Below are 45,657 nucleotides of genomic sequence, written 5' to 3' on the forward strand. Positions count from 1 at the left end.
ACTTGATTGAGATGTACATACTCTACTTTTGTGGGAATATAAATCTGTGTTTGTGACAGATGAATCACACCTGCTTTCATTTTTGGTTTACTCACTGCCTGTTGCGTGTAAACTAATAAATGTCTGCCTTTTTCCTTGTGTTTATATTTGGGTAATTTTGGTCTGCCTAAAAATTTGGATCTATCTGCTGTATAAGCTTTAATGGCTGCAAAAAAACTTAACCAGTTGCGATGTAATCCTAATAATACTTGTTGTGACACCTTCCCCGGTAAGGCTTGGTACGGTTCTGTAGATTTTAATTGTTTGGCTAAACAATTGTAGTCTAGATATTTTTGAGCAAGAATAAAGTTTTGGCGGATGTGGAAGTTAGCATAATTGTAGAGGTTTTTGGCAGCAAAACATAACTGATCAATCTCCTGATAGTGGGGATGATTTCGTTGAATGATATGCCGTTCGACCAACTGCATAGACTAGCTTACCAAACTGAGAGCATGATTATATACACTAACACTTGTCTGTACTGGTGTCAATAAATTTATGTTATGGCTGTAGGCAGGATAATTAAACTTAGTAATTGTTAATATTAAGTTACTACTGCTACCAAGTTACACTGACTTGCCATTTTTCTACCATTTTAGCACTGATACCCGGTACTTTTTCTAAGTCTTGTAAAGATGTAAATTTTTGCTGTTGACGGGCAATAATTATCCTTTGTGCTAATTTCTTACCCACTCCGGGAAGAGTTTCTAATTCTTGTTGTGTTGCTGTGTTGAGATTAATTTTTTGGTTTGTTAAATCGGGAAGAGATGATGGAGTTTTGATTTGAGGACATTGCTTGATTTGAACATCAATTTTTGCTTGAATTGTTGACGGTAAACCTGGTTTAACTGTAGCATAAAGACGGTTAAATTCACGTTGATAATGTGCAGCTACTTCCGGATTCTCAATGATTACTAAAGTTTCATCATTACCATGATTACCTGCTTCTGACCAATTGTGTGAACCAGTAATTACTGTTTGGTTATCTATAACTGCAAATTTATTATCTATAGCTAAAAACTCGAAGTTATTATATAGCAAGTATTTTACTTTGTGAATATATCTACAACGTAAAATCTCACTCACCCTAGATATCCAAGCGAAGTTTTTATTCTGTATGACAAAAGCATAAATAAATATGTACGCATTTAATCTAGTAATAAACCTCTATAGCAAGAGGCACTGCCTATGCAAGATTTTTTATTTTTAATTTAAACTTTTTCTATATAAAGAAGGAAAAAATAATTACGATATATCGTTACGATTGCGAGATAGTCGAAGTAATTATGTGTTGAATATGCGTCCATGTGTTTTATTTTTAGTTGCCACCGGATTAAGTACATCTGTTTTGATTTCCCCTGCTTCAGCGACTGGATATGATGATGTACTTGCATCTAGAATTAACGTTGAGAAGTCAGCAATAGGATATGGAATAACGTTTGTGCCTAAAAACAACAGTTATTCTTACCAAATACAAGTTGCTGGTAAAGGATTGATAAATGATTTAGCTTGCGACCGTTTTGCTGCTACAGAACAGCAGAAATTAGACTGGAAGACGGTAAAAATTAAAATAGGTACAGATAATTCTGCGCTTTATGCCGAAAGTCAAGTAGTCCCAGTGCTGGGAGGGCAAGTGTATCGCAATAAAGTTGCTAGTTCCATACATATACGAGTAGTGGTCAGCGATGAAAATAAGAAGGAGATTTATAAATCAAACTGGATAGGAGGGGAAGACATCAAGGGTTGGGGCTGGACTGGTAATTGTGCCTGGGTATCTGAATAACCATTGTTGTCCTTGTCAAATGCAGGATACATTTTGTAGACATATCTATAAAGATGATTATGAAGAACCTACTAAAATCATTGTCCTCGGCATTCAAGCCAAAAAAATCAATAGTTGAAACTTATGGACAAGCAGATTGTCCTTTGCCTCCAGAGCAGATTCAATCAATCATGGAGTGGTTATTTGCTAGTTTGTTAAATGCGGAATATGTTGGGCGATCGCATTTGATCTGGGATTTGGGCGATCAAGATTGGAAACAAGTAGTATTAACCGCACTTTTAAAAGATGAACCATTATTTATCTATCGTTGTAACGATCAACTTTCGGCAGCACCAGAGCATTGTTTCTGGCGGCTGATGGCAGAACACCCATCTCTGCGAATTTATCAGTTAGAAGTCAAAGAAAATTAGTAGCAGAGTGATCGCTTTACTGTGCGTTGTCGATCACTCTGTGTTATCGCAATTCCTTTTGAGAACTGAAGTCAGGCATTTCCGCTGATCACTACAATTGGGCATCTACTCACTGAAGTTTATTATTTATTTCTTCACGATAACCTAGAAGCACTGGAGAGGACACACATCCTGTTAATAGAAAAACAAATAACATCCATCCAAAGTAGTCATCAGGTACTGGCTTAATAAAATGATGGATGCCTTCGTAAGATGTCCATCCATCCAAAAATATACACACTATTGTTGCTGATATAAAAATCTTTTTGATATTTGGATCTTCCAGTTTTAGAATAATCCGTAAACAATAGATAGAAGAAGTGATGAAAACAGATAAAATTATAGAAACTCCTATCTTGATTGGTTGTAAAGATGGGACACCCTCGTATATACCATAAAGTGTTGTTACAAAATCTATAAATGCGAAAATATACATTAAATTTACAACAAGTTGAGATATCGTTGAGATTTTTTGTTGTTTTGTATTTTCCATAAATACCGCCTTATTTATCGAAGAAAACAGCATAAATTATCAAAGATATTATACCAAAAGGAATAACCAATATATTAAAATATTTATCTAAGAAACCATTTATTCTTTCTAGAAATACTCCCAATTCTGAAGATGTTTTATCTAATAGAGTATTTTTTGCAAGATATTTTTCGACGGTGGAATTATTGCAATTACCATACGAAGAATACTTCTGCAAAAGCTCAAGCGAATCATCCCATGCTTTTAAACAATCTTGCTTTCTTGACGAGCAAGGTTCGGATTCATGAAATAAATGATTGTTTATTACAACCGTTAAAACATTTAAATGTTCTTGTAGGACATCTTTTCTATAATTTCTATCTTTAACGGAATCAATCATTGATTGATGTTGAAATTGCCATATATAAAAAACAATTTCATATAAAAAGGTATATTCTTTTGATGAAAAGCTATCGTCCTGAATATTATCTAATTCCAAAATATTTTTTGTAAATTCACCCAATTGCAAAGAGGAGCTTTGCAATACAGTATATTTATCAATAGTATCCTGAAAGTCAGTTGATAGATTATTGAGTGCATAGTCTTGATTTAACATAATAATTCCTAATATTTGGGTTAGTTTAATAATTAATTTTTAATAAGATGAGAAAAAATTTTAAGCCGTTGTATCTTTGCGGCACAAAGCGAGAAACGCTACGCTTGAGGATTTAGCGAGAGATCCTAGCCCGATAGACCCAGTTGGGTTGCATGGGATATTGCACACATCGCTAAATCTTTCGATGCGGAAATACTTTATTTTGAACTTAAAGCCCAAAATAGCAATATTAATTGCAATTGTACAACAGCAAATATACAGAGACACTATCCGGGAGAGATTACTGAAGCGTTAGTTAATACCAGGAGGAAGATATAAATCATCTCCCGGTAATCTTCTATCGACGATATCCTGTGTGTTGTATGCTAAAACCTCCTCTAACCTCTCTCCAAACTTTTGGTTATATTCCTTCTCAGTGCGCTTAAACTCAAAAGCCGCATCAGCACGTCGCTCAATTGATTCCGCTAATGAAGCTTGTATGATAGCTTGCGCTATTAGACTGCCTTTAATGGCACGATAGAACCAATATCCAGTAGCTAATTCTACAGGTATAGGCTTGATGTACCCACCATAGCCTTCCACCTCAACCATTGGATCTTGTAGTAAGTTCCTATTCTTGTAAGGCAAGGCTTGTGGCGATTTCCCCGATAAAAAACGTAGTAAGTCATTATTTGGTCTATCAATTGCCGCAGTCACTGATTCAATGTATAGTTTGTAGTCACCATCAGGCATTTGATAAACATCTAGCGGGATAGAGCCTAAATGAATAACTGCTTTTACAGCTTTTTGTGTCGATGTTACGAGCTTTGCCATACTTAATTTGGTAAAAATGCTACTTGATATATTCTCTGTATCTAAACTGTTTGGGAAAGAGACTCCAGTCTAGGTAATGTAAATTACTCAAAAAAACCTAATTTTTTTCATCATTTTCAACTCATCACTTAGAATTGATATAGCTTGTGGACGACAGGGGAGTTGAACCCCTTGGAGCGAAGATTAGGAGTCCAGCCCAGCACCACGCATCGCCCATGAGATAAGGGAGTGAAAATTTTCACTCCCTTATAAAACTAGAACGGAGCGTCTAGTAGTTGGTATATGTCACTCGTTCTTTGAGACGCTGTTTCCAAATTCTTTTCTAGCGTAATTTCCGTACTGGCTTCAACAGCTTTTTGGTGAACAGTGTTGCCAATCGTAATCTTAACCGTTTCCACGCCTGAACATTTCTTGCGCCATGATTTGCTCACTTTTCTTCGTTCATCTGCGTCTGGAATAGCCAAAGATGAAACTTGGCGATTAATTCTACAAAGGCCTCTCACGCCACAACCTTTTCTAAAAGCACTATTTTTCATTGCATAGTAGGAGTAGCGATATTCGAGTCTTTGTCTTAACGTAGCTCCAGCGTCTAAATATTCTTGTCGGCTGCGTTCAATCTTAAGGGCTTCATCAACAGACTGTTGCAAAAGAATAGCGAAGCTGGCATTCTGCATAGTTTTAGCAACAATATATCCTTTCTCAGCAGCAATTTGAACTAACAAAACTAAATCTGCTTGAGTTACTACGGAAATTGGTCTGGAATTAACTTCGGTTAAAAGTTCTGCCATCGGGAAATCACCGCCCCGTAAGCGTTTGAACTGTTCTGAAGCAAAAATATTAGCGGCGGATTTCCTGGGTATTTGTAGACCTCTGGCAGCCCCACTCTGGCTAAAAACAGCCTGTTTCGTAGATGGATCAACAAAAGCCTGAAACGTTATTCCCATTACCTGCACTCCACCTGGAATTTCAGGAACACGGTGCTTTGAACTCATTTTTCTTCGTCCGAGTATTGTTTTATTTACTAAAGCAGATGTAAGATGTAAATATTTCTACTTCCCGCTTTTTTTGGAATTAAGGATGGTCAAAGCTTGGCTCAAGTCAACCTGCTTTCTTTCCTCTACTCTTTGAGTAGTTTTCTGCTCTAGTTCAGTTACTCGATTTTGAAGTGACACAATTTCTTCAGCCATTTGTGTCAAAATAAATGAAATTTGCTGCTCAAAGCTTTGGTTGTCAGTAGATAAAGTGCTTGTGCCAGCCTCATTACTCTCTGTTAGATCAGTTTCATTGACAGATAATTTGCTGTGAGGGTGTTCAACCTCTTCATCAGACTGTGCTGTGAATTCAGGGGAGAAAGATTGCTCAGGGGTAGCCTCAAATAGAGAGGGATCTATAAAACTCAGTATCTCAAAAAGCTCTGCTTTATCAACATCTGGTGACAAGCTATACATTAATGTGGGCTTGTGTTTTTTTTCAGTCCCAGGTACGTAAGAACAATGGAAAAGACCTATCTCGGCTATATCTTTTGCGTGTCCACTGATTGTCCCTCGGTGAAGACCGGTTGCCTCCGATATTTCTGAAGCCAACAAGGGAGATGGTGATTTAGAAACGATGAAAAGCGTTTTAATTGCACTCTTTGGTTGAATTAATGCAAGTTTCTGCTTTAATGAAGTAGGCATTTCTGGATTCTCTAGAGAAAAGGGTTCTCGGCTGGGGGTATCAAGTAAAGCATCTTTGCCTCCAGTGCCTCTACCTCTTTCATCAAAATCCTTTAAAGGCAGTTGTTGACTACCGAAAGGATGATCGCCTATAATATAGCTATCCAAGGTTAAACTCCTTATAAAACAATACGTTTCCAGATTTGAATGTGAGCAATAAAACAGTTGGCGCTGTTTTTCATCAATTCAAACCTAGAAATTCAAGAAAAAATAGTCAGCCGACATTCGAGAAAAATACTGGCTGGCTATTTTTTTATAACACAAGACATTATTGAATTGCAATAGCCTTATCGTCTTTCTCATGAAAAGAAATAGAGCTAGAAAGTAAGTTGATATACCATGTTGTAATTATACAGTGCTTATTGTTTATCATCCTGGCGACATTTTCTTCGAGAGAGACGCTAAACCTCTTCTAATCATTGATATTTCGTAACTTTTTTAGCGCATCCATAGGATGCCTCTCAAGCATTTGACTAAATGGTATCCATTCTTCTTCGTTAGTCAAAATATGCAGCACCTTCTCAATCCTCATGGAAGCACTGGCCAGTTTAAGGGACTTCGCTAACGGAAACCATTCATTAAAGATTTCTATTTCTGTTTTTTCATTATAATTCTGATTAGAGTCCCAACGATTTTTGATGGCAGCAACTAAAAAACCAGCCATATTTGGAACTTCATTCCTGGATAACGCTACTTTAAGAGTGGCAATAGCTCTAAGCGTTGTTTCGCTGGGGACAGACTTAATCACCTTTTGCAATGTGGAATTCATCGGAATACCCAATACTTCTAGCTCATTTTTGATAGTGTCGTTAATTACACCTACCGACTTTTTGGCTGAAAGATTTAAAATATTCGGAGTTTCAGGTGATGAACTTTTAGGTGACTGAGACTGGCGTAACTCTAGTTCATCTCTCAGATGCAAGTTTTCTTTTTCCAAAAAGTCTACTCTGTGTTCCAACTCCGAGACTGATAAAATTCGCCCATAGGCAACTTCGAGTTGATCTCTTAGTCCCCTGTTTTCAGCTTCAATCCTTTGCAGCCTGTCTTTTAGGGTTTGATATTTCGCCTTCCAAGAGGATTCAGAAGTTCTTTCCTGTGGTGGCAATTTCTTCTCATCCAAACACTGTTCTCTCAGGGATTGGATTCGCTCCTTAATTTCTGGCTCCTTGTAAAGCCAAGCTTTGCTAACGTCAGCAGCTTCGGCTACGGTGTTAAAGTTGATTTTTTTCTTATCCTTAATCAACTGCTGGATAGCTTTATCGGTTCTGGCTTTAGCTTCATCCCTTTTCTTGATGGCATTCTCCTTCAATCCATCAGTATTCCTTTCATGCTTCATTTTCCGCCTCCTCCAGTGCAGTGATGATGCGCTCCAAATTTTCTTTAACAGGCAAGTTTTCCTTAAGAATCTCCCTAGACCTCCTGCTATCTTGATTTTCGTATGCCCACTCAACTATGTTGGTAGTACGCTCTAGATGGTCTTTGTGCTTATCCAAATATCGAGTATCAGTTTTAAAGTGAGTACAACTTAAACACTTGTTAGCCCCATAAGGGCAAACACCTTGAACAATAGGCAAGCCACATAATCCATTAGGAAGGGCTTGAGCTAGGATATTCTTTCTCATCCACTGCTCATCTATACTGTTTGGATCAATTCCTTCTGTCATTTCAGCTTTGACATTATCCGGCTCTACTACCTTGCCAGTTACGTCAACCATCCTGTGCTTAAACTTTGCAAATTCTTCTTTTAATGTTTGATCGTGAATATGTGCATAAACACTAGTCATTTCCGGTGTCTCATGCCCTAAAAAACGTTGAATAATATGCTGAGGAACACCAAGATTAATCATCCGAGTACCAACTGTGTGACGGAATTGGTGTGCTTGGAATCGCCAAGGTGTGCCTGATTTATCACAAATATTGCAATCGTAAGCTAGTTGGTTGATTACTTTAGAAAATACTCCCTGTTTTATAGCCTCTTTTTTGTGCGAATGATATGTGGAGGCAAATAAATAAGGGTAGTCACCATGCTGTTGTCTAATCTCTTTTTGCTGCTCTTGTATTACCGCAGCTATTTCTAAAGAAATAGGAATACTATGATCTTTCTTCATTTTGTACTGATAGTAATGAAGAAAATAATCGCCACTTAAGTCTTGAGTCAAACAATTAAATGGCATCCTACATAATTCGCTGATTCGCATTCCTCCATCTTGAAGAATTAGCACCATCCGCTGAAAAGTTGGTTCTAGCTTGTCTAAGTTTTGGTTTAGTTGCTGCATTACTTCTTCAGGAATGAAGCGAGGTTGTCTTTTAGGAATGCTAGGGAAGTCTTCTTGATAAATTAAGCGTTTATCTGGTACATTTAGCCATTCCTCTCTCGCACAAATCTCTAGAAAAGCTTTCAGTATACTAATATTTCTGTGTCTAGTTGCTTCTGCTAGATTAGATGATAACAAATAACTTAGGTAATCCTCAACCAAAAAACGGTTAATTTGTTCTGGTAACAGTTGAGGATATTTTTTGCTAACAAAAATCGAAAAACTAACTAATCCTTGCAATCTAGACACAGCTTCCTGCAAAGAATATATTGCTAACGTATACTTGATAAATCTTTTTGCTCCATCACGAAGCCATAATTGTTGAATGCGAGAAAAGTTCAGAGTGCGTATAGAACGTGATGGATTACATTTTATGCCAAGTTTACCAATATCCCATACATCTTTTTTGTACTCATCTCTGTCGTCATAAAAATCATGAACAAACTTGTATATTTGACTTAATGTATAGATGCGTGGATCTTCGGTAGAATATTCCACTAATTGCTGATTACCATGTAATGCAGTGCCAGTACCGGATCTATACATACCATTCATGAGTAAATAAGAACGAAATGATGTTGCTAAATAGTGGACATCTCGCTCCATTAAAGAAGACAATTTATCTGATACAGTATTTAACCAAGAACAAATCTGTCTAATTTCGCTGGCTTTACGCCATAGAGTAGCAATCTGCCACTCTTTTGCATCCATCTTTTGCCAACAAGCATATTTAATTTCTGCATTTAGGGATGGAGATAGACACTCAAAATAGACACTTTTCTTGCCATGATAATTCAAGGATGTTTTGTCTTGAATTGGGCAGTCACCAATACACCATTTATCTTCTGCCCAATAACCTTGAAGTTGATCAGCTAATTTTTGTTGCTTTTCTAAAGACCATCTAATCTGTAATGCTTCCATTATTTATCTCTCTTATTTAGATAATCTTGATAAGCTTCTTTCATGTCCTCTTGACTGAGGTGAGTGTAAGTATTGAGAACAGTTTGAACTTGAGCGTGTCCTAATCTTTTCTGAACATGAGCAGCATCCCATCCTGCTCGAATTAACTCTGTTGCGTGGCTATGCCTGATCATGTGAGGACGAGCATATACATCGGTTTTTTCGCTCAATCTTAAAAATAATTGTGCGACAGCACCGTATGTCATTGCTTGCCCAATCTTGCCTTCCCAAAGATTTACAAAAATGTAATCACTGTCTGTATCGTTAAATTCTGTAAGTAAATATTCTGAATAGATACCCATTAGCTCTTGGCTAACGTGAATAGAATACTTATTTTTGGTTTTTACTCTAGCTCCGTTAGCATTATCATCTCTTGGCACAATCCAAATGAGATTATCCCAAGACTGGATATCAGAATGCCTCATACCTAAAGCTTGTCCGATGCGAATACCGCTTTCATAGAGTAAAGAGATTAGAAATTTATCTCTTAATCTATGACACGCAGCAATCAATTGTTGAATTTCTTCTTTTGATAAAGTTTTAGGTAATCGCTTCGGCTCTTTCAGCTTAATCAGCTTGGTTCTAATGGGTTTACTTTTGCTGATGTGATGAAGAAAGGGCTTGTATTTCCTTCCTGGCTGCATTCTAGATGTATAAAGTGGAATGCCTGTAACTACTCCTAGCCTTTCCTGGTAGTCGTAGAGCATCGCCACCGAGGTAATAATTAGATTGACTGTTGATTCAGTTCTTTTGGCTTTTTGCTCATAAATAGAAGCAACGTTTGGCTGTGGACTTCTTAGCCAAGCTATGAAATCAGCAATATCTGACTCTTTAATTTTTGTCCAATCTTTATTTGTGTCTCCAAGGTATTCCCAGTAAAGTTTCAGGTGATAAGCGTATGATCTAATAGTGTTAGGAGATTTTTCAACGCTTTTCAAATAGCTTAAAAATTGTTGAATTGGTTGAATCGGCAAATAATCGTCTCCTAAAACCGTCCAAGTAAATTTATCGCTATTAGGAAGTTTTACTTTTTGAACTTTCACTTCACTTTGTAGATTTTATCTACTTTGTAGAATTGCTGCTGTTTACTATTCTACAATGAATGAATTTCTATGTCAAGATTGTTGTTGTTTACTTTAAAGAATTGTTTTTAAGAGCTATAGTTTTAATTTATGATGTAATAAATCACCTTTTGCTAATGTGGTTACTCCTACAGTGTTAATGGGATTTTGCCAAGGACGGTTATCAATTTCATATTGACAATTTTCACTCAAAGCCAAGCCCATCATATCTAAAGCTTCACTGTAGGAACGATAAGCAAATTGAGGTTCGATTAATGCTCTGATTCCTACAGTTTGATTATGGCGATTTTCGAGAATATTAGCAATTTTTTGCTCTGAAAATACAAATAATGCCATATCTACAGTTTTGCTGGCTGTATTTAAGGTTTTAGCAATTAAACCATTACTAGAATTACTCCAAGGTTGAGTTGGTGAAATGGGTGAAAAATTGACGGTGAGTTTAGTGTTAACTAAATTGATTTCTTGAGGTGAACGCACAGATTTTTGTAGTCCAAATCTACTATCTGTTTTTCCTGCTGGTCCATCACCCCACATAATGTTAAATTCTTCTGTTAATAGATTTGCTAATTCTGGGCTATCAATTTTTAATAAATTATTGGCATTACCTAAACTGCTGGAATTGCTAAAATCTCCTGAAGTATCGCTTAAGGTAAAATTTGCAGAAGTAATAACCACAAAGCGATGATCGACAATGATAAATTTATGGTGCATTAAACTACTACCAGCAGAACCATCAGCAGTATCATCTATCCAGGGAATTTTGCTATTTTGGATAATTACTAAAGCATCACGTTGACTAATTTCATCTGGTGTGATTTGATTGTCTTGATTGATATCAACAAATTTGCGAAATTCGTTATATCGTTCCTGTTCCCTTTTTTCTAGTTTCTGTATTTCCGTTGTTGTGAAACTACTCCAAGGACGAGAATAGTTATTCTCTAAAATTACCCTGACTTTAATCCCAGCTTTTTGTTTTTGTGCTAATGCTTGGGAAATTTTCGGTAAACGCAGTTCTTGAACTGCTATATCTATTGTAGATTGGGCTAGAGAAATAACATCAAGAATCTGTTTTTCTAAGTCATCTCCTAAGCGGGTTTGCTGACGATAAGTTTCTTGATATTCTGAAGATTGGGAATGATTGAAGTAAACTTGAATTAACGGATCTTGCGGTAATGGTGCTAAACGTTGATTTGAGGATTGGACTTTTTGACAACTGCTGAGGGTAAATAGAAATAAAAATATATAAGATAAAAACTTAAGATGGTGAAAAATAGACATGATCATCTGATACAAATAGATAAAGGGTAGACATGATTTATTATTGCTCATAAAGTGTATGTGGAATCATGTAAACAATTCGCTGCACTCACGACGCTCAAAATCTACCCGGAAACGTAGAATTACTCACACTTTTTCAAGATTTACTAAAGTAACTGTACGTGATTGATTATCAAATTTATTGGTTTTATGCAAATATATTTAGATTACAGTGCTACTACTCCAACTCGTCCCGAAGCGATCGCTGCTATGCAAGCAGTATTAACTCAACAGTGGGGTAATCCTTCCAGTTTACATGAATGGGGCAACCGCTCGGCTTTGGTTGTGGAACAAGCGAGAATGCAAGTTGCAGCTTTAATAAATGCTGTTCCCGAATCAATTATTTTTACCTCTGGGGGAACAGAAGCAGATAATTTAGCAATTATGGGTGTGGCGCGATGTTATGCTGTACCCCAACATATAATTATTTCTAGTGTGGAACATTCGGCCATTTCCGAACCTGTGCGAATGTTAGAAAGCTGTGGTTGGAAAGTTACCCGTTTAAGTGTAGATAGTCAAGGAAGAGTTAATCCAGAAGATTTAAAATCAGCTTTGCGACATAATACAGTTTTGGTATCTGTGATTTATGGACAAAGCGAAGTGGGAACAGTGCAACCGATTGTAGAATTGGGTAAAATTGCTAAAATACATGGTGCTTTGTTCCATACCGATGCGGTACAAGTTGCAGGACGTTTACCCCTAGATGTGCAGACTTTAGCTGTAGATTTATTGAGTTTATCTAGTCATAAATTATATGGACCCTTGGGTGCAGGTGCTTTATATGTGCGTCCAGGTGTGGAGTTAATTTCTTTGCTGGGTGGTGGTGGCCAGGAAAAAGGACTGCGTTCAGGTACACAAGCAACACCAGCTATTGCGGGTTTTGGGGTAGCTGCGGAGTTAGCGGGAAAGGAGTTGGAGACAGAAACAGCGAGATTGATCAAGTTGCGCGATCGCCTATTTTCTCTTTTAGCAGATGTTGCCGGTTTAATTCCTACAGGTGATATGATTCATCGTTTACCCCATCATCTTAGTTTTTGTTTAGAATATGCTGATGGTGAAAAAATCAGTGGTAAAACATTAGTTCGTCAGTTAAATTTAGCGGGAATTGGTATTAGTGCGGGTGCTGCTTGTAATAGTGGAAAATTAAGCCCCAGTCCAATTTTATTAGCTATGGGTTATTCTCAGAAACGGGCTTTGGGAGGAATTAGATTAACCTTGGGAAAACAGACAACGGAAGCCGATATTGATTGGACGGCGATGGTTTTGAAACAGGTTTTGCAGAGGTTGACACAAGATTTATACCTATTCATAATTCGTAATTCGTAATAGTGCCTCCGGCTACCATTCTGGATACGTAATTATTTATTTTCTCCTATCTTCCCCAATCACCAATCACCTTGAATAGTAAAAGCTGCCCAATAATCAGGTTTAGAAAACCGCTTATCATTTAACATTTCAATCTGTGCTTCTCGTAAGGCCGTAGCTGGTTTTAAACCTCCTTGTAGCATCTTTTGATAAAATTTTCCCATCAGTACCGATGTCCCCTGATCAGAGACATTCCATAAACTCATAACCACACGAGAACTACCTGCATACATAAATCCTCTTGTCAATCCTATTAATCCTTCTCCTGCGATTTCTTTACCTAAACCTGTTTGACAAGCACTTAAAACCACCAAATCTGCGGATAGTTTGAGATTAAAAATATCATGCAGACGTAAAAAGCCATTTTCTGGCTTACCTTGTTGATCAAAAAGTGAAAGAACCAACCCTGATAACTCTGGTTGTTTACTGTTAACAATACCGTGAGTAGCAAAATGTATGATTCGATATTGACTTAGTTGAGAACTTGTAGCAAATTGGCGATTAGCCGCAAAATCATACGCTTGTAAACTTTGATATTTTGGTATTAAGTTTAAAATTTTTTCTGCTTCTTTGCGCGTAAAACGTAATCGAGCAAATCTGATATCTGTATCACTAACGGCTCTTTTTAAAGCCAGATATTCTAAATTATCTGTATTTCGTTTGATTGGCGTTTTTTGACTAATAAAACGTTCATCATCAATGTCAAATACCGGGTCTGCTAACAAGGCTAAACCCTTAGATGGAGTTTTGCGCCCTTTTTGTTCAGTGCGGAGAATTGCCACTGTAGAAGCTGATGGTAGAGTAATAATTTCGTGATTAACTATTAAGAATTTATATTGTTCAGGATCAGAATTAGGAGATATTAAAGCTGCAAATGGTAAATATTGTAAAGCACCATCACCAACAATAACTAATCTTTTATTTGCTAACTTTTCTGCAACTGGATTAAGTAATATTTGCGTTAAAGGGACTGCGGCTCTAGCTACTATTTTTCTTCCAGATTGAGGTTTAATAATTTCATTACGGAATTTTTTAACTAAGGAGACTATATCCGCATTTTTAGGAAGTTCATAACTTGTTATTTCTGTTTTTGAAACTGCCCAAAGATAACTCTTTTCTTCACCAAGGGAATATTCTAAAAGTAGGGTATTTTCACCTAATACCTGTTGTTGAATTTGTGGTAATGTCAACGGTTGGGGTTGAGTTAAAGCAGCATAACGCGGACTCTTAATACGAATTTGTGTTTTAATATCCTGAGATTGTTTTAAAAGTGTAGCAGTTTCTGTTTCTAAAGCTTGTATTTGTTCGGGTGTAGATTTGCTATTAAGTAATTGAATACGGAGTTTTTCATTATTATCAAGTTGTTTTTGTATATTCCGTTCTGCTTGTAGCAACGTAGAATCTACACCTTGACGAATATCTGCATTAGCTTCTGTAATTAATTCTAACAAACTACGAGCGCGGGCGCTTTCATTAGCGTGCAGTGCGAGGGCATCATAACCTTTTGATGGTTGTTGTTTGTGCAATTGCATTAATAGGTCAATATATAATTTATAATAACTTTGAACACTGGAAAAATAGGAAGTGCGTAGAGTTTCACTAGTAATTTTAGTCCGTAAATTTTCAATTATCTTGATAGCTGACTGGATTTGAATCAATGCTTCATTGAGATTACCTTGGTTTCGTTGCAGGTAAGCAAGATTACGAAGAGTATTAGCTTCTCCACCTCTATCCCCCACGTCTTGATATAAAGTCAAAGCTTGGTTGTATAATGTCAATGCTTTCTGCTTTTCTTTCAGGGAATCGTACACAGAAGCAATATTGTTGAGGATATTAGCCTCCCCGCTTCTATCACCCACTAATTTTTTTAGAGGCAAAGCTTGGTTATAAAATGTCAATGCTTTCTGATTTTCTTTCAGAAAATTGTAGACACTGCCAATATTATTAAGAGTAGTGGCTTCTCGATCTTTATCTCCTAACAATCGACATATAGGTAAAGCTTGATTGTAGAAATCTAATGCCTTTTGCTTTTCTCCCAATTCATCATAAACACTGCCAATATTGTTAAGAGTAATCGCTTCTCCACGTTTATCTCTCTCTGCTCTTCTTAGGGGTAAAACTTGGTTGTATAACAAAACTGCTTGCTGTTTTTCTCCCAAAGAGTCGTAGAGTAAAGCAATGTTATTAAGAGTAGTGGCTTCCCCACGTTTATCTCCTATTTGCCTTCTCAAAGGTAAAGCTTGGTTATAGAATTCTAATGCCTTCTGTTTTTCTCCCAAATCATCGTAAATACTACCGATGTGGTTAAGTGTAATAGCTTCCCCTCTTTTATCTCCCACTTTTTTTCTAAGGAGCAAAGCTTGGTGATGAAACTCAAGTGCTTTCGGCTTTTCTCCTAACAATGAATAGATATAGCCAATGTAACCAATAGCAGCAGATTCTGAACGAGTTTCACGCATTTGGTGATACAGTTTAGCTGCCTCTTCAAATTTAGTAATTGCCTCCTTTAGAGATGCCGATGTACCTTGTTGAAATAGTTTTTCAGCCTCTGCATAAGCTGTTTCAGCCGCCTCAGATGTTGCAGGTTGTTGGGCTACAGTTGTCATTCTGCCAGGTATGGCAGCTACAGGCTCAGAGAGTAATAATATACTGATAATTCCTGGTAGTGATATCAAGTTGAGAAACATCAATAGTATTTTTTTCTGCCTGTTTGCCATAACTGCACCTGTAATTAGCAATACCTTGTCTAAATATAAGCGATTGTCGTTGAAGAGAGTAGGATGGTTATCAATGCTGCTTGGTTAACATGGGATAGAGGAAAAACAAAAAGCTGAACGTTTAGCAGCCAAACTGCGAGAATTGAATATTAACCCAGACAGTTTATCAAATCTCCAAATTATGGCTGAACTACCCAAAACCCTAGAAGATGCGATCGCTCAATCCCGTGAAGCGGTAAAATCGGCTTTAGCTGATGGTGTGACTCGTATTCAAGTGGAGTTACTGTTCCCAGAACTCAAATTTATGCCCGTAGCAGAACAATTTCTCCCCTTGTTTGCTGAATATGAATCTCGTCTCAAAGTCTTCTTTGCTGATGCTGGTGCAGCCGCTTTAGCCCGTCGAGATTGGGCAGATTCACCATTTAAAATTTTAGATATCGGCACAGGAAGGACAGCTTCTCTAGAAGCAAAAATTCAACCAGAGGATGAAATTTTCCTGTTTATCGCCCCTACTTCCGTAGAAGTACCGCAATTAGAAAAACTCTGTGAAATTATCGGCACACGCCCCTTTGTGATGTTAAACCCCCGTTTAGAAGATTCTGGTACAGTGGGTATTGGTTACGCAGCGAGAGAAACCCGCAGACGTTTCATTAGTACCATTGAATCTTGCTATTATCTGCGTCCAGTCGATGAAGAAAGCGCCCTCATGCGCTGCTATCCTGGAGATTGGGAAGTGTGGTTAGAAACCGAAGGCGAATATCAAAAAGTAGCCGAATTACCTAAAAAACCTTCCGGTGATGAAATAGACATGATCCTCATGAAAGGACAACCGCAAACCAGCGACGGAACACCCGCCAAAAAACCCAGTGTATTTAAGAGTTTGCAGCGGTTTATCAAGGCATTGAGTAGTTAAAAACCTTCATCATCATAATATCTTGTGGGGTGGGCATCTGCCTACCCTTAATTTTGAGAACGCGCAAGTAACAGAGAAATGAACCACGAAGACACGTTCACCGAAGGTGTTCCCGAAGGGTAGGACACGAAGCGGCTTCCCAAAGGGTAGGACACGAAGGAAGAAGAGAAGAAGATAGGTCATCTTACATCAGGGAGGGAGTATGCTATTTAAGACAAAAATTAAAAACTAAAAATCCACTGCATGGACAAAACATCAATTACTCTTTATAGACGATGACGGTTTAGGAAAAAGATCCCCGACTTCTTAACAAAATTTCTATTCAGAATCTATAGTTGACAACAGAAGTCGGGGATCTAAATTGTTTCACATCACAATAATACCCACCCCAAAAACGCCAGAACCAACAACAAAGGCATCAACCAATCACCCCAACGCACATATAAAGTCTGCGTTTGACGAGGATAAATAATTTCAGCGTGGGTTTCATAGGAATTATATCCTGATTTCCATAAAGTTCTCCCATGCGGATCAACAAAAGCCGAATAACCGGTATTTGTTGCCCTCACAGCCCATCTATCAGTTTCAATTGCTCTCATGATATCCTGGGCATGATGTTGATCTGCCATAGCAGCAGTATAATGGGCATCGTTAGAAGAACTCAAAATAAATTGCCCACCATTAAAAGCTTGATATCTGAATATTTCTGAAAAAGCAGACTCATAACAAATACCAACAATAGCCCGCCCCAAGGGAGTATCAAAAACTTGATTTTTTGCCCCATGTACTTGATGTTCATCTAAAGGAGATAACCGTTGAACTAACGCCCCAACAATTTCTTCAAAAGGAACAAATTCCCCCAAAGGAACAAGTTTTGATTTGTCATATCTGCTGGTAACTTCCCCTTTACTATTCACACCAAATAAACTATTAGTATAGCTTTTCCCCCTTTCACCAAAACCACCAATCCAAGCAATTACACCTTTATCTTTCACAGCATCCAATAAAGGAGTATTTTTAAAATTGCGTTCATATAAAGGTAAAGCACCTTCAGGAGTCAGAACACCATCAACACCTTGACTTGCCAACTGTAAATATCCATTAGTGTAACCTGTAATTGCTTTGCGATATCCTTGAGGAAGCAACTTAATTTCATTAGGAATATTACCTTGAATAACACCTATTTTCAAATCTGAATTTTCATTATTATTCAAAGGTTGAGAATAAAGAATAAACCCTAAAATATGGGAAGTAATTAACAGTATTGTAGCTGAAATTAAGTATTTATTAAAGAACCGCAGAGACGCAGAAGTTTTCCTTTCCTCCTCTGCGCCTCTGCGTCTCTGCGTGCAAAAATAAATCCAAGACTCCGCAACCAACCCATTAACTGCCACAATAACCGCAGTTACAGTATTAGGACCGGAAAGTTGCCCCAAATGTAAAATTACCAAATTATGCGGTGATTGAGTGTAAGCAAGAGAACTCCACCATAAAGAACCAGAACTCCACAAACTTTCTAACCCACACCATAAAGCTGTACCAATTAAAATCCGTAACCACGGTTTTTGCTTGTCTAACCGCACCATTAAAAATGCCCAAAGGGAGACTAATAGACCTCCCCAGAGGCTAATAAATGACCAACAGAAGATGGTAATAAATAAACTTGGCCACCAGGGAACACCTAACCAGTTCATGGGATGAATACCGGTGAGCCAAGAAAGGGCAATTCCATGATAGGCGATCGCCCATAAAAAAGCATGGAGGATAGTTTTTTTGGTTGTATTTTTAACAACCAAGACCCAGAGAGGGGCAAGGGTGAACCAGGCTAAGAACCAAGCGCCAAAGGGGGCGACGGTTACACCCATGAGAATGCCACTGATAAAGGATAAGGTGTAAAGATGAAAGGATGAAAACAGCTTTTTTCCCAAATACTTCATACTTTATCCTTCATCCTTTATTCTGCCTCTTCTAACTCGCCAGTATCACCAGTATCGGGGGGAACGATCGCTACTCCGGTAATGGCATCATCTTCGTCTAAACGCTGGACTCTGACTCCGGTTGCCGTCCGTGATTGTACGGAAATAGCATTCACAGCTTGACGAATGATAATACCGCGATTTGTCGCCATCATAATTTCTTCGTCGCTGTTGACAATCCGCAGGGTTGCTAGTTTGTCTTTGGTTTTGCGGTTTTTGAATTTGGTGGCGGTTAAACCTTGTCCGGCACGGTTTTGGAGGCGGAATTGTCCCACTGGTACGCGCTTTCCATATCCTCCCATTGTAATTACCAACACCCAAGGACCAGTGCTGTTGCTGTTTGGTGCTTCTGTGGTTTCTATGGTTTCTTCGGTGGCTTCGCTGGCTTCGATGGTTTCTTCAATTTCGATGATTTCTTCTTCGATGTCCGCTTCTGTCTCTGTATTTAAAGTATCAAGAATTGCGGCAGGAAGAATATCCATTCCCACTAATTCATCACCGGCTTTGAGTTTCATGGATTTTACCCCACGAGTTGCCCTACCCAGGGGACGCAGTTGATCATGGGTACAACGGAAGTGAATGGCCATGCCATGACGTGAACCAATAATGATGCTATCTTCTACTTTGGCACGTCTGACCCAACGCAGTTGATCGCCTTCTTCTAAGGATATGGCAATTAATCCGTTAGCGCGAATGTTGCTAAATGCTGCCAGTGCGGTTTTTTTGATGTTACCGCCTTTGGTGAGCATGACCAAATATTCATCTTCCCTAAATTCGTCTACGGGGACGATGGAGGTGATTTTTTCTTCTTTGGGTATGGGCAACATCTGGACTATGGGTGTACCCCGACTGGTGCGGGAACCCAAGGGTATTTGATAGGTTCTTAGGCTATAGACGACTCCGCGATCGCTAAAGAACAATACGCTATCATGGTCACAGCAGGTTAAGAAATGTTCAATGGTATCATCATCTTTGACCTTAGCCCCGGCTTTACCTCTGGTGGCACGGCTTTGGGCTTCAAAGGTGCTGACGGGCATCCGTTTGATGTAACCTTGTTTTGTTAGCAGAATTAGGACTTTTTCATTAGCAATCAAGTCAATATCATCTATTTCCCCTTCTGCGTGGGTAATAGCTGTGCGTCGGGGTGTGGCAAATTGGGTTTTGATTTGGGCAACTTCGGTTTCTATGATTTCCAGCACCCTTTCCCGTCTGTCCAAAATATCCCGTAAGTCGGCTATTTGGATTTGTAATTCTTCGTGTTCCAGGCGAATTTTATCTGCTTCTAGGGCTGTTAAGCGTCGCAGTTGCATTTGTAAGATTGCATCTGCTTGAACTTCGGAAAGTCCATAATTCGTGATTAACTCACCTTTGGCTGAGGGTGCGTCTGGGGCGCTACGAATGAGGTTGATAATTGCGTCTAAATGTGATAAGGCAATTAATAAACCCTGTAACAGATGATCTCTTTCCTCTGCTTTTCGCAGTTGGTAACGGGTACGTCTGTTAATGGTTTCGATGCGGAAATCCAGGAAGACTCTTAAGAAGTCTTTGAGGGTGAGTACATGGGGTTCCCCGTTGACCAAGGCCAACATATTCGCGCCAAAGTTGGACTGGAGTGGAGTCTGTTTATAAAGGTTATTTAAAACTACACGGGGATAGGCATCACGTTTTAATTCTATGACGATTCGCATTCCGTCGCGATCGCTTTCATCCCGAATATCTGCAATTCCCTCAATTTTCTTATCATTCACCAACTCCGCAATTTTTTCAATTAATGCGGCTTTGTTGGTTTGGTAGGGCAATTCTGTGATAATAATTGCGTCCCGTTCTGGTCTATTGCGTTGTTCAATAGTTTCAATACTGGCCACACCGCGCATGGTAATAGAACCGCGCCCTGTGGTGTAAGCTTCTTTAATTGCCCCTGTACCTAAAACCAGCGCCCCGGTGGGGAAGTCTGGTCCATGAATGTACTGCATTAACTGAAGATCAGTAATTTCTGGGTTGTGAATTAATGCCACTAACCCATCAATCAATTCTCCTAAGTTGTGAGGAGGAATATTTGTAGCCATCCCCACCGCAATTCCAGAGGAACCATTGAGCAGTAGTTGGGGGATACGTGATGGTAAAACTGTCGGTTCTTGTTGGGAACCGTCGAAGTTATCGATAAAGTCTACCGTTTCGGCTTCGATGTCTTGCAGTAGGGAGGCGCTGGTTAGAGCTTGCAAACGACATTCTGTGTACCGCATTGCCGCCGGCGGATCGTTGTCTACAGAACCGAAGTTACCGTGACCGTTAATTAAGGGCGATCGCATGGAAAAATCCTGCGCCATCCTTACTAAAGCATCATATACCGCCGTGTCACCGTGAGGGTGATATTTACCCAACACTTCCCCGACTACACGGGCGCTTTTCCGAAAAGGGCGATCTGGCAGCAAACCCAACTCGTGCATGGCATAGAGGATGCGACGATGCACAGGTTTAAGACCATCCCTGGCATCTGGCAGCGCCCGACCTACAATTACGCTCATGGCGTATTCCAGATAAGATTGCGACATCTCTTGTCGTAAATCCGTCGGGATAATCCTCTCCTGTGAGGTTGTCATAACCTGCAAAACTCCAAAAATCGTAGATTTTAGCCTTTGTACTTGACAAAATACAAAATTATGTCAAATTAATCTTGAAAAATTGTCATATTTTGCTATAATTCTAACATATATTAACCTAGTTTGTGGCAAGAGTAGCTAAACAAAAAGATAATCCCAGAGAAACTTAAAATCAAAATACTATATCAGATGATAAACGAATCCTGATTGATCTATCCTGGAAACCAATATTGTTAGCTATTGTTAGTTAAAAAATCACCGCAAGTAATTAATAATATGTTGCCAGTCGTCTATGCTGATAAATTTCTAGAACACAATCCAGGAAACCGTCATCCAGAGAAACCCGAAAGATTGACAGCAATTGTTAAAGCTCTAAAAACAGCTAAATTTGCTGATAAAATTGCCTGGCGATGCCGAAGGCGAGCGAAGCTATCGCCTACTCCGGTAACATTAAGAAACTGGCAATTTTTATGAGAATCAGTCCACTCTCCAGAATACAGCAGGAATCAGGAGTAAAACTGGCTTTGTGTATAGGTTTCAATTTAGATTCTGTACCTCATGGATCTGCAATCTGCTGTATATCAAAGAAGTGCAAGAAATAGCCAAAACAGGAGGTGGCAATTTTTATGCAGACACAATTATTTCCCCAACCCTCAGATCCCCCCTAACCCTTGATCAGGGGGGAATTAAAGTTTAAAAATTCCCCTTTTTAAGGGGAATTTAGGGGGAGCGCGATCCAACATCCAACATGAGACTTGTGCATTCATCCTTTTAGCTTAATGATTACTAGAGTGGTTAGTTCACAGGTAGTAATAGCACTCTATCAAAAGTATGGGAATAGGATTCTCTACTTCTAGAAAGATGACATTTAATGACAGAAGTTTTAGCATAAATTGAAGTCAAATAATCGGAGTAAGTTTATGCCTTATAGTAAAATAGAAGAATTACCACAAGACATCAAAGACAGACTACCACAACACGCACAACAGATTTTTGTTGCTGCTTTCAATGCTGCTAAAAGTGATGGAATGATTGAAAATGATGCTTTAGAAGTAGCTTGGAATAGTGTTCACAATGAATTTGAACCAGACAGCGAAGGTAACTGGCATAGAAAACCAGAAGATCCTGCTATACATCATAAAGCTGTAATGTCTGGTGGTAATTAATTGTTTGACAAATAAATATTAAGTCATAGGCGGTTTATAATTTATCTAAACCGCTTTTTGCTGAGAATTCACTATGAACAATACCACAATCCTTTTTTGTCCAGTTGGTCAAACAGAACTTGATTTAATTGCTGCCAGTAATTATGCAGCCTTTCCGCCTCGACTTCCTTACCAACCAATTTTTTATCCTGTATTTAATGAAGACTATGCTGTGCAGATTGCCAGAGATTGGAACACCAAAGACAAAGCTTCTGGTTATGTTGGTTATGTAACTCGATTTCAAGTAAGAAGCAAATTTCTAGATAAATACACAGTGCAAACTGTCGGCAGTTCTCAACACCAAGAGTCTTGGATACCTGCTGAAGAATTAGATGAATTTAATGCTAACATTTTCCATAAAATTGAAGTTATTGCTGAATTTATAGGCAGAGCAAATAAATAAAATATTTTTTATAACACTAAGTATGCTAACTATCACAGACGAAATTAAAATTCGTCCTATGCAAGATCATAAACATGACTATCTGTTAATGGAAAAATGGCGCACAGATGAGAAAGTATTAAAATTTTATGGCGGCAGAGATTATCCTTATAACTTAGCAAAGGTAATAAAAACCTATAAACCAAGAATTTTAGGAAAAGAACCTCTCATTCCCTGCATCTTCTCTTATCAAAATATAGCTATTGGTTATTTACAGTATTATGAACTGAATAAATTACCCCAATATATCAGAGAAATGTATTCTTTAGAAGATACGAATCATGTCTATGGTATTGATTTATTTATAGGTGAGACTCAATACTGGAATCAAGGAATTGGTACAAAAGTGCTTTCTTCAGCTATAGACTATATATTTAGCCAACTGCCAGCTGTTAAAATCGTTATTGATCCCCATGTCAAAAATTTTCGCGCTATTCGCTGCTATGAAAAATGTGGATTTGTGAAAGTTAAGCTGTTACCCTGTCATGACCTACTCGAAGGTAAATATCAGGATTGCTGGCTAATGGAAAGAGAACGTAATAATTCATTACACTAAGAATAAATGAACCTGCTGGGATTTAGCCTCCGATAAAAACCATGACTCAAGCAACTACAAAAATTTGTATACTAGGTGGAGGCTTTGGTGGTCTCTACACCGCCTTGCGCTTAAGCCAGTTACCGTGGGAATCTACACCAAAACCTGAGATTATATTAGTCGATCAGAGCGATCGCTTTCTTTTCTCTCCCTTCCTTTACGAACTCCTCACCGGCGAACTACAAACCTGGGAAATAGCCCCACCATACCAAGAACTGCTACAAGGGACAGGAGTACGTTTTCATCAAGCCACCGTCTCAGAAATCGATACCGACAAGCAACAGGTACAATTGCAAGACGGCCAAAAAATTGTCTACGACCGATTAGTATTAGCATTAGGTGGGGAAACACCCCTAGATTTAGTTCCTGGTGCAGAAAATCATGCTTACCCCTTCCGTACCGTTACTGATGCTTATCAACTAGAAGAACGCCTGAGAGTTTTAGAAGAATTAAATCCTGAAAAAATTCGTGTTGCCATAGTTGGTGCTGGTTACAGTGGCGTAGAATTAGCCTGTAAACTCGCAGATAGAATTGGGGAAAAAGGCAGATTTCGGCTGATTGAAATTAGTGATCAAATTTTACGAACCTCCCCAGAATTTAACCGCGAAGCCGCCAAAAAAGCCTTAGATGCCAGAGGCGTGTTTATAGATTTAGAAACCAAAGTATTATCAATAGGAGAAGATACCATCTCTCTAGAGTATAGAAATCAAGTAGATGAAATTCCTGTAGATGTAGTAATTTGGACAGTTGGTACAAGAGTTTCTCCAGTGGTAAAAAATCTACCCCTCAAGCAAAACCAGCGCGGACAAATCACCACTACACCTACACTACAAGTCCTAGAACATTCCGAAATTTTCGCTTTAGGAGACCTAGCAGACTGTCTTGATGCCCAAGGAAAACAAGTACCCGCCACCGCCCAAGTAGCATTTCAACAAGCCGATTATACAGCATGGAACATCTGGGCATCTTTAACAAATCGTCCTTTACTTCCCTTCCGCTATCAACAGTTAGGGGAAATGATGGCCTTGGGAATAGATAACGCTACCCTCACAGGTTTAGGCATCAAGCTAGATGGTTCTTTAGCATACATCGCCCGTCGTTTAGCTTATTTGTATCGTTTACCAACTTTAGATCATCAGCTAAAAGTCGGTTTCAACTGGTTAGTGAGTCCTATTATTAAAACCCTTTCTCAGTAAAACAGGTGACAGGTGACAGAAAATGATTTTGTTATCTGTAGGACTTACGCACGTGTCACATCAAACATCTCTTCTAGGGTGCAGTCAGACTGCATAAATCCTGTCACTAAACAGATTTTTCACATTTGACGCACCCTATTAATATCCAGTTGCGTAAGTCCTGATCTGTTTCCTATCCCCTATCCCTCATGCAAAAAATCATCAAGATTCTGAAATCAAATCGTGTGACAATGGCAAACTAAATAGCAATAAATCTGTTTTGAACAGCAACGCTACCCAGATGAATGGGTAAAATTTTTATAAGAGAAATGCCGAAAACCCTTGAAGATGTGTTCGACTCAGGAGAACACATCTGGGCTATGGCTACGCCACGCAGGCTATCAGAATTACTTTCAGTTAAAACCGATGAAAAAACTGGGAGATTTTTAAAGAATGGACAATCTAGAAAAAAAGGATTAAACCGTTCTATTTCTGACGCAAGCTGGAGTGATTTGATCCTAAAAATCGAGTATCTCGCTGTGAAGCAAGGAAAGGTTGTAATTAAAATTAATCCTAAATACTCCAGCCAAGAATGCAGGAATTGTGGGCATACTGATGAGTCAAACCGTGATGGTGAAAAATTCATTTGTACTGAATGTGGGTATCACGAACACGCCGATATTGGTGCTGCAAAGACTATCAGAGATAGAGGTTTGGAAATAGTACGCGGGGACTCTGCGAAACTTGCTGTTTAACAGCTAAACGCCCAAAAGATGAGCCAGTGCGGTCTTGGGGTCTCCCCAAGTAGAGCAACTGGCGGTATCAGCACGCACTTTTGTGCAAACGTACTGAGTTTGGGAACCTGTGCAAACAGGATATTAGGATTGTAAAATCTTAAGAATCCCCGTCCATTTATGGCGGGAAGTGTCAAATCACTCTGGTTGATGGGTAAATGGTAGTGGGGATTATGGAAAAACCAAAAGTTATTTTTTTAGATGCTGTAGGTACACTATTTGGTGTTAAAGGCAGTGTAGGGGCGATTTACAGTCAGATAGCCCAGGATTTTGGAGTTTCGGTTTCCCCCGAAATTTTGAATAAAGAATTTTTCAAAAGCTTCAAAGCTGCACCACCACCGATATTTCTTGATCCAGATATTAAAGATATCCCTCAACGAGAATTTGATTGGTGGCGGATCATAGCCCTCAACACCTTTGAAAGTGCAGGGGTACTCAGGGAATTTTCCGATTTTTCAGCTTTTTTTAGCGAACTCTATATTCACTTTGGTACGGCTGAACCTTGGTTTGTTTATCCAGATGTTCCTCTAGCTTTGGTAAACTGGCGACGATTGGGAGTTGAATTGGGTGTATTATCTAATTTTGACTCTCGTTTATACTCAGTATTGCAAAGTTTAGGACTCAGAGAGTATTTTAAATCCATTACCATTTCTACCCAAGTACGTACCGCTAAACCAGATCCGGAAATTTTTAACATTGCTTTGCAAAGTCATAACTGTTCACCAGAGGAAGCATGGCATATTGGCGATAGCATCACAGATGACTATAATGGTTCTAGAAAGGCTGGTTTGAGGGGTATTTGGATTAACCGTCAGCAAAATTATTAACTTATCATCTACTGGTATAAAACTCAAACTTCATCTCCTTGCCTTCTCCATATTAGAGAGGGTGAGGGGTAGGTTAGTTTGTCATGTATACAACTGCAAACCTATGTAAAAATGTTGTTAATTTTTTTTACAATTATCTATATCACAACAATTCTAAGTTAGAAATGCTACAGTATACTGCATAAAATTCAGTAATTTAATCTGTTTAAACTAATGACAAAAACATTATCACAAATTTGGCAGCAGTTCCGGCAATCTTTTTCAGTAGAAGCTACTCTGAATACAACAACAGATACAGGTAAAGCAGTTTTAGCAGCGACACCAACTATTCACGAACAGAATATCAGTTTAGAAGTCTTAAAACCTGTTTTACAAGATTCATCTTCATTATTAGATTTGCTATGTTTACCATTAGCGCAAATTGTAGGTAAGGAATTATCATTTGTATCTCTTGGGGTTAATTTGCTCAACTTGTATGCTGAGATAAATCAAGAATGTCCTACTTTAGAAGACTGCGTATTTATAGTTAGTCAAGCTGCTTATTTACAAAGCACCAGAGAAATTTTGTCTTTATACCCAGCTATAAATTGGGATACTAACCTAGATAATCTTGAAGAATTTACAACAAATCTCCAAAATATTCAATACATTCAATTAGATGATCAAACTGCTCAAAATACAATTTCCTGTTTTCAGAACTCAGAGTTAGCATCTGCATTTAATCAAATATTATTATCCCGATTAATAGCCCCAAATGTCACAAAGTTTTTAGCTAATCTTTTAACTAAAAGAATTGCTGCCACTACTCACCGCTACATTATTAATGCTTGGATAGATGCAGGTAAGAACATCCAAGATTTAATTGCAGATTCTTGTGGAGAATGGGAGCAACAGCAGCAAGTAATTCAAAATATTGATGAATACTTGGAAAAATATATTGCAACTCAACCATTAGAAAAAGTCTTCAATCAAAACTACTCTTGGAAAGATATATATATTCCTCTCAAAGCCAAAACGGTAGATCAAAATGCCAATCCCTTGGATTTAGAAACATGGGTAAAAGGAGTTTTACTCAATCAGCAGAAATTAGAACAAGTTATATTTATCCAAGGTGAACCAGGAAGGGGTAAAAGTGTCTTTTGTCGAATGTTTGCTGATTGGGTGCGGCAACATTTACATCCTCTGTGGACACCAATTTTAATTCGTTTAAAAGATATTAACTCTTTTTCCTCTTCTTTAGAGGAGACTTTACAAGCAGAATTGAAAGTTAGGTTTATTGAAAATAATCATGATTGTCTGACTAATAAAAATACGCGATTTCTCTTTATTTTGGATGGTTTTGATGATTTGAATATTCATTCCAAGGTATTTATTCAACAAGTTGCTGCATTTCAGCAGAAATGTAAAAATCAAGCAGAAATGGGACATCGTGTTTTAATAACTGGCAGAACAAACGCTTTACAATATCTCCAAAAATTACCCCATAATTTAGAGCGAGTCGAAATCCTAGAAATGGATAGACAACTTCAGCAACAATGGTTAAAAAAATGGAATTTATTTCCAGGTCATGAAGGTAAGAAAACAGATCTAGATCAATTTTTAGGGAATAAGAAATGTCCATCAGCAATCAATAAATTGTCTTTTGAACCGCTGTATCTGCATTTATTAGCAGTAATGTATCGAGATGAAACTTTAGCATTTGAGCAGTTAGAACAGGCTAGTAAAAAAACTGCTAAGATTGTTATTTTTAAAGAATTTGTCAATTGGTTAATTGCCAAGCAGCAACCAACTTCAGATGATGGTGATGTAACTAATCAAGAAAATCAAAATTACCAATCAGATTTAAAACATATTTTTACAGAAATTGCTGTTGCTATTGTCCAGTCTGGGGGAGTATTTGGATCTATATCAATGATCATATCGCGGTTACAAGAGAAACAAATCGAACTTCAATCAATTTTAAGCAATTTTTACTTCCCTCCTTCTAAAAAACAAGAAGACCAAATTGAATGTTTTCATAAGACATTTAGTGAATTTCTGTTTGCTGAAAAATTAACAAAATATCTACAAGATTGGTCAAGATTTAATACTGATGACAAAATTCAAGAAATGAATTGGCAAATTTATGATTTGCTAGGATTTGGTAAAATTACCCCGGAAATGGTTGAATATGTAATCGGCTTACTCACACAGATTCCTGATTTATATTGGATCAATTTATTTAAAGTTTTGGATAATTTTTACACTAACTGGTGTCAAGGTAAATTTATTGATTCACCAGAACAAACATTAGCACAAACAAAGCTGCGACAATTACAACATTACAGCCAAAATTACAGCATTGAAAATTTAGGTCAGCGCCAAGTAGATATTTATGCAGGCTTGAATGTGATGATTTTGCTGTTGGAATTACAGCGATATGCTCAAGAACATGATGTGTTGAAAGAATACATAATTTTTTATCCATCTGGTCAAACCGAAGAAGATAATTTGAGATCAGACTTTCTGCGGATTATTAACTACTGTAATTGCTTGCAGGAAGAAAGTTTCAAAAGTATTGTTGGGCAATTCCTCAGTGCTACTCACCTTAGAGGTACTTACCTCTTCCAAGCAGACCTGAGTGGCACAGATTTGAGCCAAGCAGACCTCAGCCGTGCAGAACTTAGCCGTACTTATTTATCGCAAACAAACCTCAGCAATGCGTACTTGATAGCAGCTAAACTGATCCAATCAGACCTGCGTGGAGCTAACCTCAGCGGTGCTAACCTAATTCGTACAGACCTCAGAGGTGCAGACCTGAGTAATGCTAACCTCCAAGATGCAGACCTAAGTCAAGTAGACCTCAGTGGTGCTAATTTGAAAGGTGCTAACCTCAGCGGTGCATACCTGATTGGTGCTAACTTCGGTGATGAATTGTTTGGTTATATCCGCTGGGATAAGAATACTAACTGGCAAGATGTGGAAGGATTAGATGCTGCCAAGAATCTGCCAGCAGCTTTAAAGCAGCAGTTGAAAATCAGTTAAACCTGAAAATAGCTGTAAATTGTTTCCTATAATCAACAGGAATATTAAGTTGACACTCTCCGCGCTAAAGCCACGGAGATTCTTGGTTCAGCGAGTCCACAAAACTTTTTGGGTTTTGAGGTTTTGATTTTGGAGTTTTCAGCCTATTCTTTTATAAGACACTAGGGATAGCTTAGTAAGTATTTTCCAGAAAAGCGTAAATTACGCAATTCTGACTAGCCTCCACCAGTCTGGAAGTAACGATATATTTGAGAATCTATCCCGTATTCACTGTTTGTTGTTGAATCTATGAAGTCTTATTTAGCCGCCGCTATTCAAATGACCAGTGTGCCTGAACTACAGAAAAATTTGGCACAGGCAGAAGAATTTATTGATCTGGCTGTGCGTCAGGGTGCAGAGTTAGTGGGTTTGCCAGAAAATTTCTCCTTTATGGGAGAGGAAAAAGATAAACTCGCCCAAGCGGATGCCATCGCTCAGGAAACAGAAACATTTCTGATCAAAATGGCGCAACGCTACCAAATTACTATCCTTGGCGGCGGCTTTCCTGTCCCTGTAGATGGTACAGGCAAAGTCTATAATACTGCTTTATTAATAGACTTTAACGGTCAAGAACTCGCTCGCTACCATAAAGTACATCTATTTGATGTCAATGTCCCTGATGGTAACACCTATCAAGAATCTAGCACCGTCATGGCTGGTAAACTTTTACCCCCAGTCCATTTCTCGGAAAAATTAGGTAATGTCGGACTTTCTATTTGTTATGATGTCCGCTTTCCAGAACTGTATCGCCATCTAGCAGACAAGGGAGCCGATGTTGTTTTTGTTCCTGCGGCTTTCACTGCTTTTACAGGTAAAGACCACTGGCAAGTATTACTACAAGCTAGGGCAATAGAAAATACTTATTACGTGATTGCACCAGCCCAAACTGGTACTAACTATGCCCGTCGTCAAACCCACGGACACGCTATGATTATTGATCCTTGGGGAGCAATTTTAGCCGATGCGGGGGATAAACCAGGAGTGGCGATCGCAGAAATTAAACCCACTAGATTAGAACAAGTACGCCGGCAAATGCCATCTCTGCAACATCGAGTTTTTTAGGAACTCAGATCCCTGACTTCTTTAAGAAGTCAGGGATCTATCTCCTATTACAATCAATTTAATAACTAGGGTTTGCTGAAAAAGTTATCTGTGAGGATAGGGAACAGGGAACAGGGAACAGGGAACAGTTTCAAGTGTCTAGTAGAGATAAATTTTCCTCTCCGTCAGATAAAAATGTACAGTTTTGAAGTTCTTTCCCCAAAAAACTTTGCACTTTTAAAAAATCAAAAAAGCTAAAACTTTTTCCCTGTCATGTTTTGAGATTAATTCAGCAAGCCCTAACTAAACTTGGGTTTAGCTGATGACAATTTCACTAATTGAACGAGAAACCGAACCCATTTTAATTCAGACCCAGAACAAAAATTACCTTAACTTTGGCTTAAAATTGCTTCCGAGTAAATACTATCTATTAACTCACTCACTCGTTTAGAATCGTGAATTTTCCCTTGAGCTAAAGCCCCATAACTAAGCTGCTCATAATGTTCTTTTCGATCCCTGCGCTCGATAAATTCTCCCAATCTAGTAATGATTTGTTCCGCTAGATTTTCATAGGTTTTGTCGAGAATTTCCCAATGTTCATCCACACTAACACTGTAACTACAAAGAGCTTGTCTCCATTTCCATTCTCCTGTATTATCTAACTCCAATTTCAGTAAATATCCATTATCTCCATCTCTAATCCATTCAGGGATAGCAAAAATTGGCGTTGCTATGGCTGGAGTGGCGACAGAGCATCCTTCAATAATACTAAAAGCATAGGCATCTTGTAAAGTTGCTAATATTTGAAAATCACTTTGTGCTAACAGGTTGATTACCTCTTGATTTGGTAGCTGATTATAAAACCGGACATTATCTAACTCCAACAATTTTAAGTCGTTGTCATAGTGAGAAATATCTGGACAGTCAGTAGGTATCCCCCTACCAATACTCAGACTAGATGCAATATGAATAATTACAGGTAGTCCTAATAATTTAGCTTTTTTAGCAACTCTTAAAGCTACAATTCCTCCTTTACGAGCGATATGATTTCCTACAAACATTAAGTTTAAAGTTCCTGTATCCGTATAAGTTTTTGGTTGGGAAACCTTTAATATTGTATTAGGTGGAATTACTTCGGTTTTTTGCAGAACTTGATCTAATTTTTCCCAACCTGCATTTTTGAGAATAAATTTTTTTCTAGCGAAATTAGATGATGCTAATAAGCGAATACAATTATCTAAAACTAGTCTGTCTCTCAAAAATTTTCTTAATTTCTCCACAGAATAACCAGCATCAGAGGACATAATATGAGGGAGAAATATTTCATAGGAAACTATAAAAGGTTTTGTGGTGTAGGGAATAGCATTAAATGAGTGAATAATTTTAGACTTGTTCACAGGTTGCCATGCTGCTAAACTGGAGAGGGGATACCAAAATTTTTTTAAGGGAAATCTGCCAAAAGGGAATTCTTTGGGACGAATTAATTCATATTTTGAAAATTTAGGAGCATTGTGATTAATTATATGAGAAAACCCTGTAAGTATAACTTTAGTCATGGCTAACTCTTCTCTCACTTATATATTATCAAAAATATAGCAGGGAACAGGGAACAGGCAAAAACTATGATAGTCTTTAAACTCATGGACACGCTGTGATAATTTATTGTGGTATATAATGTGTCTTTAAAATTACTCATTACGTAAAATTTATCAAATTTTTACATCTGATTGCCATAAACACCACCGATTTATGCTGAGTATAACCGATTTTGTCAGTATATTTAAATAGATGAGAGAGCGTTAAGTATAAATTTTTAATTGAGAATTTTTATTAAGCATCAAGTATCAAAGCGTGGTTGCGTGGTATTTGATATCAGCTTTCCATCCTGTCATATCATGTCCGGGTAATTAGTTACGATATAAAATTTGTAGCGTCGTCACTTTTATGGTCACTGTTCAGGCGCACATGATATCACCTGTCACCTGCTATATTTCTATCAAAACAAAAACCGGGAAACTTTAACGCCACCCGGTTTATTTATGTAGAGGTATAGCATTGCTATACCCTATTTATTGCTGACAAAGATTAAACTTTAGCAGCTGCTCTCATTACCAATTCACCCTTAGCATACTTAGCAGCAAAATCTTCTAAAGAAACTTGCTTAATTTTGCTTGCATTACCAGCAGTGCCAAACTGCTCATAACGGTCAGCACAAACTTTTTGCATATACTTAATAGAAGGCTTGAGGAAGTGACGAGGATCGAATTCCTTGGGATTAGCTGCCAAAGCTTCACGAACAGCCGCAGTAATAGCCAAACGGTTGTCAGTGTCGATATTTACCTTACGCACACCACTCTTGATGCCTTTTTGAATTTCTTCTACAGGTACACCGTAGGTTTCAGGAATAGCACCACCAAATTGGTTAATCAGTGCAATCAAATCTTCGGGTACAGAAGAAGAACCGTGCATTACCAAGTGGGTGTTAGGTAGACGGCGGTGAATTTCTTCAATGCGGCTGATAGCCAAAATTTCACCAGTAGGCTTACGGGTAAACTTGTAAGCACCGTGGCTAGTACCGATAGCAACAGCCAAAGCGTCTACTTGAGTTGCTTCTACGAAGTTAACAGCTTCATCGGGGTCAGTTAACAGTTGAGAATGGTCTAGTGTACCTTCAAAACCGTGACCATCTTCAGCTTCACCAGCACCTGTTTCTAAAGAACCCAAGCAACCCAGTTCACCTTCAACGCTGACACCCAAAGAATGAGCTACGTTCACGACTTCGCTGGTAACTTTAACGTTATACTCAAAGCTTGCTGGGGTTTTAGCGTCAGCTTCCAAAGAACCATCCATCATCACGCTGGTGAAGTTGTTCTTAATAGCTGAATAGCAGGTAGAAGGAGCATTACCATGATCTTGGTGCATGACAATGGGAATCTGAGGATAGGTTTCTACCGCTGCCAAAATCAGGTGGCGCAAGAAGTTTTCCCCTGCATAATTACGAGCGCCGCGAGAAGCTTGTAAAATTACGGGGCTATCTGTGTCAGCCGCCGCTTTCATGATTGCTTGAATCTGCTCTAAGTTGTTAACGTTAAAAGCTGGGATGCCGTAACCGTTTTCAGCAGCGTGATCCAAAAGCAACCGCATTGGTACAAGCGCCATATATAATCCTCCTAATTTGGGTATCAGCTAGTCAGTTTCAGACAGGCGTAAGATTTACGCTAATCTTAAGAGTTTTTTCAACTTATAGGAAATTATATCTAGTATGGGGTGTTTATGTTTAAAAACTTTGCGGTCTTACTCTATCAAGGTAATCTATAGTTTTCATGTACTGTTGTCATGCTGGCTACTGTCAACGGTGTTGGTTTGGTATCCGGGGATGCAAGAAGCATTGGGCATTGGTTTATTAATCTTCCTCTACCTCCCCTACTTCCTGCCTCCTAACTCCTGACTCCTAACTTCTGAGTCACTAATGCCAAAATAGCGATCGCATAAGGTAGCATTAACAAAAATTGATAAGGAATATTTGCACCCAAGGCTTGTATTCTTAGTTGCAAAGCTTCTGTTGCACCAAATAACAGGCAGGCTAAGGCCGTACCTTGGGGATGCCATCTACCAAATATTAAAGCTGCAATGGCAATAAATCCTTTACCAGCACTCATCCCTTCCGCAAAAAATCTTACTTGTACTAAGCTGAGATACGCTCCCCCTAAACCAGCAAGACAGCCACTAATAATGACAGCAAAGTAACGCACCCCTTCTACTGATATTCCGGCTGTATCCGCTGCTTGGGGATATTCTCCCACAGCCCGCAAGGTTAGACCAAAGCTGGTGTTGAACAATATATATGTAGTTAATAAAAACACTAAAAATAGTAGATAAAATAAAATATCTTGCTGAAATAAAAGATTTCCAATCAGAGGAATATTAGCCAAACCGGGAATAATGATCGGTTTAATTTCTGGTAATCTTTGTGTACTGTTACTTGAAAATACTAACCGCGCCAAAAATGATGTCATTCCCGATGCGACAAGATTAATAGCTAAACCAGAGACTAACTGATTAACACACAAAGTCAGACACAAAAAAGCGTGCAGTAGTCCCACCATCCCCCCAACAATTAAGGTGGCTAATATACCCAACCAAGGATTACCAGAGTAAAAGCTGATTACAGCACTGGTTAAAGCACCTGTGATCAACATTCCTTCTAAAGCAATATTTAGCACTCCTGACCGTTCAGAATATAATCCTCCCAAAGCAGCATAAGCTAGGGGTACAGCTAGATGGAAACTGGCAACGAGATAATCAGAGAAGAAGTTCAGATTATTCATAAACTCTAGGTAATGGGTAGGCCAGACAGCCTGCAATACCTGAGTGTTTAAACTGCCACTTCCTGAGCCTTAGCTAGTATATTACCAGAAATATGATTTTTTAGTCGTAGTAGATATAGGAATCCGGTTTGATTCCTGAATTTACTCGTAGAGGTAGGGAACAGGGAACTCTTAACAGGGAACAGAAAAGAAGGAATATAAGGTGTACTGAGTTTGTATGGCTACGCCACGCAAGCTATCAAAAATCAAATAGGAGTCCCATAGATGAATTTACCATCATGTGCAAATTTGATTTCCAGAGTAGTATAAATTATCTTTAATATTAAGTCTAACTAATTAGCTATGATAAGTTTTCTTTTGTTGCTAATGGCTTTTTCCCTATTACCAAACAGTGATTACCACTCCTAACAGATATGATAAGTCTATCTTTCTGTAGACATAGACGCGCACAATCAGACATGATATAACTATTTGATTTCTAAACTGACTTGTGGAAGTAAGGAACATTAAGAAGATTTGTTTATAAATGATTTAGGATAGCTATATGACACTATTTCGACCTGAAGATTGCTTAATTTTAGTCGTAGATGATGTTAAATTAAATCTCCAAGTGATTGCCAACATTTTAGATAAAGTCGGCTATGAAATCACTTTAGTTTCTAATGGATATCAAGCTTTAGAACGTGTCCAATCTGCTCGTCCAGACTTAATTTTATTGGATTTGATGATGCCAGAAATAAATGGCTTAGAGGTATGTGAAAAAATCCAATCTAATCCAGAATTAGCAGATATTCCCATTATTTTTCTTTCTGCTAGTCAAGAGCAAGAGCATTTACTTCAAGCCTTTGAAAAAGGAGCAGTTGATTACGTCACAAAACCGTTTCATACTGCGGAACTTCTTGCTCGTGTAAGAATGCATTTAGAGTTGAAATATTCGCGGCAGAAATTGAAAAAATTGTTGGAAGAACAAAAGGAATTAGTCGAACAATTAGAAAAATTAGCTAACACTGATCCATTAACTGGAGTTTGGAACCGTCGTTATCTTTTAATGATAGCCGAACAAGAAATCAAGCGTAGTCAGCGATATAATTTTTCCTTTGCTGTACTCTTAATGGATATTGACCATTTTAAAAAAATCAATGATACTTATGGACATAATATAGGAGATGAAGTAATTATATTCATGACAAAAACAGTCCTCAATCATTTACGTCAACCAGATTGTTTTGGTAGATTTGGAGGTGAAGAATTTGTTGTATTACTACCAGAAACAGATATCGATGAAGGTGTAATAGTAGCTGAACGCATTCGAGAAAATATTAATAATGAATCCATTGCTGTTGAAGGTCAACAAGTCTCAATTACGGTCAGTATAGGTGTAGCAAGTTATAGTTTGGGAGATAAGACTATTGATGCTATCATTCAACGAGCCGATCAGGCACTTTATCAAGCGAAAAACCAAGGACGCAACCGGGTAATTGCTAATAATAATTATTAAATTATAAACTCCTGACTCCTGAATTATTACCTTAAATTAGAGCTTCTATTGCTTGTCGCACAGATGGAAACTGCTCAATTATCAAAGGTAGCTGCTCCATATCAAAAGCATCCAATTTAGTTTGCAGAGAATCCGCATAATCCACCAAGAACTGACACTGATACTCTTTTCCCCATGCCTTTAGACGCAGAATAAACTGTTTTAGCTCCCGCATTTTGAAAGTTTTACGTAAACTAGTCCATACCTTTTCTTCTTCCTCCTCTAACTTTATTAATAAGTCTGGTAAATTAATCGGAATATTTAAGAATTGCTGAAGCTCAATATTGGTGTTACAGCTATCTAATTGATTTGAGTTTTCAACAGTAATCACAGTCTGTAGATGTTTTCTTAATTCTTGCACAAGTTCGATACAGCTAATAGGTTTAGATAAAAACCCCTGACAGATTTGCTCAAGTTCATATTGCTCTTGAGCTTGAGATGAAGCCGTGAGAATCACGATAGGGATATTTTTGGTTTTTTCATCTTCTTTGAGATGCTGTGCCGTTTCTTTTCCATCCATGCGGGGCATTCTCAGATCCAGCAGAATCAAATCGGGATAGTGTAATTGAGCCAAATTAATCGCTTGTTGTCCATCTTCTACAAGCATTACCAAGTGATGAGTTTTATGAAAATATGCCTTGATTAATTCCCGATTTGATGCCACATCATCTACAACTAAAATTGTGCTGGGGGCAAACTGGTTTAAATCATCATCTTGGGCGGATTCAGGAACTATTTCTTTCAACCCATTCGCAGGTGAAACTGCTGGAAAAACAAAAGTGAAAATACTGCCTCTTTCCAATTCACTTTGGAGTGTTATTATTCCATCCATCATATTCATTAATCGCTTAGTGATTGCCAGTCCTAAACCTGTACCGCCATATTTACGATTGCTTTGTCCTGAACTCTGGACAAATGCCTCAAAAATGCTTTGTTGCTGCTCACGGGCAATGCCAATACCTGTATCTTCAACAGCAATTTCTAACCAAACTTTTTCTTCTGTGTTTATAAAATAAAGATGGGCGCGGATAGATATTTGAATGTATCCTTTGTCGGTGAATTTCAAAGCATTACCGACAACGTTAAAAAGGATCTGCCGCAACCGGACCTCATCAATGTAAATAGATTGAGGTACTGTGTCCTCAATGGTTGAGTGCAGGATTAAATTTTTATCACTTGCATATGGGCTAAATATTTGTAGAATCTCTCGAATTAGTCCTTGTAAATCAACAGGTTCATAGTGAAGTTCTAGCTTACCTGATTCAATTTTAGACAGATCAAGAATATCATTAATTAGTGCCAGTAGAGTTCTACCACTAGAGGCAATAGCTTGAACATAAGATGCTATGTGAGGTGCTGTAGCCTCAGATTGCAATAAATCCGCAAAACCCAAAATGGCATTCATAGGTGTGCGAATTTCGTGACTCATATTAGCAAGAAATTCGCTTTTAGCTTGGTTAGCAGTTTCGGCTTGCCGTTTCGCTTCCTCTAGCGCCAAATTTTTCAGCCTCAGTTCTTTTTCAGCGTGTTTGCGAGCCGTGATGTCCATCACAGTAACAAAGTAAGAAATAATTTCATCTGCTTCATTGTATATGGCTACCGCTTGACCAGATACCCAAATTACCTCTCCATCAGGCTTGCAGAAACGGTATTCCATCGAGAAGTAATGCCCTGCTTGGGTGAAGTTATTCCATTCAGTAAAAATGTTTTCTCTGTCGTCGGGATGAACTGCTTGCACCCATCCTTTACCCAGAGCTTCTGGGAGGGAAATTCCGGTTAATTCTGACCACCGGGGATTGATATACAAGCAGTTACCTTGTTCGTCAGCTTGAAAAATACCAACTGGTGCATGAGTGACTAAAACTCTATAGCGTTGCTCACTTTCTCTGAGTGCAGCTTCTGCTTGTTTGCGATAGCTAATATCACTTTCTAAACCAACCATCCGCAAAATTTTACCTGTTTCATCCCACAGTGCTTGCCCCCTGTTCAGAATCCATATATAGCTGCCGTCTTGGCGCTGCACACGGTACTCGCTGCTGAAAAATGGTGTTTTTCGGCTGAGGTGATCGTCAAGTTTATTCCTGACTTTTTCTATATCCTCTGGATGAATGCGGCTAGTCCACTGCTCGATAGAGTTACTCAATTCATGGGGTTGAAAACCGCGCATTTCCTTCCAGCGGTCAGATAAGAAAACTTCGTTGGTTTGCAGATTCCAATCCCAAATACCATCATTACTACCACGCAAAGCTAGTTGCCATCGTTCTTCGCTATCTTTTAAGGCTGATTCTATTTGTTTGCGACCAGTAATGTCTGTCAGCATCGCTAATGCGCCTAGATATCTTCCTGTAGCATCGACAATCGGTGTAGTAGAAACTATTGTCCACAAGTCGGAGCCATCTTGACGGCGAAATTTGAAATCGTGCTGCTCTTCAATACCTTGATTGCGACGTTCTAAGTATGTTTGGGCAATTTTCTGTTCCGCTATGCCCATAAAGGCAAATAAAGGTTTTCCCAGCATTTCTTCCACTGAATAGCCCAGCATTGCTGACATTTTGGCGTTTACAAAGCTGGTTTTGCCTTCTACATCCAGCATCCAAATTCCTTCAGTGGTTGTTTCCACAATGCGTCGATACTGTTCCTCACTTTTTTGGAGTGCAGCTTCTACTTGTTTACGTTCGGCTTCAAGCCGCACCCTTTCGCTAATATCTCGAATTAGCGCCAGCATTCCCATATTATTGCCCTGTTCATCTTCAAGGATGCTCACTGATGATTCGACAAATATCTCTTTCCCATTGAGTTGACGATGAATATTCTCCCCTTGCCAAAAGCCTGCTGTGGCTAGGGCTTCATTGGATTTTGCTTCATCTTTCGGTTTGAGCCAACGGTATTGGTAACATTCACTTAGCGGCTTGCCCAGTGCTTGTTGTGCTTTGATGCCATACTGTTTCTCCGCTGCGGTATTCCAATGAATGACACGATGGGTAATATCAACTGCTACGACAGCATCGCTCACTTGTGCCAACAACTGGGCTTGGAATTTGACTTGTTTTTCAGCTTGCTGACGCTGTGTAATATCCAGAATGACAGCTAAAAATACCCTTTTTTCCGACTGTTCCATCAGTTGCAGGTGAACTTCTGAGGGATAGCGGCTGTTATCAACACGTTGATGAATGCTTTGAAACTGGATAATTTTTTCTTGGCCTGATAGCAAGGGCGCAATTAAAGATTGAAATTGGTCTGCTGTCAACTCTGGTTTAATATCCAGAGGTGTCATATCCTGCATCTGTTCTAAAGAGTAGCCTAAATTTTGCAGTGCGCCTTGGTTAACGTACTTAAATCGGAATGTTTCAGCGTCAAATACATAAATTTCATTGAGGCTGGCTTCTAGTAAATTGGAGAGGTAAACTTTCTCAGCTTCTACCGCTTTGCGCTCGCTGACATCATCGACAACATAGGAAAAACGGGGGCGATCGCTATCGGCCAGGCCAATGTAACAAACAGTAGCAGATAACCATTTCACCTTTCCATCTATAATGTGCTGATATTCAAACCGAACTGGTTGACCTGTGCGTTGACTTTCCCCATAGTGTCTGATCCAAGTACGAATATGCTCAATAGGTGCGCCCATTTGACTGGCAAGTTGATTATGCATTGCCTCTGGAGTGGTGCCGAAAAACCGAGCAGTTGTAGAATTATCAGATAAATGCAACATATCATCATCTAGTAATTCCACCACACCCATCATCATCGGTGCAGAATCATAAAAGCTCCGCACTGCTGCTTCTCTTTCTCTCAGTGCAGCTTCTGCTTGTTGAGCGCGGACTAACTCTTGTTGTAAACGTTGATTGGCCACTTGCAGTTCTGTAGTTCGTTCTGCTACCTTCGCTTCCAGTTCTGTATTGGCTCTCTGGACTTGTTCGAGTAAAGTGGCTTGTTGAATAGCGTTGGCTACTTGTATTGATAAGTGTTCTAAAAACTCTACCTCATCGGGTTGCCACTGACGTACATCTGTACAGCTATGAGCAATCAGCAATCCCCACAGTGAATCATCTACTGAAATTGGTACTACTAAATTGGCTTTGATTTGAAACTGTGTTAAAAATTCAATGTGACAAGCACTCAAGCCGACTTGATGAATATCGGCAATAGCTTGAGAAGATTTGTTGTGATAAGAGTCTAGCCAATTCTGCTCGAAGCACTCATCTTTAATTATCCTGCCTAAAATCGACCATTGGGGTGTTTCTACTGATTCGACTGTTACCTGTCCACCCCAGTCAGGGTAAAAGCGATAAATAATTACACGCTCAACCTCTAATAGTTGGCGTACTTCTGTGACAGTTGTTTGCAGAATTGTTTCTAAACTCAAAGAAGCACGAATGCGAAAAGCGACAGCGGTTAAAAGTTGATTGCGTTGATCCTGGGTTTGTAGCTTGGTATTGCGATCGCTTACCTGTTCTGTGAGATCACGATTGAGGTGTTTGAGTAAATTGAGTTTTTCATTTTCTAACTTCTCTACCTGCTGTTGTAATGTTGCAATAATTTGGTGCAGTCCTTTGATATCTACAGCTTGTAAAATGTTCGTCTGAGTCAAAATCCCTGCCAGATAGCCTTGGTTGTTAGCAACTACAAATCGTCGGATATTCTGCTGCTGTATTACTTGATAAGTTTCCCAAAGTGAATCATCAGGATTGACTAAAAATAGGGGGTAACTCATTACCTGTTGCGCTGGTAATTCGCTCAAGTTCATCTCCAGAGTTTGGAATTGAACAATATCCCGTTCTGTGACAATCCCCATCGGTAGGATTTTTCCGGGTTTAACTTCATCACCAATTACTATACAACTAACATGATGAGAGTCCATTAGCTGTACTAACTCAAGCACCGTTGCCGTAGGAGGAGCATGAATCACATTTTCTGCCATTACCTCTCTAACATAGCGAAACTTGAGTAAATCTACTGGTTCTAGCACACTGCAAATGCTGGACTGTGTTACTAAACCTACAGGTTGATCCTGTTCGTTGAGAACTGGTAAATGACGAATCCTATGCTGTCGTAGCAATTGGATCAATCTCATCGGTTCTCGCGCTTCCCATTCTTGACAGGTAATCAACTCCCGTGTCATCACTTCACAAACTTTAGTCTCTCTTAAACTGCGCTGTTGTGCTGCTAGTTTCACTAAATCTCGTTCTGTTAATAACCCAACTAGTTGCTGGTTATCTAATACTAAAACGCAACTACTGCGAAGGGGATTTACACTAGAGGTATTATCCCCAACTTGACTCATCATCTGTACGGCTTCCAGTAGGGAGGCATTTGGACTGACGACAGCATAGTGATGCTGAATACATATATTAGTGTGGTGATTTAGTGAAGAATTTGCAGATTTCATAAATGAACCCAGAGCTTGAGTTTATTTTTGCCCAAATATTGCTCTAGCACACCAGACAAGTTATCAATAGGGGATTTTCCGTTTTTTAGCATCAATAGTGATGCTGATCATATCTCTGATCAGGCTTTAATCACTCAGCAATATAAACAAAATCACTGGCTACTACCTCCTCATATCATAGTTAAACTTACTGAAAATCACAGCTTTACCTTATCTTCATCACTTTCCTACTGATAAAAATAAGCGAATGTAACTATAATAAGCCAGCCAGGAAATAGTTCCATGCAGTTGATTAATCGTATTTTTGCCCAAAATTCCCCACAATTTTCTGCTTTTGTAAGTGAAACTAGCACCCTAAGTGAAAGTATTTATACTTTAGAAGATTTGATTCAAACTCTGGAAGAAGCAGCTAACTATTTAGCAGCTTTTTCTGAGAGCGTCATATAAGTAGGTTAACCTAAATTGCGTTTCCGCATATAAACACATTAAGAAAATTGTTGGGCATGAAAACGCGCATATCTCCCTTCCAAAGCTAACAATTCTTCATGATTTCCTGATTCGACAATTTGTCCCTTTTCCAACACCAAAATGCGATCGCACTTTCTCACTGTCGATAACCTGTGAGCAATAATTAACACTGTGCGATTTACCATCAATCTTTCTAAAGCCTCCTGTACCAAAGCTTCTGACTCAGAATCTAACGCCGATGTCGCTTCATCAAGTATCAAAATCTGCGGGTTGAGCAGTACAGCACGAGCGATCGCTATTCTCTGTCTTTGTCCTCCTGATAAATTTACACCACGTTCACCTACCCAAGTCTGATAACCTTCTGGTAGTTGCATAATAAATTGATGAGCATTAGCAATTTTGGCAGCTTCTTCAACTGCATTCATATCAAAAGTATCTTGTCCAAAAGCAATATTTTGGGCAATAGTTCCCGAAAACATAATTGTTTCTTGGGGAACTATACCAATTTTTTTTCTTAAACTATTTAATGTCACATCTCGAATATTTACATCATCTATGAAAATCTCCCCAGTTTCAGGATCATAAAATCGGGGTAACAGATTCACAAAAGTAGTTTTACCAGCACCGGAAGCACCAACAAGAGCGATCGCTTGCCCTGGCATTACTAATAAACTAATATTATTTAATACCAGTTCACCGGGTTTATAAGAGAAGGTAACATCACGATATTCGACTTTACCATTTACAGATGGAAGAGTGATTGCAATTGGGTTTTCTAATACTGTTGGTTGAATAGCTAACAACTCAAATACTCTGTCAACTGAAGCCTCACCTTGTTTAAATTCGTTATAGTTATTGGTAGTATGTCCGATAGGATCAATTAACAAAGCTGCTGCTGCTAAATAACTAAAAAAAGCTCCTACAGTTAAATTGTTTTGGGAAATTTGCCAAGTTCCTACCATGAGCAAAGATAAAGCACTTAAAGCTTCTAAAAATCCCACAATGGGAATTTGAATTGCTTTTAATTTTTCGGCTGAATATTTAGCTCTCAAACTGCGTTCTGCTTCATGGCTAAATCTAGCAATTTCGTAGTTTTCCGCTGCAAAAGCTTGGATTAAACGAATACCACTGAAAACTTCCGTTAAGATAGCCGATAAATCGGAAATGCGGTTTTGACTTTTGAGGGAATATTTGCGTAAACGTTCCCCAAACCAACCAATTAGAATTCCCATGATTGGCGCTACAATCACTGTAGCCAGGGTGAGTTGCCAATTCAAGTAAATCATGTAAATGGGAATTGCGACCAACTGCAAAACGCAGGGAACAAAATCATGAAAAACCTTATTGACAACTTCCCCAACTCTGTCAACATCTTCGGTGAGACGATAAGATAAATCACCAGCTTTTGCGGTTTCAAAATAGCTGAGATTGAGTTTTTGCAAGTGTGCGTAAACCTGTTGACGAAGATGAAAGGCGACTCTTAAAGCTGCGCGTGCCATGTATAAATCTTGCATGGACTGGAAAAAGCCCCGCACAAGAAATACTAAAGCACAGATTCCCGTTAATTGAGCGATCGCCACCACATTACCCTGTCCAAAGGGAACCGCCAATTTACCCGCCAAATTAATCAGCGTTAAGGTAGCCAGCACATATCCTACAATACCGACAAATCCCTTAGCGATGGTTTCCCACTGGTTGCGGAGATAGGGTACAAGTAACCAATAATTAGAACGTGTTTTCAAGTCGCAACTTCCACAAAAAATATTTTTCCTTTGTTTGACGCTACCAGTTTTTGGTTAAATTTGGTAATTGGTAATGGTTAATGAGTCATCAGGTTATTCACCTCCCTATCTCCCCAGTCCTTACCGTCCTAACCAAGTCTTAATCACATCCAGCAGACTAGAACCACCCCAGGCCAAAGCTAACAAAATAGAAGTAGTTAAAATTCCCCCCATCAAACACAGAACTAAACCGCCTAAACTAATAGCACCATCATCCTCTGACAAGCCAAAGGCAGTAACGAAAATGCCCATTGCTGGTAAAGTATTAGTTCCAGGGATGGGAATCATCATAGAAATTGCCATGAGAGCGATCGCGCTGCCAATGGTGATTCTACCTGGTAATGTGGTACAAATATAGGATAAACGGGGACGAGCGATCGCTTCAATTCTTCGCAACCAAGGCAGTCCAGCTTTCATAAACCCCCGAACTGTGGAGAGTTGAATCTGATGATTCATCATTTTAGGAGGCAACCAAGGAGTTTTTGCACCGGCAACTAACTGTACTGCTAACAGAAAAATCAGCACACCAAAAGGCGTTGAGTAACCAGGTGCCGGCACTGGTAAAGCAGAAGGTAAAGACAAAATCACCAGCAAAAAGCCAAAAATTCTTTCTTGAGCTAGTAACAAAATATCCGCCAAAGTTACTTTTTCCTGTCTTTCTTCTTCAAAAAAATAGCGTTGTAATTCATTAGACAGTTTAGCCATAGATCAGTTTTCTAATTACTAAAAAAGAGATTTTAACCTTTATTCACCTTATTGTCTTTGATTAAATGCAGAGTTGCCGTAAATCAACGTGCATAAAATCAGACTTTCCCAAGAAGTTGCATCCAACATCTTAACGTTATGCAATTGGTAAGAATAAAAAATAGTATTAAGTTTAGATAAAGTTATTTTATATTCTGTTGATAGAGGGTTAAACGAAGAAAATGCCAAGATACCTGAAAGTAATAAAGCTTTTTTGGAGTGCTGCTATTTCCGCAGAGATGGAATATCGTCTCAACTTTATCATAGCTACCCTAAGCAGTTTAGGGAATCTTGTCGGTAGTATTTTTGGCTTATTCCTATTTTACCGCACAGGTTACACCTTTCCCGGCTGGTCATGGGACGCAGCTTTAGTAGTTTTGGGAATTTTCACCCTCCTGCAAGGTTTTTCAGCCACATTCCTAGCTCCCAACTTAAATCGCATTGTCCGTCATGTTCAAGAAGGTACGTTAGACTTTGTACTATTAAAACCTATCCGCAGTCAATTTTGGCTTTCAACTCATACCCTATCACCTTGGGGATTACCAGATTTGATCTTTGCCTGTATCATTATTGGCTATGCAGGTAAACGCCTTGGCTTAGGAATAGATGACTATTTAGCGAGTATATTTCCTTTAGGTTGCGGCTTGGTGATTCTTTACAGTCTCTGGTTTATGCTAGGAGCAACTAGTATATGGTTCGTGAAAATATACAATGTCACTGAGGTACTAAGAGGATTACTAGAAGCTGGCAGATATCCGATTGTAGCTTATCCTGCTGCTTATCGAGTTTTCTTCACTTTCGTAGTTCCCGTAGCTTTTTTAACTACAGTTCCTGCCCAAGCGATGTTAGGTCAAAGTAAGTTAACTTGGTTAATAGGTGCAGTATTTTTAGCTGTAGTTTTATTTTTCGTTTCTACGTGGTTTTGGCGGTTTGCGTTACGGTTTTATACCAGTGCTTCAAGTTAGTTACCAAGACCAAGTATCAATTATCAAAAACCCCTCTTTTTTTAATAAGAGGGGTTTTATGATCTGAAATATAAACCTGGCATCGAGCTATTTTGGCGTGGGGCAACCCCCAGACTATCGTTGCCGCAGCGGCGTTTCACCTCTGAGTTCGGGAAGGGATCAGTGTGGTTC

General features: G+C 38.7%; 34 protein-coding genes, 1 rRNA gene and 2 pseudogenes. 16 read left to right on the forward strand and 21 right to left on the reverse strand.

Annotated elements, in window-relative coordinates; genetic code table 11:
• Together H6G06_RS25435 and H6G06_RS25440 are read right to left on the reverse strand one after the other, a co-directional pair.
• Window positions 1–467 (reverse strand): annotated as a pseudogene (locus H6G06_RS25435) (RNA-guided endonuclease TnpB family protein); the annotation flags it as partial.
• A gap of 130 nt (window positions 468–597) precedes the next feature.
• Window positions 598–1,125 carry a DUF655 domain-containing protein gene (locus H6G06_RS25440; RefSeq protein WP_338422990.1) on the reverse strand — a complete coding sequence of 176 codons (528 nt, stop codon included), beginning with the start codon at window positions 1,123–1,125 and terminating at the stop codon, window positions 598–600.
• A 202-nt stretch (window positions 1,126–1,327) separates the two neighbouring features.
• Between H6G06_RS25440 and H6G06_RS25445 the strand changes: the two genes are divergently transcribed.
• On the forward strand, window positions 1,328–1,822 hold the full coding sequence (locus H6G06_RS25445) for a hypothetical protein (RefSeq protein ID WP_190564852.1): 495 nt from the start codon (window positions 1,328–1,330) through the stop codon (window positions 1,820–1,822).
• Between the two features lie 59 nt (window positions 1,823–1,881).
• Entirely contained in the window at window positions 1,882–2,232 is a 351-nt protein-coding gene (locus H6G06_RS25450) for a hypothetical protein (protein ID WP_242039854.1), read from the forward strand.
• 109 nt (window positions 2,233–2,341) lie between these two features.
• Here H6G06_RS25450 and H6G06_RS25455 read toward each other — a convergent pair whose 3' ends face one another.
• From H6G06_RS25455 to H6G06_RS25495, 9 genes and pseudogenes are all read right to left on the reverse strand, one after another.
• Complete coding sequence (locus H6G06_RS25455; protein WP_190564853.1) at window positions 2,342–2,764, reverse strand: hypothetical protein; 423 nt, start codon at window positions 2,762–2,764, stop codon at window positions 2,342–2,344.
• A 10-nt stretch (window positions 2,765–2,774) separates the two neighbouring features.
• Window positions 2,775–3,359: a hypothetical protein gene (locus H6G06_RS25460; protein ID WP_190564854.1), complete on the reverse strand. Its 585-nt coding sequence runs from the start codon at window positions 3,357–3,359 to the stop codon at window positions 2,775–2,777.
• A gap of 291 nt (window positions 3,360–3,650) precedes the next feature.
• A complete protein-coding gene (locus H6G06_RS25465; protein WP_190564855.1) occupies window positions 3,651–4,172 on the reverse strand; it encodes a hypothetical protein in 522 nt (173 codons plus the stop codon).
• 254 nt (window positions 4,173–4,426) lie between these two features.
• Complete coding sequence (locus H6G06_RS25470) at window positions 4,427–5,164, reverse strand: hypothetical protein (protein WP_190564856.1); 738 nt, start codon at window positions 5,162–5,164, stop codon at window positions 4,427–4,429.
• A 57-nt stretch (window positions 5,165–5,221) separates the two neighbouring features.
• A complete protein-coding gene (locus H6G06_RS25475; protein WP_190564857.1) occupies window positions 5,222–5,995 on the reverse strand; it encodes a hypothetical protein in 774 nt (257 codons plus the stop codon).
• A gap of 304 nt (window positions 5,996–6,299) precedes the next feature.
• Window positions 6,300–7,223: a DUF6262 family protein gene (locus H6G06_RS25480; protein ID WP_190564858.1), complete on the reverse strand. Its 924-nt coding sequence runs from the start codon at window positions 7,221–7,223 to the stop codon at window positions 6,300–6,302.
• Window positions 7,213–9,123: a tyrosine-type recombinase/integrase gene (locus H6G06_RS25485; RefSeq protein ID WP_190564859.1), complete on the reverse strand. Its 1,911-nt coding sequence runs from the start codon at window positions 9,121–9,123 to the stop codon at window positions 7,213–7,215. Before H6G06_RS25485 ends, H6G06_RS25480 begins: the two co-directional genes overlap by 11 nt.
• Window positions 9,123–10,205 (reverse strand): tyrosine-type recombinase/integrase, encoded by a 1,083-nt coding sequence (locus tag H6G06_RS25490; RefSeq protein WP_190564860.1) that lies wholly within the window; start codon window positions 10,203–10,205, stop codon window positions 9,123–9,125. Before H6G06_RS25490 ends, H6G06_RS25485 begins: the two co-directional genes overlap by 1 nt.
• Window positions 10,206–10,331: 126 nt before the next feature.
• A pseudogene (locus H6G06_RS25495) lies at window positions 10,332–11,522 on the reverse strand (phospholipase D-like domain-containing protein); the annotation flags it as partial.
• Window positions 11,523–11,711: 189 nt separating this feature from the next.
• Between H6G06_RS25495 and H6G06_RS25500 the strand changes: the two are divergent.
• A complete protein-coding gene (locus tag H6G06_RS25500; RefSeq protein ID WP_190564862.1) occupies window positions 11,712–12,887 on the forward strand; it encodes a cysteine desulfurase family protein in 1,176 nt (391 codons plus the stop codon).
• A gap of 59 nt (window positions 12,888–12,946) precedes the next feature.
• On the opposite strand, the gene H6G06_RS25505 is transcribed toward H6G06_RS25500, so the two are convergent.
• Window positions 12,947–15,643 carry a CHAT domain-containing protein gene (locus tag H6G06_RS25505; protein ID WP_190564863.1) on the reverse strand — a complete coding sequence of 899 codons (2,697 nt, stop codon included), beginning with the start codon at window positions 15,641–15,643 and terminating at the stop codon, window positions 12,947–12,949.
• A gap of 181 nt (window positions 15,644–15,824) precedes the next feature.
• Between H6G06_RS25505 and H6G06_RS25510 the strand changes: the two genes are divergently transcribed.
• On the forward strand, window positions 15,825–16,556 hold the full coding sequence (locus tag H6G06_RS25510) for a DUF1995 family protein (protein ID WP_190564864.1): 732 nt from the start codon (window positions 15,825–15,827) through the stop codon (window positions 16,554–16,556).
• A gap of 371 nt (window positions 16,557–16,927) precedes the next feature.
• Here H6G06_RS25510 and lnt read toward each other — a convergent pair whose 3' ends face one another.
• On the reverse strand, window positions 16,928–18,493 hold the full coding sequence (gene lnt, locus H6G06_RS25515) for an apolipoprotein N-acyltransferase (protein WP_190564865.1): 1,566 nt from the start codon (window positions 18,491–18,493) through the stop codon (window positions 16,928–16,930).
• Window positions 18,494–18,510: 17 nt separating this feature from the next.
• On the reverse strand, window positions 18,511–21,132 hold the full coding sequence (gene gyrA, locus H6G06_RS25520) for a DNA gyrase subunit A (protein WP_190564866.1): 2,622 nt from the start codon (window positions 21,130–21,132) through the stop codon (window positions 18,511–18,513).
• A gap of 276 nt (window positions 21,133–21,408) precedes the next feature.
• Here gyrA and H6G06_RS25525 point away from each other — a divergent pair, with 276 nt between their 5' ends.
• The 9 genes from H6G06_RS25525 to H6G06_RS25565 all read left to right on the forward strand — a co-directional run bounded on the left by H6G06_RS25525 (window position 21,409) and on the right by H6G06_RS25565 (window position 30,295).
• Window positions 21,409–21,606: a hypothetical protein gene (locus H6G06_RS25525; RefSeq protein ID WP_242039855.1), complete on the forward strand. Its 198-nt coding sequence runs from the start codon at window positions 21,409–21,411 to the stop codon at window positions 21,604–21,606.
• A 446-nt stretch (window positions 21,607–22,052) separates the two neighbouring features.
• A complete protein-coding gene (locus tag H6G06_RS25530) occupies window positions 22,053–22,298 on the forward strand; it encodes a ChaB family protein (protein ID WP_190564867.1) in 246 nt (81 codons plus the stop codon).
• Between the two features lie 73 nt (window positions 22,299–22,371).
• The gene (locus tag H6G06_RS25535) at window positions 22,372–22,740 is read left to right on the forward strand and encodes a hypothetical protein (RefSeq protein WP_190564868.1); all 369 of its coding nucleotides are present in this window, start codon (window positions 22,372–22,374) and stop codon (window positions 22,738–22,740) included.
• A 22-nt stretch (window positions 22,741–22,762) separates the two neighbouring features.
• Window positions 22,763–23,335, forward strand: coding sequence for a GNAT family N-acetyltransferase (locus H6G06_RS25540; protein ID WP_190564869.1), 573 nt, complete (start codon window positions 22,763–22,765; stop codon window positions 23,333–23,335).
• A gap of 41 nt (window positions 23,336–23,376) precedes the next feature.
• Window positions 23,377–24,570, forward strand: coding sequence for an NAD(P)/FAD-dependent oxidoreductase (locus tag H6G06_RS25545; protein ID WP_190564870.1), 1,194 nt, complete (start codon window positions 23,377–23,379; stop codon window positions 24,568–24,570).
• A gap of 284 nt (window positions 24,571–24,854) precedes the next feature.
• Window positions 24,855–25,304, forward strand: a complete 450-nt coding sequence (locus tag H6G06_RS25550; protein ID WP_199306887.1) for a zinc ribbon domain-containing protein — start codon at window positions 24,855–24,857, stop codon at window positions 25,302–25,304.
• A gap of 212 nt (window positions 25,305–25,516) precedes the next feature.
• Window positions 25,517–26,170: an HAD-IA family hydrolase gene (locus tag H6G06_RS25555; protein WP_190564871.1), complete on the forward strand. Its 654-nt coding sequence runs from the start codon at window positions 25,517–25,519 to the stop codon at window positions 26,168–26,170.
• 213 nt (window positions 26,171–26,383) lie between these two features.
• Window positions 26,384–29,194, forward strand: a complete 2,811-nt coding sequence (locus H6G06_RS25560) for an NACHT domain-containing protein (protein ID WP_190564872.1) — start codon at window positions 26,384–26,386, stop codon at window positions 29,192–29,194.
• Window positions 29,195–29,482: 288 nt separating this feature from the next.
• Window positions 29,483–30,295 carry a carbon-nitrogen hydrolase family protein gene (locus H6G06_RS25565; protein ID WP_190564873.1) on the forward strand — a complete coding sequence of 271 codons (813 nt, stop codon included), beginning with the start codon at window positions 29,483–29,485 and terminating at the stop codon, window positions 30,293–30,295.
• A gap of 368 nt (window positions 30,296–30,663) precedes the next feature.
• Here H6G06_RS25565 and H6G06_RS25570 read toward each other — a convergent pair whose 3' ends face one another.
• The 3 genes from H6G06_RS25570 to H6G06_RS25580 all read right to left on the reverse strand — a co-directional run bounded on the left by H6G06_RS25570 (window position 30,664) and on the right by H6G06_RS25580 (window position 34,602).
• On the reverse strand, window positions 30,664–31,830 hold the full coding sequence (locus tag H6G06_RS25570) for a glycosyltransferase family 4 protein (RefSeq protein ID WP_190564874.1): 1,167 nt from the start codon (window positions 31,828–31,830) through the stop codon (window positions 30,664–30,666).
• A gap of 529 nt (window positions 31,831–32,359) precedes the next feature.
• On the reverse strand, window positions 32,360–33,433 hold the full coding sequence (fba, locus tag H6G06_RS25575; RefSeq protein WP_190564875.1) for a class II fructose-bisphosphate aldolase: 1,074 nt from the start codon (window positions 33,431–33,433) through the stop codon (window positions 32,360–32,362).
• Window positions 33,434–33,711: 278 nt separating this feature from the next.
• Window positions 33,712–34,602, reverse strand: a complete 891-nt coding sequence (locus H6G06_RS25580) for an ABC transporter permease (RefSeq protein WP_190564876.1) — start codon at window positions 34,600–34,602, stop codon at window positions 33,712–33,714.
• A gap of 544 nt (window positions 34,603–35,146) precedes the next feature.
• Here H6G06_RS25580 and H6G06_RS25585 point away from each other — a divergent pair.
• Window positions 35,147–36,100 (forward strand): diguanylate cyclase, encoded by a 954-nt coding sequence (locus tag H6G06_RS25585; RefSeq protein WP_190564877.1) that lies wholly within the window; start codon window positions 35,147–35,149, stop codon window positions 36,098–36,100.
• A gap of 31 nt (window positions 36,101–36,131) precedes the next feature.
• On the opposite strand, the gene H6G06_RS25590 is transcribed toward H6G06_RS25585, so the two are convergent.
• Entirely contained in the window at window positions 36,132–41,528 is a 5,397-nt protein-coding gene (locus H6G06_RS25590; protein WP_190564878.1) for a PAS domain S-box protein, read from the reverse strand.
• Between the two features lie 282 nt (window positions 41,529–41,810).
• On the opposite strand from H6G06_RS25590, the gene H6G06_RS25595 reads away from it, so the two are divergent.
• Entirely contained in the window at window positions 41,811–41,975 is a 165-nt protein-coding gene (locus tag H6G06_RS25595; RefSeq protein WP_190564879.1) for a serine dehydratase, read from the forward strand.
• 38 nt (window positions 41,976–42,013) lie between these two features.
• Here the strand turns inward: H6G06_RS25595 and H6G06_RS25600 are convergent, their stop codons facing one another.
• Both H6G06_RS25600 and H6G06_RS25605 read right to left on the reverse strand, forming a co-directional pair.
• The gene (locus H6G06_RS25600; RefSeq protein ID WP_190564880.1) at window positions 42,014–43,738 is read right to left on the reverse strand and encodes an ABC transporter ATP-binding protein; all 1,725 of its coding nucleotides are present in this window, start codon (window positions 43,736–43,738) and stop codon (window positions 42,014–42,016) included.
• A 120-nt stretch (window positions 43,739–43,858) separates the two neighbouring features.
• Window positions 43,859–44,482 carry an exopolysaccharide biosynthesis protein gene (locus H6G06_RS25605; protein WP_190564881.1) on the reverse strand — a complete coding sequence of 208 codons (624 nt, stop codon included), beginning with the start codon at window positions 44,480–44,482 and terminating at the stop codon, window positions 43,859–43,861.
• A gap of 221 nt (window positions 44,483–44,703) precedes the next feature.
• On the opposite strand from H6G06_RS25605, the gene H6G06_RS25610 reads away from it, so the two are divergent.
• Window positions 44,704–45,486, forward strand: coding sequence for an ABC transporter permease (locus H6G06_RS25610; RefSeq protein ID WP_190564882.1), 783 nt, complete (start codon window positions 44,704–44,706; stop codon window positions 45,484–45,486).
• A gap of 74 nt (window positions 45,487–45,560) precedes the next feature.
• Here the strand turns inward: H6G06_RS25610 and rrf are convergent.
• Window positions 45,561–45,657: ribosomal RNA gene (gene rrf / locus H6G06_RS28185) — 5S ribosomal RNA — on the reverse strand; the annotation flags it as partial.

The organism is Anabaena sphaerica FACHB-251 (assembly GCF_014696825.1).
In the GTDB taxonomy this organism is placed as follows: domain Bacteria; phylum Cyanobacteriota; class Cyanobacteriia; order Cyanobacteriales; family Nostocaceae; genus RDYJ01.

Coding starts and splice junctions, on each gene's coding strand:
- H6G06_RS25585 (WP_190564877.1), top strand. CDS start 35,147: ATGACACTATTTCGACCTGAAGATTGCTTAATTTTAGTCGTAGATGAT.
- H6G06_RS25465 (WP_190564855.1), bottom strand. CDS start 4,172: ATGGCAAAGCTCGTAACATCGACACAAAAAGCTGTAAAAGCAGTTATT.
- H6G06_RS25485 (WP_190564859.1), bottom strand. CDS start 9,123: ATGGAAGCATTACAGATTAGATGGTCTTTAGAAAAGCAACAAAAATTA.
- H6G06_RS25535 (WP_190564868.1), top strand. CDS start 22,372: ATGAACAATACCACAATCCTTTTTTGTCCAGTTGGTCAAACAGAACTT.
- H6G06_RS25480 (WP_190564858.1), bottom strand. CDS start 7,223: ATGAAGCATGAAAGGAATACTGATGGATTGAAGGAGAATGCCATCAAG.
- H6G06_RS25580 (WP_190564876.1), bottom strand. CDS start 34,602: ATGAATAATCTGAACTTCTTCTCTGATTATCTCGTTGCCAGTTTCCAT.
- H6G06_RS25610 (WP_190564882.1), top strand. CDS start 44,704: ATGCCAAGATACCTGAAAGTAATAAAGCTTTTTTGGAGTGCTGCTATT.
- H6G06_RS25555 (WP_190564871.1), top strand. CDS start 25,517: ATGGAAAAACCAAAAGTTATTTTTTTAGATGCTGTAGGTACACTATTT.
- H6G06_RS25565 (WP_190564873.1), top strand. CDS start 29,483: ATGAAGTCTTATTTAGCCGCCGCTATTCAAATGACCAGTGTGCCTGAA.
- lnt (WP_190564865.1), bottom strand. CDS start 18,493: ATGAAGTATTTGGGAAAAAAGCTGTTTTCATCCTTTCATCTTTACACC.
- H6G06_RS25590 (WP_190564878.1), bottom strand. CDS start 41,528: ATGAAATCTGCAAATTCTTCACTAAATCACCACACTAATATATGTATT.
- H6G06_RS25560 (WP_190564872.1), top strand. CDS start 26,384: ATGACAAAAACATTATCACAAATTTGGCAGCAGTTCCGGCAATCTTTT.
- H6G06_RS25510 (WP_190564864.1), top strand. CDS start 15,825: ATGGCTGAACTACCCAAAACCCTAGAAGATGCGATCGCTCAATCCCGT.
- gyrA (WP_190564866.1), bottom strand. CDS start 21,132: ATGACAACCTCACAGGAGAGGATTATCCCGACGGATTTACGACAAGAG.
- H6G06_RS25545 (WP_190564870.1), top strand. CDS start 23,377: ATGACTCAAGCAACTACAAAAATTTGTATACTAGGTGGAGGCTTTGGT.
- H6G06_RS25505 (WP_190564863.1), bottom strand. CDS start 15,643: ATGGCAAACAGGCAGAAAAAAATACTATTGATGTTTCTCAACTTGATA.
- H6G06_RS25470 (WP_190564856.1), bottom strand. CDS start 5,164: ATGAGTTCAAAGCACCGTGTTCCTGAAATTCCAGGTGGAGTGCAGGTA.
- H6G06_RS25525 (WP_242039855.1), top strand. CDS start 21,409: ATGTTGCCAGTCGTCTATGCTGATAAATTTCTAGAACACAATCCAGGA.
- H6G06_RS25605 (WP_190564881.1), bottom strand. CDS start 44,482: ATGGCTAAACTGTCTAATGAATTACAACGCTATTTTTTTGAAGAAGAA.
- H6G06_RS25570 (WP_190564874.1), bottom strand. CDS start 31,830: ATGACTAAAGTTATACTTACAGGGTTTTCTCATATAATTAATCACAAT.
- H6G06_RS25550 (WP_199306887.1), top strand. CDS start 24,855: ATGGGTAAAATTTTTATAAGAGAAATGCCGAAAACCCTTGAAGATGTG.
- H6G06_RS25595 (WP_190564879.1), top strand. CDS start 41,811: ATGCAGTTGATTAATCGTATTTTTGCCCAAAATTCCCCACAATTTTCT.
- H6G06_RS25500 (WP_190564862.1), top strand. CDS start 11,712: ATGCAAATATATTTAGATTACAGTGCTACTACTCCAACTCGTCCCGAA.
- H6G06_RS25455 (WP_190564853.1), bottom strand. CDS start 2,764: ATGGAAAATACAAAACAACAAAAAATCTCAACGATATCTCAACTTGTT.
- fba (WP_190564875.1), bottom strand. CDS start 33,433: ATGGCGCTTGTACCAATGCGGTTGCTTTTGGATCACGCTGCTGAAAAC.
- H6G06_RS25540 (WP_190564869.1), top strand. CDS start 22,763: ATGCTAACTATCACAGACGAAATTAAAATTCGTCCTATGCAAGATCAT.
- H6G06_RS25530 (WP_190564867.1), top strand. CDS start 22,053: ATGCCTTATAGTAAAATAGAAGAATTACCACAAGACATCAAAGACAGA.
- H6G06_RS25460 (WP_190564854.1), bottom strand. CDS start 3,359: ATGTTAAATCAAGACTATGCACTCAATAATCTATCAACTGACTTTCAG.
- H6G06_RS25450 (WP_242039854.1), top strand. CDS start 1,882: ATGAAGAACCTACTAAAATCATTGTCCTCGGCATTCAAGCCAAAAAAA.